This is a genomic window from Flavobacterium sp. (assembly GCF_032153895.1).
In the GTDB taxonomy this organism is placed as follows: Bacteria; Bacteroidota; Bacteroidia; order Flavobacteriales; family Flavobacteriaceae; genus Flavobacterium.
On the sequence record NZ_JALDYN010000016.1, the window covers coordinates 1 to 42,790 of the forward strand.

Annotated in this window: 47 protein-coding genes; 36 read left to right on the plus strand and 11 right to left on the minus strand. The window is 36.3% G+C overall.

Annotated elements, in window-relative coordinates; translation table 11 throughout:
- Positions 1-593, plus strand: a 593-nt coding sequence (locus RUH60_RS07160) for a DUF4468 domain-containing protein (protein ID WP_313806842.1), incomplete at its 5' end; no start/stop codon positions are given.
- Between the two features lie 43 nt (positions 594-636).
- On the opposite strand, the gene RUH60_RS07165 is transcribed toward RUH60_RS07160, so the two are convergent.
- Positions 637-2,907, minus strand: a complete 2,271-nt coding sequence (locus tag RUH60_RS07165) for a cation:proton antiporter (protein WP_313806844.1) — start codon at positions 2,905-2,907, stop codon at positions 637-639.
- A 167-nt stretch (positions 2,908-3,074) separates the two neighbouring features.
- On the opposite strand from RUH60_RS07165, the gene RUH60_RS07170 reads away from it, so the two are divergent.
- The gene (locus tag RUH60_RS07170; RefSeq protein ID WP_313806846.1) at positions 3,075-3,755 is read left to right on the plus strand and encodes a Crp/Fnr family transcriptional regulator; all 681 of its coding nucleotides are present in this window, start codon (positions 3,075-3,077) and stop codon (positions 3,753-3,755) included.
- A 36-nt stretch (positions 3,756-3,791) separates the two neighbouring features.
- Here the strand turns inward: RUH60_RS07170 and RUH60_RS07175 are convergent, their stop codons facing one another.
- From RUH60_RS07175 to RUH60_RS07185, 3 genes are read right to left on the minus strand one after another with little or no spacing between them, the layout of a single operon-like run.
- Complete coding sequence (locus RUH60_RS07175; RefSeq protein WP_313806848.1) at positions 3,792-4,106, minus strand: rhodanese-like domain-containing protein; 315 nt, start codon at positions 4,104-4,106, stop codon at positions 3,792-3,794.
- 23 nt (positions 4,107-4,129) lie between these two features.
- Positions 4,130-4,741 (minus strand): thioredoxin family protein, encoded by a 612-nt coding sequence (locus RUH60_RS07180; RefSeq protein WP_313806849.1) that lies wholly within the window; start codon positions 4,739-4,741, stop codon positions 4,130-4,132.
- A gap of 3 nt (positions 4,742-4,744) precedes the next feature.
- Complete coding sequence (locus tag RUH60_RS07185) at positions 4,745-5,266, minus strand: TlpA disulfide reductase family protein (protein WP_313806852.1); 522 nt, start codon at positions 5,264-5,266, stop codon at positions 4,745-4,747.
- 131 nt (positions 5,267-5,397) lie between these two features.
- On the opposite strand from RUH60_RS07185, the gene RUH60_RS07190 reads away from it, so the two are divergent.
- The 16 genes from RUH60_RS07190 to RUH60_RS07265 all read left to right on the plus strand — a co-directional run bounded on the left by RUH60_RS07190 (position 5,398) and on the right by RUH60_RS07265 (position 19,815).
- Entirely contained in the window at positions 5,398-5,853 is a 456-nt protein-coding gene (locus RUH60_RS07190; RefSeq protein WP_313806854.1) for a MarR family transcriptional regulator, read from the plus strand.
- Positions 5,854-5,855: 2 nt separating this feature from the next.
- The gene (locus RUH60_RS07195) at positions 5,856-6,488 is read left to right on the plus strand and encodes an NAD(P)H-dependent oxidoreductase (RefSeq protein WP_313806855.1); all 633 of its coding nucleotides are present in this window, start codon (positions 5,856-5,858) and stop codon (positions 6,486-6,488) included.
- A 23-nt stretch (positions 6,489-6,511) separates the two neighbouring features.
- Positions 6,512-7,078 (plus strand): YceI family protein, encoded by a 567-nt coding sequence (locus RUH60_RS07200; RefSeq protein ID WP_313806857.1) that lies wholly within the window; start codon positions 6,512-6,514, stop codon positions 7,076-7,078.
- Positions 7,079-7,352: 274 nt separating this feature from the next.
- On the plus strand, positions 7,353-8,753 hold the full coding sequence (locus RUH60_RS07205) for an anthranilate synthase component I family protein (RefSeq protein ID WP_313806859.1): 1,401 nt from the start codon (positions 7,353-7,355) through the stop codon (positions 8,751-8,753).
- A 10-nt stretch (positions 8,754-8,763) separates the two neighbouring features.
- Positions 8,764-9,333, plus strand: coding sequence for an aminodeoxychorismate/anthranilate synthase component II (locus RUH60_RS07210; RefSeq protein ID WP_313806861.1), 570 nt, complete (start codon positions 8,764-8,766; stop codon positions 9,331-9,333).
- A 154-nt stretch (positions 9,334-9,487) separates the two neighbouring features.
- Entirely contained in the window at positions 9,488-10,480 is a 993-nt protein-coding gene (gene trpD / locus RUH60_RS07215; protein ID WP_313806863.1) for an anthranilate phosphoribosyltransferase, read from the plus strand.
- Between the two features lie 2 nt (positions 10,481-10,482).
- On the plus strand, positions 10,483-11,274 hold the full coding sequence (trpC, locus tag RUH60_RS07220; RefSeq protein ID WP_313806866.1) for an indole-3-glycerol phosphate synthase TrpC: 792 nt from the start codon (positions 10,483-10,485) through the stop codon (positions 11,272-11,274).
- The gene (locus RUH60_RS07225; RefSeq protein ID WP_313806868.1) at positions 11,271-11,876 is read left to right on the plus strand and encodes a phosphoribosylanthranilate isomerase; all 606 of its coding nucleotides are present in this window, start codon (positions 11,271-11,273) and stop codon (positions 11,874-11,876) included. The genes trpC and RUH60_RS07225 overlap by 4 nt, the downstream gene beginning before the upstream one ends.
- A complete protein-coding gene (gene trpB, locus RUH60_RS07230; RefSeq protein ID WP_313806870.1) occupies positions 11,860-13,041 on the plus strand; it encodes a tryptophan synthase subunit beta in 1,182 nt (393 codons plus the stop codon). The genes RUH60_RS07225 and trpB overlap by 17 nt, the downstream gene beginning before the upstream one ends.
- A 112-nt stretch (positions 13,042-13,153) precedes the next feature.
- Positions 13,154-13,915: a tryptophan synthase subunit alpha gene (gene trpA, locus RUH60_RS07235; protein ID WP_313806872.1), complete on the plus strand. Its 762-nt coding sequence runs from the start codon at positions 13,154-13,156 to the stop codon at positions 13,913-13,915.
- Positions 13,916-14,248: 333 nt separating this feature from the next.
- Positions 14,249-14,872 (plus strand): TetR family transcriptional regulator, encoded by a 624-nt coding sequence (locus RUH60_RS07240; protein ID WP_313806874.1) that lies wholly within the window; start codon positions 14,249-14,251, stop codon positions 14,870-14,872.
- Entirely contained in the window at positions 14,862-16,172 is a 1,311-nt protein-coding gene (locus RUH60_RS07245) for a TolC family protein (protein ID WP_313806875.1), read from the plus strand. Before RUH60_RS07240 ends, RUH60_RS07245 begins: the two co-directional genes overlap by 11 nt.
- A gap of 9 nt (positions 16,173-16,181) precedes the next feature.
- Entirely contained in the window at positions 16,182-17,261 is a 1,080-nt protein-coding gene (locus RUH60_RS07250) for an HlyD family secretion protein (protein WP_313806877.1), read from the plus strand.
- Between the two features lie 2 nt (positions 17,262-17,263).
- Positions 17,264-18,841 (plus strand): MDR family MFS transporter, encoded by a 1,578-nt coding sequence (locus RUH60_RS07255; protein ID WP_313806879.1) that lies wholly within the window; start codon positions 17,264-17,266, stop codon positions 18,839-18,841.
- A 134-nt stretch (positions 18,842-18,975) separates the two neighbouring features.
- A complete protein-coding gene (locus RUH60_RS07260; RefSeq protein ID WP_313806881.1) occupies positions 18,976-19,320 on the plus strand; it encodes a hypothetical protein in 345 nt (114 codons plus the stop codon).
- Positions 19,321-19,494: 174 nt separating this feature from the next.
- The gene (locus RUH60_RS07265) at positions 19,495-19,815 is read left to right on the plus strand and encodes a hypothetical protein (RefSeq protein WP_313806883.1); all 321 of its coding nucleotides are present in this window, start codon (positions 19,495-19,497) and stop codon (positions 19,813-19,815) included.
- On the opposite strand, the gene yaaA is transcribed toward RUH60_RS07265, so the two are convergent.
- Complete coding sequence (gene yaaA / locus RUH60_RS07270; RefSeq protein WP_313806885.1) at positions 19,816-20,574, minus strand: peroxide stress protein YaaA; 759 nt, start codon at positions 20,572-20,574, stop codon at positions 19,816-19,818.
- Positions 20,575-20,659: 85 nt separating this feature from the next.
- Here yaaA and RUH60_RS07275 point away from each other — a divergent pair, with 85 nt between their 5' ends.
- Together RUH60_RS07275 and RUH60_RS07280 are read left to right on the plus strand one after the other, a co-directional pair.
- Entirely contained in the window at positions 20,660-21,181 is a 522-nt protein-coding gene (locus RUH60_RS07275; RefSeq protein WP_313806887.1) for a GNAT family protein, read from the plus strand.
- A 103-nt stretch (positions 21,182-21,284) separates the two neighbouring features.
- Positions 21,285-21,926: an intradiol ring-cleavage dioxygenase gene (locus RUH60_RS07280; protein WP_313806889.1), complete on the plus strand. Its 642-nt coding sequence runs from the start codon at positions 21,285-21,287 to the stop codon at positions 21,924-21,926.
- A gap of 6 nt (positions 21,927-21,932) precedes the next feature.
- On the opposite strand, the gene RUH60_RS07285 is transcribed toward RUH60_RS07280, so the two are convergent.
- Together RUH60_RS07285 and RUH60_RS07290 are read right to left on the minus strand one after the other, a co-directional pair.
- Positions 21,933-22,979 (minus strand): RluA family pseudouridine synthase, encoded by a 1,047-nt coding sequence (locus RUH60_RS07285; RefSeq protein ID WP_313806891.1) that lies wholly within the window; start codon positions 22,977-22,979, stop codon positions 21,933-21,935.
- Positions 22,969-23,601, minus strand: coding sequence for a PASTA domain-containing protein (locus tag RUH60_RS07290; RefSeq protein WP_313806893.1), 633 nt, complete (start codon positions 23,599-23,601; stop codon positions 22,969-22,971). Before RUH60_RS07290 ends, RUH60_RS07285 begins: the two co-directional genes overlap by 11 nt.
- A 191-nt stretch (positions 23,602-23,792) precedes the next feature.
- Between RUH60_RS07290 and RUH60_RS07295 the strand changes: the two genes are divergently transcribed.
- The 4 genes from RUH60_RS07295 to RUH60_RS07310 are packed head-to-tail and all read left to right on the plus strand — an operon-like array spanning position 23,793 to position 27,571.
- Positions 23,793-24,767: a D-alanine--D-alanine ligase gene (locus tag RUH60_RS07295; protein WP_313806895.1), complete on the plus strand. Its 975-nt coding sequence runs from the start codon at positions 23,793-23,795 to the stop codon at positions 24,765-24,767.
- Position 24,768: 1 nt separating this feature from the next.
- Positions 24,769-25,380, plus strand: coding sequence for a zinc-ribbon domain-containing protein (locus RUH60_RS07300; RefSeq protein ID WP_313806897.1), 612 nt, complete (start codon positions 24,769-24,771; stop codon positions 25,378-25,380).
- Between the two features lie 2 nt (positions 25,381-25,382).
- Entirely contained in the window at positions 25,383-25,841 is a 459-nt protein-coding gene (gene coaD / locus RUH60_RS07305) for a pantetheine-phosphate adenylyltransferase (protein WP_313806899.1), read from the plus strand.
- Between the two features lie 2 nt (positions 25,842-25,843).
- On the plus strand, positions 25,844-27,571 hold the full coding sequence (locus RUH60_RS07310) for a M14 family zinc carboxypeptidase (RefSeq protein WP_313806901.1): 1,728 nt from the start codon (positions 25,844-25,846) through the stop codon (positions 27,569-27,571).
- An 11-nt stretch (positions 27,572-27,582) separates the two neighbouring features.
- Here the strand turns inward: RUH60_RS07310 and RUH60_RS07315 are convergent, their stop codons facing one another.
- Positions 27,583-28,185 (minus strand): NUDIX hydrolase, encoded by a 603-nt coding sequence (locus RUH60_RS07315; RefSeq protein ID WP_313806903.1) that lies wholly within the window; start codon positions 28,183-28,185, stop codon positions 27,583-27,585.
- A 7-nt stretch (positions 28,186-28,192) separates the two neighbouring features.
- On the opposite strand from RUH60_RS07315, the gene pyrE reads away from it, so the two are divergent.
- Positions 28,193-28,834, plus strand: coding sequence for an orotate phosphoribosyltransferase (gene pyrE, locus RUH60_RS07320; RefSeq protein ID WP_313806905.1), 642 nt, complete (start codon positions 28,193-28,195; stop codon positions 28,832-28,834).
- 17 nt (positions 28,835-28,851) lie between these two features.
- Positions 28,852-29,244: an SRPBCC family protein gene (locus tag RUH60_RS07325; RefSeq protein ID WP_313806907.1), complete on the plus strand. Its 393-nt coding sequence runs from the start codon at positions 28,852-28,854 to the stop codon at positions 29,242-29,244.
- 49 nt (positions 29,245-29,293) lie between these two features.
- Here the strand turns inward: RUH60_RS07325 and RUH60_RS07330 are convergent, their stop codons facing one another.
- Positions 29,294-30,025, minus strand: coding sequence for a biotin--[acetyl-CoA-carboxylase] ligase (locus tag RUH60_RS07330; protein WP_313806909.1), 732 nt, complete (start codon positions 30,023-30,025; stop codon positions 29,294-29,296).
- A gap of 92 nt (positions 30,026-30,117) precedes the next feature.
- Between RUH60_RS07330 and rsfS the strand changes: the two genes are divergently transcribed.
- The 8 genes from rsfS (at position 30,118) to RUH60_RS07370 (ending at position 36,575) form a co-directional block, all read left to right on the plus strand.
- Positions 30,118-30,489 (plus strand): ribosome silencing factor, encoded by a 372-nt coding sequence (gene rsfS / locus RUH60_RS07335; RefSeq protein WP_313806911.1) that lies wholly within the window; start codon positions 30,118-30,120, stop codon positions 30,487-30,489.
- An 8-nt stretch (positions 30,490-30,497) separates the two neighbouring features.
- Positions 30,498-32,441 carry an ATP-dependent zinc metalloprotease FtsH gene (gene ftsH, locus RUH60_RS07340; RefSeq protein ID WP_313806913.1) on the plus strand — a complete coding sequence of 648 codons (1,944 nt, stop codon included), beginning with the start codon at positions 30,498-30,500 and terminating at the stop codon, positions 32,439-32,441.
- Positions 32,442-32,552: 111 nt separating this feature from the next.
- Positions 32,553-33,158 (plus strand): lactate utilization protein B/C, encoded by a 606-nt coding sequence (locus RUH60_RS07345; protein ID WP_313806915.1) that lies wholly within the window; start codon positions 32,553-32,555, stop codon positions 33,156-33,158.
- A gap of 1 nt (position 33,159) precedes the next feature.
- Positions 33,160-33,978 (plus strand): phosphatidate cytidylyltransferase, encoded by an 819-nt coding sequence (locus tag RUH60_RS07350; RefSeq protein WP_313806916.1) that lies wholly within the window; start codon positions 33,160-33,162, stop codon positions 33,976-33,978.
- Positions 33,959-34,621: a phosphatidylserine decarboxylase family protein gene (locus tag RUH60_RS07355; protein WP_313806918.1), complete on the plus strand. Its 663-nt coding sequence runs from the start codon at positions 33,959-33,961 to the stop codon at positions 34,619-34,621. The genes RUH60_RS07350 and RUH60_RS07355 overlap by 20 nt, the downstream gene beginning before the upstream one ends.
- A complete protein-coding gene (locus RUH60_RS07360) occupies positions 34,621-34,905 on the plus strand; it encodes an acyl-CoA-binding protein (protein WP_313806920.1) in 285 nt (94 codons plus the stop codon). The genes RUH60_RS07355 and RUH60_RS07360 overlap by 1 nt, the downstream gene beginning before the upstream one ends.
- 34 nt (positions 34,906-34,939) lie before the next feature.
- Positions 34,940-35,722, plus strand: a complete 783-nt coding sequence (locus tag RUH60_RS07365) for a superoxide dismutase (RefSeq protein WP_313806922.1) — start codon at positions 34,940-34,942, stop codon at positions 35,720-35,722.
- Between the two features lie 115 nt (positions 35,723-35,837).
- Complete coding sequence (locus RUH60_RS07370) at positions 35,838-36,575, plus strand: FkbM family methyltransferase (RefSeq protein ID WP_313806924.1); 738 nt, start codon at positions 35,838-35,840, stop codon at positions 36,573-36,575.
- A 57-nt stretch (positions 36,576-36,632) separates the two neighbouring features.
- Here the strand turns inward: RUH60_RS07370 and RUH60_RS07375 are convergent, their stop codons facing one another.
- Complete coding sequence (locus tag RUH60_RS07375; protein ID WP_313806926.1) at positions 36,633-39,260, minus strand: valine--tRNA ligase; 2,628 nt, start codon at positions 39,258-39,260, stop codon at positions 36,633-36,635.
- 318 nt (positions 39,261-39,578) lie between these two features.
- On the opposite strand from RUH60_RS07375, the gene RUH60_RS07380 reads away from it, so the two are divergent.
- Positions 39,579-40,013 (plus strand): DUF1573 domain-containing protein, encoded by a 435-nt coding sequence (locus tag RUH60_RS07380; RefSeq protein ID WP_313806927.1) that lies wholly within the window; start codon positions 39,579-39,581, stop codon positions 40,011-40,013.
- 47 nt (positions 40,014-40,060) lie between these two features.
- Here RUH60_RS07380 and RUH60_RS07385 read toward each other — a convergent pair whose 3' ends face one another.
- Positions 40,061-41,380, minus strand: coding sequence for a PDZ domain-containing protein (locus RUH60_RS07385; RefSeq protein WP_313806929.1), 1,320 nt, complete (start codon positions 41,378-41,380; stop codon positions 40,061-40,063).
- Between the two features lie 126 nt (positions 41,381-41,506).
- Here RUH60_RS07385 and RUH60_RS07390 point away from each other — a divergent pair, with 126 nt between their 5' ends.
- Complete coding sequence (locus tag RUH60_RS07390; protein WP_313806931.1) at positions 41,507-42,697, plus strand: pyridoxal phosphate-dependent aminotransferase; 1,191 nt, start codon at positions 41,507-41,509, stop codon at positions 42,695-42,697.
- Positions 42,698-42,790: the final 93 nt, after the last annotated feature.

Here is a 42,790-nt window from a genome sequence, read left to right on the forward strand (position 1 = left end):
CTAATATTGTAACCCTATTAACTTTTAACCCAATTCTTTGTACTATGAAAAAGATATTGTTTTTCTTATTGTTTGCTTCGACTGCGATGATGGCGCAACAGGCAAAGTTTGACTTTCCTTTAAATGAAAATGGTCAGATTATTTTCAGTGAAGTAGTTAGTGTTGACGGAAAGTCGAAAGCTGATTTGTTCACCAATTCTAAAATGTTCTTTGTAAACACGTATAAAGTTACTGTTGATAAATTAAAAATCAACAACGACGCACCTTCAACTACGGATACACAATATTCAATCATGAATGTAAAAATCAACGGAAGTGACGTTAAAGTAAAATTGTACTACACGCTGACGATTGCTTCTAAAGAAGGAAAATACAAATACGACATCAAAAATCTGATTACTAAAACAGAAGTTTCTGAAACACCTGTTGAAAAATTATTCGACAAAGTGGCTGTAGAAAAAGCGGCTCAAAAGCCAAAAGCTATGGAAGTTCTGACTGCCTATTATGGTGCCATCAATGCAGAAGTGGAAAACATTAAATCGAACATCAAAAAAGAAATGGCAAAAACTAACGCTAGTTCAAGCGATTGGTAAAACCTTCTTTTTATAAAATTAAAGCTCCAATTTGGAGCTTTTTTTATGGTTTCATGATTAATAAAGACGGTGTTCTGTTGAGCCAAGAACTCTGTTTATCCAAAAGCATTTTCCACGTTTCGATACTGATAATCATTAAATCTTGCTCATCCAATAAGGCTTTTTCAATTTTACGCTCAACCGCAATTTTGATGTTTTTCGGATATTTCTTAGTGATTTTGTCCAGTTGCTCGTTGAATACCGAACTTCCTTTCAAATGACCAGCTTTATCTAAAAGCGTAACAGTCGCTCCAGAATTCTCGATTAACTGTGTGGCATATTTCAGTAAAAACAGATCGCTTTCATCCAAAAGCAGGACAAAAACACGTTTGGCGTTCTGGAAATTTTTATCCACCAAAATACCAACCGGAACCTCGGTTTTAGAAAGTATCATGGCTGTTCGTTCGTCAAAATGACCGTGATCGAAAAGCTTTTCCTTTCCAGTAAATTTATTGATAAGACTTTCAGGACTAATGATTTGTGTCGTAAAACCAAGTACTTTCCCTAAAAATGTTCCTTCAAATATCGACTGACTTAAACTCATCAGTACCAAATCGAAATCACCTTTATTGGATACTTCAACGATGTCATTTTCAACTTCTAAAGAACTTTTAAAAATGCTGATAACTTCCTGATTCAAATCTTCAGCGGTTTGTTGTACTGCTTTCAATCCTTCCTTTTCGTATTCTTCAATATTGTATAAATTCAGCTCGCTACTTGGTAAAACGTGCATGGCTGTTACGATGGCTTTGTTATTCACCTTTTTTATAAATTCATTCGCCAAACGAAGCAACGAAGGACTTTCATCGGCACTTTGAAACGAGAAAAGTATCTTGAATTTATTGTTTTTGATAATCTCAATCGGGAGAATTTCTTCTTTTGATTTCGAGAAAAAGTTGATCAAATCTAAAGCGGGTCCGGTCATGAAAGTTGTCGCCAAAGCCATAATCACCATCATGGCAAAGATTTCCGGTTTCAGAACTCCTAAATCATAACCGATGTTTAATACGACAAGCTCCATCAAACCACGCGTATTCATCAAGGCACCAATCGTTAAACTATCTTTCCAATTCTGACCAACGTATCGCGCTGTCAAGGCACTTCCGACAAATTTCCCAACGACCGCAACCAGTACAATATAACCGCAAATCTGCCATAAATAAATATCATTAAGCAAACCGATTTGCGTTCTTAAACCTGTAAAAACAAAGAACAACGGCAACAACATAACCTGCGAAACGTCTTCCACTTTTTCAATGAAAAGATTTCTAAAACGAATACTGTCCGGCATGATCACACCAGCCATGAAAGCCCCAAAAAGTGCGTGAATTCCAATAATTTCAGTCAAATACGAAGAAATTAATAAGGTTAGGAAGAAAATGGCAACTACAGGTTTTGTAATCGTTCCCGAATTATCATAAAGTTCCCCGATTCGCTTCAAAAACGGACGAACCAGTTTCAGCATCAGCAAAACATAAACAACCGCCAATCCTATGATATACAATGAACTTACAAAGGAACCAGCTTTCACAATTGCAATTACTGCAGCCAAAATACACCAGGCCGTAATGTCGTCGGCAGCAGCACAAGTAATTACCATTGCTCCTAATTTGGTTTTATGCAAACCGCGCTCCTGCACAATTCGGGCTAAAACCGGAAAGGCGGTAATACTCATCGCAATTCCGATAAAAAGGGCAAACGAGAGAAATTCGACGCCGGCCGGAGCAAATTCTGTATAAATAAAATAGGCCAATATCATCCCTAAAGTAAACGGTATCACAATACTGGCATGACTGATTACGACAGCTTCTTTGGCTTTATTTTGCAAAATCTTCAAGTCGAGTTCCATTCCGACCACGAACATGAAAAGGATTAATCCCAACTGACTTAAAAACTGTAAATTTCCTAATGATGATTCCGGGAAAAGAATGGCTGAAAACTCCGGAAAGTAACTTCCAATTAATGAAGGGCCTAAAAAAATTCCCGCTAAAATTTCACCAATTACGCTGGGTTGTCCAATTTTTTTGAAAAGAGCGCCAAACAATCGGGCAATAAAAACAATTGTGACAATTTGCGCTAAAAGTAACGCTAGTGGATGGTTTAAATTATGAATAAGTGTATTGATAAACTCTTGAAAATAAGACTCGTTTGATTCTAAAACGACAACATTTCTGCCTTGTTCCAACAGTTTGCCGTTTTGAACCGTCCAATACATACTAAGCGACGTAACACCGATAATCCCGAAATAAAAAAGACTGTTTTTAAAGTTTTTCATACTGCCTTCTTAGCGGTTTTAACCTGGCGCTAATCGACATCAATATTAGGAATAATTAGGCAATTTTGAGTGAATCCGGTAAAAATTAATTGTTATCCTCTATGCACTGGAAAAATCGACTAAAAATAAGGCAAAGCGATTATCTTTGCAGTAAATCAATTTCTGAAATGAGTAAATGCGAACAATGTATCGTTAAAGAATTTAGCGCTTTGAAAGCGTTAACGAAAGACGAACTGCTAAAACTCGCCGACACCAAAATCTCCTACACTGTAAAAAAAGGAGAAATCATTTTTGACGAAGGCGATTATTTAGACGGCATTTTTTGTGTAAAAAATGGTGTTTGTAAACTGACTAAATTGAGTTCTAACGGAAAAGATCAGATTGTAAAATTAGTTTCCAGAGGAGAATTACTAGGACAGCGCTCCTTAATTAGTGAAGAACCTACAAATTTAAGCGCTGTCGCCTTGGAGGACATGACCGTTTGTTTTGTACCGAAAAGTCAGGTGATGGCTTTTTTCAATGAAAACAATAAATTTTCTTTAGGTGTGATGAAAAACGTTTGCCACGATTTAAAAGAGGCCGACAATGTCCTTGTGAATTTAGCTCAGAAAAGCGTTAAGGAAAGACTGGCTTCTACACTACTCTATTTACATGATACTTTTGGAGTTAATGAAGATGATTCTTTAAAAATACAATTATCACGAGAAGAAATTTCCAGCATCATCGGAACGGCTACAGAAAGCTGCATTCGATTGCTATCCGATTTCAACAAATCTGGTTTAATAGAAACAAACGGAAAGAAAATTATTTTAAAAAATAAAAAGGAACTTAGGAAGTTAGCCGAATAAAAAAAGGAGCAAATTGCTCCTTTTTTTATTTATTTCTTATTCTGGTGTAACGACCGGACCTTCCCAATCCATGATGCCGCCAACTAAGTTGTAGGTGCTACCGAAGCCCATTTGCTGCATGATGTTGCAGGCCTGACCACTTCTTCCACCCGAACGGCAATAGATGTAATAGTTTTTGGTTTTGTCCAATTCATCAACCTGATAAATAAAACCTTGTCCTTTATAGATGTCAATGTTTACGGCTCCCGGGATGATACCTTCGTTCCATTCTCCTTCGGTTCTAACGTCGAGAATTACCGCGTTTTCATCATTCTGAGCACCTTGCCACCATTGTTCCTGTGAAATATCCATAGTTGTATTTTTCGGCTAAAATACTATGCTTTGATGGAACAACCAATAGCTTTAGTCGTTTTTACAGGAACTTCCTGTCCTTTCAATAAAGCATCAACTGCATTTTCAACATATTTAGTTTTAACGGCAGTTTCGTCGGAATAATTATCGTCGATTGCTCCGATATATTTCACTACATTACCAGCTTTTGTTTTCTCTAAAACGTAGACATGAGGTGTTTTGGTTGCGCCATACACGGGATAAATTTTCTGCCCTTCGTCAAATAAATAAGGGAATGTAAAGCCTTTTTCTTTAGCTCGTTCTTGCATCAAATCGAAACTGTCAGCGGGTTGTATCGTCGGATTGTTCGGATTGATGGCAATTACAGGATATCCTAACTTTTTGTATTTCTTGTCTAAGGCAATGATTCGGTCTTCATAAGCTTTTGCATACGGACAATGGTTACAGGTAAAAATTACGATAAAACCTTTCGCATCTTTATAATCAGCCAAGGCAACTTTTTTATTGTTTACGTTTTTCAGACTGAAATCGGCAGCAACATCTCCTACATGATACCCTGCATGTGTTTTAATTAAGGTAAAAGCGCTCATTACACAAACAAGCACGACCATTGCGGTAATTTTTAGTGTTTTCATAATTTAGTTATTGATGATTGTTAATACTTCTTTTTCTAATTCTTCGTAAGTAAACGATTGCTCGTAAAACTTTCTGGTTTTTGCATTGTAAATAACAGTCGCTGGAATGGCACCACTCCAGTTTTTATCTACTTTTTCAATCCATGCATTCGCATCCGGATCATCGAGATGGATTATTTCAGATTTTAAATTTTTCTTCTTTATAAATGGCAATAAAGCTGTTTCAACTTTCTTCGGCATATCCATACTTACCAAGATAACTTTTACATTTTTATCTTTATATTTTTCATTAAGTTGTTCAAAATATGGAAGCTCTTTCACGCAAGGCAAACACCAAGTAGCCCAGAAATTGATTACGTAAATGGTTTCGTCGGTTTTATTGAAAATAGGTTCTAATCCGTTGAAATTATATGATTTGACACTAATTTGACCATCTTCATAAACTTTCAAAGGAGCTTGACCAATTAAATCTTGTCCTTCAACCAAAGTGGAGCAAAAAAGCAAAATCATCAGTATTCTGTACATCTTCTCTTCAATTTTCACTAAAATTAAGGATATTGAAAAAGGCTACAGAAAAATTAACAAAAATTTAAACAAACACTTGTATATACAATTAAAAACATTACTACATTTGTATCGACAAATTTGATGACAAAATGAAAATCGAAGAAATCATTAAATCGACAAAAGTATTATCACCCTCCAAAAGAACGGTGCTGAATATTTTCTATACGCAGAATATTGTTTCCGAGAAATTCGCTGAAGTTTTAAAACCTTACGATTTGTCAGGAGAACAATATAACGTACTGCGTATTTTAAGAGGCCAAAACGGAAATCCTACCAATATGTGCGTCATCCAGGAGCGGATGCTTGCTAAAACCAGCAACACTACCCGATTGGTCGATAAATTATTACTTAAAGATTTGGTTACCCGCGAAATTTGTGCCGAAAACCGAAGAAAAATGGAAATCACCATTACAAAAAAAGGTTTGGACTTATTAGCCAAATTAGATCCGAAAGTAGAAACAAACGAAACCCTTTTTGCCCAAAATCTTACACAGGACGAGTTAGAACAATTAAACAATTTACTGGAGAAATTCAGAACAATTTAAACATGAGCAATTTCATAAAACAGCAAAACTGGCGTTATGCAACCAAAAAATTCGACGCCACCAAAAAAATTTCCAATGAAGATTTGGAGATTTTAAAAGAAGCCATCCGATTGAGTTCCTCTTCATACGGTTTACAACCTTACAAAGTACTTATCGTTGAAAATCCGGAGTTACGTGCTAAACTTCAGCCGGTAGCTTGGGGGCAATCACAAATTGTTGAAGCTTCGCATCTTTTCGTGTTTGCTAATATGGTTAATTTAAGCGATGCCGAAATCGACAAATACATCAACAATATTGCTGAAACAAGAGGAATTCCAGTGGATAACATCAGCGGATACGGCGATTTTATGAAGTCTAAAATTTCTTCTTTACCAAACGATTTAAAGAACAATTGGACAGCCAAACAAACCTATTTAGCTTTAGGAAACTTGTTGAATGCTGCAGCAGAACTTCAAATTGATGCTACACCAATGGAAGGTTTTGAACCTGAAAAAGTAAACGAAATTTTAGGTTTAAACGAACTTGGTTTAAACGCTTCGCTTATCGCAACTGTTGGCTATCGCCATGAAGAAGACGCGAATCAACATAATGTTAAAGTACGTAAATCGAAACAAGAGTTATTTATAAATTTGTAATCACTAAAATTCAAACAATAATCATGAAACAATTAAAATCAATTGCATTAGCGTTAGTAGTAGCTTTAGGAACTTTGACTGCTTCTGCTCAAACCACTAAAAAAGTAGACGTTGCTAAAAGTAAAATCACTTGGGTTGGTAAAAAGGTAACTGGTCAGCACGACGGAACTATCACTTTAAAAGACGGTGCATTAGTTTTCAAAGGAAAAAAATTAGCTGGTGGTAACTTTACTGTTGATATGACAACCATCAACACTACAGATTTAGAAGGAAAAGGAAAAGCAAGCTTAGACGGTCACTTAAAAGCTGATGATTTCTTCGGTGTTGAAAAATTCCCAACTTCTAAATTGGTTTTCAAAACTATCGGAACAAAATCGAACAATACTTACGCGATTACTGCTGATTTAACAATCAAAGAAATCACTCATCCAATCACTTTTGACATTGTAGTAGACAAAAACGTAGCTACAGCAAAATTAATGGTTGACAGAACTAAATATGACATTAAATATGCTTCTGTAGGTTTCGGAGCGGTTGCTGATAAAGCAATCAACGACGAATTCGAATTGAATGTAAACTTGGCTTTCTAATCCGAAAACCGAGTTAAAAACAAACTGTAAAATCCTGAATTTCAACGTTCAGGATTTTTTTATTACAAAACATTTGTTTTTTAGAAAATCATTTCTATACCTTTGTACCGAACAAAAATCACAAAATGCAAAACATTTTAAACAATACTTGGTGGTGGAATAACTTACGTCGAAAATCGTGAGCGAATCCTCCTATCTGTATTTTTAAAACCAACATAGATAAAAAGGCTTGTCAATCACGACAAGCCTTTTTTTATTGCTAAAATTTAAGATTATGAACAACTATAAATTACATACACATTACAAACAAATCCTTGCTGACACCATTACACCGGTAAGTATTTATCTGAAAATCCGCGACAAATTCCCGAATAGTCTTTTACTGGAAAGCAATGACTATCACAGTAATGAGAACAGTTTTTCGTATATCTGCTGCAACCCAACGGCAAGTATCAAAGTGGAAAACGAAGTAATCACAGCAACATTTCCAGACGGTACACTAACTAACAAACCTATTCAAACGCCGAATGATGTTGTGAAAAATGTTCAGGAATTTGCTTCGCGGTTTTCTTCAAAAACATCTGATTTCAAATTCATTACCAACGGTTTATTCGGTTTTACGAGTTACGATGCTGTTCGTTATTTTGAAAAAGTAGCCATCGAAAAGAAAACTTCAGATTTACAGCTTCCAGATTTGTATTATGCCGTGTATCAGAACATTATCGTTATCAATCATTTTAAAAACGAAGCGTATATTTTCTGCCACAGCTTTGACAATCAGAACAATATTGAGGAAATTGAGCAATTGATTCAGTCGAAAAATTTTGCATCCTATTCGTTTTCCAAAGAAGGAAATTCAACTTCAAATTTGAATGATGCTGATTTTAAAAACAATGTTGCATTAGCCAAACAGCATTGTCAGCGTGGTGACGTGTTTCAATTGGTTTTATCCAAACGATTTACACAAAGTTTCAAAGGTGACGAATTCAATGTTTATCGTGCTTTACGAAGCATTAACCCTTCCCCTTACTTGTTCTTTTTCGATTATGGAAATTTTAAAATTTTCGGTTCCTCACCCGAAGCACAATTGGTAATCAACAATCGAAAAGCCGAAATTCATCCAATCGCCGGAACTTTCAAACGCACCGGAAATGATGAACAAGATACCTTGTTAGCCAAACAGTTAGCAGAAGATCCGAAAGAAAACAGCGAACACGTCATGCTGGTCGATTTAGCCCGAAACGATTTGAGTCGAAACGGATACAACGTTGAAGTTGAAAATTATCGCGAAGTACAGTTCTTCTCACATGTAATCCATTTGGTTTCCAAAGTAAGCGGAAAGTTGAACGAAAAAGCATCAACTATGCAGGTTGTCGCCGATACTTTTCCCGCTGGAACATTATCAGGCGCCCCAAAACACAAAGCTTTACAACTTATTGAATCCATCGAAAACACTAATAGAAATTTCTACGGCGGCGCCATTGGTTTTATGGATTTTGAAGGTAACTTTAACCACGCGATTATGATCCGAACATTTTTGAGTAAAAATCATCAGTTGCATTATCAGGCTGGAGCCGGAATTACTGTAAATTCAAGCGAAGAATCTGAATTACAGGAAGTTTACAATAAATTAGGAGCGTTAAACAAAGCACTCGAATTAGCAGAATCTATTTAAAATTTGAACCATGAAAAAAATCTTAGTCATAGACAATTACGACAGTTTCACTTACAATCTGGTTCATTATCTGGAAGATTTGAATTGCGAAGTAACCGTGTTCCGCAACGATGAATTTTACATAGACGAGGTAAAACCTTTTGACAAAATCTTGCTTTCCCCTGGACCGGGAATTCCAGATGAAGCGGGTTTACTCAAAGAAGTTATCAAAACTTATGCTCCCGCAAAAAGCATACTCGGTGTTTGCCTTGGCCAGCAAGCAATTGGGGAAGTTTTTGGCGGAAGTTTGACCAATCTTAAAAAAGTCTATCATGGTGTGGCTACTCAAGTTAAAATCACCGTTCCCGATGAGCTTCTTTTCAAAGATTTGGCCGATGAAATCGAAGTCGGTCGCTATCATTCTTGGGTAGTTTCCAATGAAAATTTTCCAGAAGTTTTAGAAATCACTTCGATAGACGAAAACGGAGAAATCATGTCGCTCCGACATAAAACCTTTGATGTTCGCGGGGTGCAATACCATCCCGAAAGCGTTCTCACTCCCAACGGAAAGAAGATTCTTGAGAATTGGGTAAATTCTTAGCTATCAGCAATTAGCTCTTAGCGGTTAACAATCAACATTTTAAAACAATTTTAGGATAGTAAATTTTACTAACCCTAGAAAACTACATCCAAATTTAACGCAATCACAAACAGCTGACGGCTAATCGCTAAAGGCTAAAAAGCTAAAAAAAAAAATGAAGACAATATTAAACCGATTAATCCAACACGAAACGCTCACTAAAGAAGAAGCTAAAACGGTGCTCAAAAACATTTCTAACGGATTATACAACCCAAGTCAGATAGCCAGTTTCTTAACCGTTTATATGATGCGAAGCATTACTATCGAAGAACTTGCTGGTTTTCGAGAAGCCCTTTTAGAATTGTGCATCGCCATAGATTTATCGGAATACAACACTATCGATTTATGCGGAACCGGAGGCGATGGAAAAAACACCTTCAACATTTCCACTTTGGCATCATTTGTAGCAGCCGGAGCAGGAATTCAAGTGGCTAAACACGGAAATTATGGCGTTTCTTCGATATCAGGATCGAGCAATGTCATGGAAACTTTGGGCATTAAATTCAGTAATGATGAAGATTTCCTAAAGCAATCCATTGAAGAAGCCGGAATCTGTGTTTTGCACGCACCACTCTTCCACCCTGCCATGAAAAATGTAGCTCCGATTCGTAAAGAACTTGCAGTAAAAACCTTTTTCAATATGTTAGGTCCGATGGTCAATCCGAGCTTTCCGAAACATCAATTGGTTGGCGTTTTCAGCTTGGAACTGGCTCGAATGTATGCTTATCTCTATCAGAATACCGAAACAAATTTCACGATTCTACACAGTTTAGAAGGTTATGACGAAATTTCCTTAACCGGAAACACCAAAATCATTTCCAAAAACTATGAACAGCTTCTAAAACCGGAAGATTTTCAAACAAATAAACTCACTGAAAATGAAATTTTAGGCGGAACAACGGTCGAAAAATCAGCCGAAATCTTCCTGAATATTCTAAAAGGAAAAGGAACTGAAGCTCAAAACAATGTGGTTTGCGCCAACGCGGGAATGGCGTTTTCAACTGTAAAAAACTGCTCAATTACAGACGGATTTGAATTAGCAAAAGAAAGTTTGTTAAGCGGAAAAGCGTTAGAAAAACTGAAAAAACTGCAACAATTAAGCAAATAATCATGAACATATTAGATAAAATAATCACAGATAAAAGAAGAGAAGTTGTGCTCAAAAAACAAGTAATTCCGATTGCTCAACTTGAAAATTCTTTCTTATTTGGAAGCCGAACTTATTCACTTAGCAAGAACTTACGAAACAATCTAGTCGGAATCATTGCCGAACACAAACGTCGTTCTCCTTCAAAATCAGTCATCAACAATGATTTTTCAGTAGAAGAAATCGTTACAGGTTATCAAAATGCAGGTGCTTCAGGGATTTCTATTTTAACCGACGGTAAGTATTTTGGTGGTTCATTAGAGGATTTACTACTTGCAAAAGCAACCGTAAATCTGCCTTTATTACGAAAAGAATTCATTGTTGATGAATATCAAATTTTAGAAGCCAAAGCCCACGGTGCCGATGTTATCTTGCTGATTGGAGCTATTTTAACGCGTTCCAAAATCAAACAACTCTCAGAATTCGCTCATTCTTTAGGATTGGAAGTATTATTAGAAGTTCACAATCGCGAAGAATTAGACAGAGCCATTATGCCAAGTTTAAATATGATTGGCGTTAACAACCGTAATCTTAAAACCTTCGAAATCAGCATAGAAAACAGTAAAAAACTCGCTGAACACATCCCAAATGAATTTGTGAAAGTTTCCGAAAGCGGCATCAATGCAACTGAAACAATTCTTGAATTACAACAATTTGGCTATCAAGGCTTTTTAATTGGAGAACATTTTATGAAAACCGAAAACCCAGGTAAAACGGCAGCATCATTTATCAACTCATTATTAGTAAAGTCATGAAGTTAAAAATCTGCGGAATGAAATATCCGATTAATATTCATGAAGTTACAGAACTAAAACCTGATTATCTGGGCTTCATTTTCTATGAAAAATCGCCGCGTTATTTCACAGAAAAAATACAGGAATTAACTAGTGAAATTCAAAAAGTTGGAGTATTCGTAAATGCTTCAATGCACGAAATACTCAGCAAAATGAAAGAGTACAACTTACAATTGGTACAACTTCATGGTAACGAAAGTCCAGAGTTTTGCGAAATCCTTAAAATCATCAACATTAAGGTGATTAAAGTCTTTTCAATCGATACCGAGTTTGATTTTCAACAAATTATACCATTTGAAAACGTTTGCGATTACTTCCTTTTCGACACCAAAGGACAACATCCTGGCGGAAACGGAACCACTTTCAATTGGGAAATCTTAAAAAACTACCCATCACAAAAACCATTTTTTTTAAGCGGAGGCATTGGTTTAGAAGAGATTAGCAAAATAAAACAACTGAATTTACCCATTTACGCGATCGATGTAAACAGCAAATTCGAACTCCAACCGGGTTTAAAAAACACTCAACTTTTAAAACAATTACAGCATGAACTATCAAGTTAACGATAAAGGCTATTACGGCGAATTTGGCGGTGCTTTCATTCCGGAAATGCTCTATCCGAATGTGGAAGAATTACGTCAAAACTATCTGAAAATCATAGAAACAGAAAGCTTTCAGACTGAATTTCAACAACTTTTGAAAGACTACGTTGGACGTCCTACACCACTCTATTTCGCGGAACGATTATCAGCAAAATACAACACAAAAATTTACTTAAAAAGAGAAGATTTATGCCATACCGGAGCACATAAAATCAACAATACCATTGGGCAAATTCTGCTGGCTAAACGTTTGAGAAAGACCAGAATTATTGCTGAAACAGGTGCCGGTCAACACGGCGTAGCAACCGCAACAGTCTGTGCCTTAATGGGTTTACAATGCATTGTTTACATGGGCGAAATCGATGTTAAACGCCAGGCTCCGAATGTAGCTCGAATGAAAATGCTCGGTGCCGAAGTTCGTCCAGCCACATCAGGTTCGAAAACCTTGAAAGATGCTACTAATGAAGCCATTAGAGATTGGATTAACAATCCAACCGACACCTTTTACATTATTGGTTCTGTAGTGGGTCCTCATCCTTATCCGGATATGGTAGCGAAATTCCAAAGCATTATCTCTGAGGAAATTAAGCTACAATTATTTGAAAAAGAAGGTCGCAAAAATCCAGATTATGTCATTGCCTGTGTTGGTGGTGGAAGTAACGCCGCCGGAGCATTTTACCATTTTTTAGACAATGAAAAAGTAAAGCTACTCGCTGTTGAAGCCGCAGGAAAAGGCATCAATTCAGGAGAAAGTGCCGCTACTTCAGTTCTTGGGAAAATTGGAATTATTCATGGAAGCAAAACCCTTTTGATGCAGTCAGAAGATGGGCAAATTACCGAGCCATACTCGATTTCCGCCGGTTTGGATTATCCTGGGGTTGGACCTCTACATGCACATTTGAATCATACAAAAAGAGCTGAATTCATTGCCATTACAGACGATGAAGCTATGCAAGCCGGACTCAATTTATGTAAAACCGAAGGTATCATTCCAGCGCTTGAAAGTTCCCATGCTTTGGCAGTTTTAGAGCAGAAAACCTTCGGTAAAAAAGATGTTATCATCATCAATTTATCAGGTCGTGGCGACAAAGATTTGAACACCTATATCGACTATTTCAACTATTAATATTAGGGCGTTACCGCAAGGGTCGGGCTGTACATTTTATCTTTTTTGCGTCTGAAAAAGGCACAAAAAAGGATACCATTTCCATCCCTAACGCACATCAAAAACATCAAAAATGAACCGAATTAACCTTAAATTACAAGAGCCAAAAAAGTTATTTTCAATCTATTTTACCGCTGGATTTCCTAACCTCAACGACACGGTTTCCATCATCGAAACGCTCGAAAAAAGTGGTGTCGATATCATTGAAATTGGCTTGCCTTTTAGTGATCCTTTAGCCGACGGAACGACAATTCAGGAGAGTTCAACCACAGCTTTACGCAACGGAATGACCACAAAATTGCTCTTCGAGCAGCTCAAAAACATCCGAAAAACTGTCCAAATTCCACTCATAATTATGGGCTATTTTAACCCAATTTTGCAGTTTGGAGTAGAAGAATTTTGTCAAAAATGTGCTCAAATTGGCATCGACGGACTCATCATTCCAGACCTCCCAATCGAGGTTTTTGAGGAGAATTTTAAACCCATTTTTGACCGCTATAATCTCAAAAATATTTACTTAATTACACCTCAAACTTCCGAAAATCGCATCCTGAAAATTGACAAAATAAGCGATAGTTTTATCTATTTGGTGAGTAGTTCGAGTACAACCGGAAGCCAAAATTCTTTCCAAAAAGACCAAGAAAATTACTTCGAAAAAGTAGCCAAAATGAACCTGAAAAACCCTCAAATTGTAGGCTTCGGAATTTCAAATAAAGCAACTTTTTTGCAAGCCATAAAACACCAAAAAGGAGCAATAATTGGTAGCTCATTCGTAAATTTTATCAAAAATAACGAAATTTCAGAAATTGAAAATTTTATAAAACAAATAGTTTAAATAAAAACATATAAATATCTGGTAATTAAATTTATAAATACTTACAATAGATTTTATTTATACACTAAAAAAGGCTGCTTTTACAAATAAAAACAGCCTTTTTCTCATCTTGAACTCCCGGGATCGGACCGAAAATCCAACACTGTAAAATTAGGAAATAAATTTTAAAAAATATGTTTTTCCTTCAACAAAATCACTCACCTACTCCATCAAAAAATCGGTACTAAAATCCAACAAAAATCAACAGTTAAAAAAAAGTTAAAAACAATTTAAACAAACGTTTAATTTAAACAATCGTTTAATTTTGTTCCCGAATTTAAAATCAAATTTAAAATGACTGATTTTAACGACAAGCAAATTGAAATTTTACAAGCCGCCGAAACGCTGTTTGCAGAACAAGGTTACGACGGAACTTCGGTTCGTGATATTGCCAAAATCGCCAACATCAACATTGCGATGATTTCGTACTATTTTGGTTCCAAGGAAAAATTACTCGAAGCCTTAATCGTTTACCGAATTTCCGACATGCGTTTGCAAATGGAAAACTTGTATCGTGAAGACCTTACCCCTTTCGAAAAAATTGATCGCTTAATTGAATTATACATCAAACGCATCAATCAAAACAAAGGCATGTATCAGATTATTCATTTTGAAGTTTCATCCGGAAAACGACTTATCAACTGTGATGCATTTAACGAAATGAAAAAACACAACTTGGAAATTCTGAACAGCATCATCGCCGAAGGTCAAGACAAAGGAATTTTCAGAAAAGACGTCAATGTGCTTTTACTGCCAACAACGATTATGGGAACCTACTTCCATTTTCAGATGAACAAACCATTTTTCAAAAGTGTCCTAAATTTTGAATCGCAGGAAGACATCGACAACTACGTGGTTACCGAACTAACCCGTCACATTAAACAAACCATTAAAGCCCTATTAAAAAATGAACAGTAATTCATTAAGGCTGGGAATCTTGTTCTTGCTTGGTTCTTTTTCCGTCATTGCGCAGGAGAAGAAAAACCTAACGCTCGAAGAAGCTATTCAGCTTGCAGTTACACAAAGCACCGAATCGAAATTGGCCGACACTAAAGTTGCCACTAAAGAATTCGAAATGCAAACCGTAAAAAACAAACAGTATCCCGATTTAAAAATCAGCGGACAATACCAAAGATTAACCAATGCCGATGTCGATTTTAAACTTGGTGGAAGTTCCGAAGGTGGTGCAGCTCCGAAAGTAAATCAGTTGATGTTAGGTAACGCAACCGCTTCGATGCCTTTGTTTGCCGGTTTCAAAATCCAAAACAACATCAAAGCCTCTGAAAGTTTATTCGAAGCAGAACAATATCTCGCGAAAGACACCAAAGAACAATTGGCTTTGGAAACCGTGAAACTTTATGTGAATTTATACAAAGCCCACGAAAGCGAAAAACTGATTCAGGAAAACATCAAACGTGCCGACCAACGCGTAAAAGATTTCAAAGCGATGGAACAAAACGGTTTGATTGCTCGAAACGATTTACTGAAAGCTCAATTACAGGCTTCCAACTATCAAATTGCTTTGGAAGAAGCCATCAAAAACAGTAAAATCATCAACTTTCAGTTAGCAACACTTTTAAAATTACCCGAAGAAACCCAAATAACGACGAATTCTGCCCTTTTTGCCCAAAAAACAGAACTGAGTACAATTTCAAGCGATGTTTCCTCCAGAAACGATTTAAACGCGGTTCGTGCACAACAAAAAGCTGCCGAAGCTCATGTTAAAATCGCCAAAGGAAATTATTATCCGTCTTTGAACCTGATGGGCGGATATATCGCTTTGGATTTACAAAACGTTATGACCGTAACCAACGCAATGAATTTTGGGGTTGGTTTATCGTATGATTTGACTTCCATCTTCAAAAACGGAAAAGAAGTAAAAGCAGCCAAAAGTAAAGCCAAAGAAGCCGAACAATCGCTTGATATCATGACCGATAAGGCAAAAGTTCAAATGCAATCGGCTAATGAAAACTATACTTTGGCTCAGAAACAAAACCTGGTGTATCAGCAAGCTTTAGAGCAAGCCAACGAGAATTACCGCATCGTAAAAGACAAGTACGACAACGGTTTAGCCGATACCAACGATTTGCTTGACGCGGATGTTCAGCAATTGCAATCCAAAATCAATGAAGCGTATTCTAAAGCTGATATTATTCAGAAATATTATGAAGTATTGGCAGCCGGCGGAAAATTAACCTCATCATCAACATCAAACTAATTCAACATCATGGAAAAGAAACCAGCAAATAAAAAATTCATCTTCGTAATCAGCGGCTTAGTTGTTCTAGGACTGGTTTACGGAACCTACAAATACTTACACGGACAAGCACACGAAGAAACCGACGACGCCCAAATTGAAGGCAATATGAGCCCAATTATTCCGCGCGTTTCAGGTTATGTGGCAAAAGTGTATGTAAAAGACAACGATTTCATTAAAAAAGGCGACACGCTTTTCGTAATCGACAGCAGAGATTATTTAGTAAAAGTAGAAGAAGCCAAAGCTGCCCTTGCCGCTGCCGAAAACTCATACGAAGTTTCCAAAGCTGATGTTGGTGCTGCGGCTGCCAACATTTCCATTTCAAGCGCAACTATTCAATCTAATGTTGGAAGTATTGATGCGGCTAAAATCCGTTTGGAAAGAGCAAGCAATGATTTTGAGCGTTATTCGAACTTATATCAAAATCATTCCATTACAAAACAACAATACGAGCAAGCTTTAGCTGCTAAACAAGAAGCACAAAAGCAAGTTGAAGTCTTGCAACAACAACGTAATGCCAATATTCATCAACGTGAAGCTGTGGCTTCAAAAACTACAGTTGCTACTAAACAAACTGGCGTAGCTTCGGCTAATATCAAACGTGCGCAGGCAGTTTTAGAGGCAGCAGAAATCAATTTAGGCTACACCGTGGTTACTGCTTCAATTGACGGACAGGTTTCCAGCATCGACATTCAGGAAGGACAAATGGTAAATCCGGGTCAATCGTTGTTTTACATCGTGAACAATACCAATCTTTGGGTGGTGGCGAATTTCAAAGAAACGCAGTTAAACAAAATGCGTGCCGGTCAGAAAGTAAGTTTGACAGTAGACGCTTATCCTGATTCAGAATTTGAAGGTGAAGTGAACTCCTTCTCTCCTGCTACCGGTTCTCGTTTTTCAATCTTGCCTCCGGATAATGCGACAGGTAACTTCGTTAAAACCATTCAGCGTTTACCAGTTAAAATCAAATTGACCGCGAACAACGATGCTGAAAAAATAAAATTATTGCGTCCGGGAATGAACGTAGAAGTTGACGTACACGTAAAATAAGCATGACAACACAAGCAGAAGATTTAGTAGAATATGGCTTTCGCAGGGTCATTATCACAATAACGGCCGTACTTTGTGCGCTGCTTGAAATTGTCGATACAACCATTGTAAACGTAGCCTTAAACGACATGCGCGGAACGTTAGGCGCAACACTTACCGACATTGCTTGGGTGATTACCGCTTATGCCATTGCGAATGTTATCATTATTCCGATGACGAGTTGGTTGTCGCAACAATTCGGGCGTAGAAATTACTTTGCCGCTTCCATTATCATTTTTACCGTTTCTTCTTTTTTGTGTGGAAATGCAACGAATATCTGGGAACTAGTTTTCTTCCGATTCATTCAAGGTATGGGTGGTGGTGCGCTTTTGGTAACTGCACAAACCATTATTACCGAGAGTTATCCGGCAGCCAAACGAGGCATGGCACAAGCAATTTACGGCATGGGTGTAATTGTAGGACCAACGTTAGGGCCGCCACTTGGAGGTTTTTTAGTGGATAATTTTTCATGGCCGTACATCTTTTACATCAACATTCCTTTAGGAATTATAGCTACGATTTTAACGCTTTCGTTTGTAAAAAGCCCTAAATATGGTGAGAAACTGAAAGCCAATCAGGTGGATTGGTGGGGAATTATCTTCTTAGCTTCCTTCATCGGTTCGTTGCAGTATGTTTTGGAACACGGGCAACAAGACGATTGGTTTGAAAATACGACCATAATCATTTTGAGCCTTTTATCCATTTTCGGATTAATTTTCTTCATTTGGCGACAGTTAACCTATAAATTCCCGATTGTAAATCTTAAAGTTCTAAAAGACAAGAACCTGCGCATCGGAACCATTATGTGTTTCATCTTAGGATTTGGTTTGTACGGAACAACGTTTATCGTACCGATTTACACGCAATCCGTTTTAGGATGGACAGCTACAGATACCGGATTATTACTAATTCCGAGTTCCATTACGACAGCGATTCTGATGCCGATTATTGGAAAATTAATTCAAAAAGGTGTTCCGCAAGCGTATTTGGTTTCGTTAGGTTTTATGATTTTCTTCGGATTTACCTTTTGGATGCACAACGTCATGACGCCTGACACAGGAACCGAACACATGTTTTGGCCGCTGATTTTACGAGGCGTTGGTTTAGGATTTCTTTTCGTTCCGATTACCACCTTGGCGTTATCCACATTACAAGGGAAATCAATTGGTGAAGGTGCCGCATTTACAGGAATGATGCGTCAGTTAGGAGGTTCCTTCGGAATTGCAATTATTACGACTTTCATATCAAGATTCGGGCAACAACATCGCGTGGATTTAATTTCTCACCTAGATTCGGCTAAATTTGAGGTACAACAACGCATTCAGCAAATGCAGGCGATGTTTATGTCGAAAGGTTTCAGTGCCAGCGAATCGTTAGATAAAGCTCATAAAGCGCTGGAAGTTTCAGTAATTAAACAAAGTACCGTGCTTTCGTATATGGATGTGTTTTTATACTTGGGAATTATGTTCCTGATCTGTATTCCGTTTATGCTTTTGATTAAGAAAGGAAGCGGAAAGGTTGATATGTCGAACGTACATTAATCGTTATATAGTTATTCAATCGATGAAACTCTGAAGTACTACTTCGGAGTTTTTTTTTTAACCTTCAAATAATTTTGAATTAACCATTTCAAAATACGACTGATTTATTTTCGTAGCATTCAAATTACATCAAAATGGGATTATTCAATAAAAAAGAGAAGAAAATCATCGCCGAAATCAATCAGAAAAGCAAAGTTTATCACGCAGATTTTGAAAAAGAAATCAATGATTTGCTAGACGATTTAAAACATGATTATCAGGAAAATAAAATTCAATTAGACGATTTTTCAGAGTTCATCAAACAAATGGAAAGTAAATTATCGCATACTGAAATTGAAAAGCTTAACAACTACTTTGCACAGGCTTCCAAAATGAAAAGTTGCGCCAAAAAAAGCATCGAAGGTCTCAACTATTTATCACGAGAGCAGAAAAAAATGTCTAAAGACGCGCAGAGAGAGTTCGAACAGTTTTTAAGCTAGCCTATTTTTCCTGCATTATTCGTTATTAAACGGGCATTTTAACATTTTATCGATTTTAAAGAACGCTACGTAAATTCTATGTTAATTTTAAAATATATTTGATTGATATATAAACAGTTAAGTAATTACTAAAACTTCTTAAATATGGGAATCTTTACTAGCACCGACAAAAAAATGCTCCAAGAATTTTTAAGAAAAAGTGAAACCAATTGCCACGACATCGAAAAGGAAATTGACGAATTTTTAGTTGACTTACAATCGGAATATGACGAAAACAGTTATGTGGTAAACGAGTTCAACGAACTTGCCAACGATTTGAGTCAAAAATTACAACCTTCTGACGCTAAAAAATTAATTGATTTTTCCAACAGAATACTTCGCATTCGCCGTTGCGCCCGTAAAGGTGTTGAAGCTTTAAGAGAACTTTCGAGAGATCAGCATAAACTTACCCGCGAAGCACATCGCGATTTTGAAGATTATATGCAGTTTCGCTAATTATCGTGTAAAAACAAGCGTATTGCCTTTTGACAAAGACGCATCAAATTTATAGCCCTCGTAGTTGAATCCTTTCAAATCTTCGAGGGTTTCTGCATTTGTATCGATAATGTAGCGAACCATCATTCCTCTGGCTTTTTTGGCGAAGAAGCTAATCATTTTAAGCTTTCCGTCTTTGTAATCTTTAAATTCCGGCGTAATGACTGGAACTTTAAGTGATTTTACATCTACTGCAGAAAAATACTCGTTACTGGCCAAATTGACGAATAAATCCCCTTTTTTCAAATCTTTGTTTAGTTCTTTGGTGATTTTGGCTTTCCAGAATTCATACAGATTTTTGTTTTTCCCGACAGGCAATTGCGTACCCATTTCTAAACGGTAAGGCTGAATCAAATCCAATGGCTTTAAAAGTCCGTACAATCCGGAAAGAATACGAAGTTTATCTTGTAAAACCGCTAACTTTTCAGTTGGCAACGAATGAATATCCAAGCCAATATAAACATCTCCATTAAAAGCATAAACTGCTGGTCTGGCATTTTCAGAAGTAAATGGTGTTGCCCACTCCTGATTGCGCTGCCAGTTCAAATCGGCTAACTTATCTGAAATATCCATTAATTCCATCAATTGCTTGGGCTTTTTCTTTTTCAAAACCTTATGAACAGCATTGGCCTCTTTCAGAAAACAAAATTCTGAATATTGAGCCGTTGGTAAAGGTTTTTCAAAATCTAGCGATTTAGCCGGAGAAATAACGATTTTCATGTTTTTTACTTTAATGGTTTTCAAAAATACAAAATCAGTTTAAAATTTAAATATCTTGCGGTAAATAACCTTTAACCTTATTGCAATGCATTTCCAGTTGCTCGAAACCGAAAACCTGCTTCTTAGAAAAATAGCACCTGAAGTTTATCATTTTCTTTTCAATTCACAATCTGATGAAGAAATAAAAAGCTTTTTAGGATTGGAAACCGATGAGCAATTTGCAAAAGAAAAAGATAAATTTTCCAAAGGAATGGCTACTTATAACCGAAGTTTTGTCAATTTTCAGATTATCGACAAAAAAACGTCCTTGATAATTGGTGCCTGCGGCTTTCATACTTGGTATTTTGAACATAATCGAGCTGAAATCGGTTATAATCTGAATAGTGATGATTTTAAAGGAAAAGGAATCATGTCTGAAGCCATAAAAAAGGTCATTCAATATGGTTTTGAGGAAATGAAACTCCACAGAATCGAAGCGCTTATTTCCCCAAACAACGAGCCTTCTTTAAGATTAGTTCAGAAATTGGGTTTTGTAAAAGAAGGTCATTTGCGTCAGCATTACTTCAAAAACAATGTTATGGAAGATTCGCTGTTTTTGCCTTGTTGAAGGATGATTATTTTCACAAAAACTCTTAACTTTTTATAAAGAAACTGCCTGAAAGATTTTTGTAATTTTAATACAACGTTTTGAATTTCAAAAATCTACAATCATGACATCATCAATCAAAATCATTTGCCTTTCTGTATTTTTATCAACATGTCAACAGAAAGAAACACCATCTGCGATAACAGAAAACACTCTTAATCCTGAAGTGGAGAACAACGATTGTGACAATCCTGATGCCGAAATCAATTGCTGTTTTGCCAGTATGCCTACTAATCTGACTTCTCTTATGACAATTCCGAACAGTGACGGCAATTCGGAAAGATTAATCATTGAAGGCACAATTTACAGAAACGATGAAAAAACGCCTTATTCTGATGTAATTCTTTATGCTTACCACACAGATTCAAAAGGAGAATATTCGAAAAACGGAAAAGAAACCGGAGTACAAAAATGGCACGGTTCCCATCACGGCTGGTGCAAAACCGATAAAAACGGTAATTATCGCATAGAGACGATTCGACCTGCTTCATATCCAAATAGTACGGCTCCGGCTCACATTCATGCCGCTATTAAACTTCCGGACAACAATACACCATTTTATATCACAGACTTTTTATTTAAAGACGATCCGAACTTGCCAAAAAACCAGCAAAACCGATTTTCCTATCAAGGCGGTTCCGGAATTGTTGATGTGACTAAAAAAGATAAAGTTTGGTATGGAAACCGAAATCTTGTGCTAAAATGAGTGATTTTATTCTTCTGCTGCGTTTGATTTAGAATAGGTTCGCCACTTTTCAATGCATTCGGTAATATCACTCGGAATTTCCGAATTAAAGCGCATGAATTCTTTGGTAATCGGATGTTCAAACCCTAAAGTTTTGGCATGAAGCGCTTGTCGTGGTAACACTTTGAAACAATTATCAACGAACTGTTTGTATTTGGTAAAAGTGGTTCCTTTCAGAATGGCATCGCCTCCGTAACGTTCATCGTTAAATAAAGTATGACCGATGTATTTCATATGAACGCGAATCTGGTGTGTACGACCCGTTTCTAAATTACAAGTAACAACGGTTACATACCCTAAACGTTCCAATACTTTAAAGTGCGTAATGGCCGGTTTTCCTTTGTCTTCATCAGCGTAAACTGACATTTGCATTCTGTTGGTTGGATGACGGTCGATGTTACCTTCTATCGTTCCTTCTTCGGCTTCAATATTGCCCCAAACGATGGCGATATATTCTCTTTCGGAAGTTTTTTCTGCAAATTGCTTGGACAGATAATCCATCGCATGTTCCGTCTTGGCAACGACCAATAAACCTGAAGTATCTTTATCGATTCGATGTACCAATCCCGGTCGGTTGGAACTGTTCATCGGAAGATTTTCAAAATGATACGCCAAAGCGTTCACCAAAGTTCCGGAATAATTTCCGTGGCCAGGATGCACAACCATTCCTGCCGGTTTGTTTACGACTATCAGTTGATCGTCTTCATAAACAATATCCAACGGAATGTTTTCACCTTTCAGCAAATGCTCATACGGCGGATGTTCCAAACGAACGGCCACAACATCATGAGGTCTGACTTTATAATTGGATTTTACGGGAATTTCGTTTACAAAAATATTGCCCGAATCGGCTGCTTTCTGAATTTTATTACGAGTCGTGTTTTCAATAAGATTCATCAGAAACTTATCAATCCGAAGCGCCTGTTGCCCTTTGGAAACTTCAAACCGATGATGTTCATACAACACATCATCGTCATCAAAGTCGTCTTGTTCTAAATCGATATTATTCTGCATTGTTCAAATCTTCCTCGGTTGGTACTAGAATTTCCTGTGAATTTACACTATCCATTTCTTCTTCCTGAAATCCGGTTTTTCCGTCACCAAGAACAAAATCAATTTTTGAATTTTTCAGAATTCTATCTCCGGCTTTTAATTTTTTACCGTCTTGTTTAATTTCTAAAACAACGTCTTTAGCCATGTATTCTACGTACTTTACGTTACCTTCTTGCAAACCTAACGAACGTAATGTTGACAATGCTTGACGATACGTCTTCTGAACCAAATCCGGCATCGTCACTTTAGCATAACCGCCCGAATTGATTTTCACGTAAACTTTACGTCCGTCTTTAACAGTTACTCCTGCCAAAGGATCTTGCTCCACCACAGAATAGGCTGGAAATGCAGGATTGTAATCAACCGTATCCAATAAGTGGAATTCTAAACTGGTATCATCTAAACGCTCTTCAGCTTTTTCAACGCTCATTTTTGCTAAATTCGGAACTGGAATTTCCTCGCCGTGGTTTGTCGCCACACTCAGAAATTTCATTACTCCAACAACAAAAAGTACAGCAATTAATAAAGCCAATCCTAAATGTTTAAAAAATACCGGACTTGTTACGAATTTTTTCCAACTCATGGTTAAAGGGTTTTGGGCAAAGATATAAAATACTAAAGATTTATTGTTGCTGCAGAAAAAGTAATTCTTTTCGCTAAGGTCATCAGAAAATAACTTTTCAATTTTATCGCAAGAAAAATATTTTTTGATGCGGGTTTCAACAAATAGTGATAATTTTGTAAGAACTATTACTTAACCAATAACGCACATCTATGAAAAATGTTGCCATCATTATGGGAGGCTACTCCAGTGAATACCAAATATCGCTAAAAAGCGGAAATGTCGTTTATAATTTTCTGGACAAATCACAATATAACGCCTACCGCATCCATATTTTTAAAGAAAAATGGGTAATGGTGGATGAAAACGAAAACGAACATCCAGTTAACAGACACGACTTTTCAGTGAACTATGCCGGTTTAAAATTAACCTTCGATGTGGTTTTTAACGCGATTCACGGAACTCCAGGTGAAGATGGTTTGATGCAAGCTTATTTTGAATTATTAGGCATTCCGCAAACGTCTTGTGATTATTATCAGGCAGCTTTAACGTTCAACAAGCGCGATTTGTTATCGGTTTTAAAACCTTACGGAATCAAAACGGCAACTTCTTTTTATCTGGATAAAGGCGATGAAATCAACGAAGATAAAATCATCAATACTTTAGGTTTGCCGTTATTTGTAAAGCCGAATAAATCAGGTTCAAGCTTCGGGATTTCTAAAGTAAAATCAAGAGAAGAATTACTTCCGGCGATTGAAAATGCTTATAAAGAAGACAAAGAAATCATCATTGAAAGTTTTTTGGACGGAACCGAAGTATCGGTTGGCGTAATCAATTACAAAGGCGAAACTACAGTTTTACCGATTACTGAAATTGTTTCCGAAAATGATTTTTTCGACTACGAAGCTAAATATTTAGGGAAATCTCAGGAAATCACTCCTGCCCGATTATCCGAAGACATTAAAGTTAAAATTGAAACAGTTGCCAAAAAGGCTTATGAAGTTTTGAAAATGAAAGGATTTTCCAGAAGTGAATTCATCATCGTAAACGGCGAACCGCATATGTTGGAAATGAATACCATTCCGGGTTTAACCACAGAAAGTATTTTACCGCAACAAGCCAAAGAAGCCGGAATTTCCCTAACGGAATTGTTTAGTAACGCGATTGAATCGGCTTTAGAAAAGTAATATGATATTTTTCGGCACAAAAAAAAAAGAAATCAAGAGAGGAATAATCTCCAACACAACTTGTAAAGTATGCGAGGAAAACACGCCAATGTACTATACGGTTGAAGCCAAATATTTTCATGTGTACTGGATTCCTGTTTTTCCATACAAAAAAAACACAACCGTTGATTGTAGTTATTGTGACACAACTTTTGAGAAAAAACAATTTTCAGAAAGTATTAAAAATAAATTACAGCGCGAAAATGAATTAGAACCGGCACGAAACCCGATTTGGATGTTTTCCGGAGTTATAATCTTAACGATATTAATTCCGTTAGCTTTTATGCAATCTGCCAGAGCCGATGATAAAAAAAATGATTTTGTAAACCATCCGAAAGTGGGCGATGTATATTTTATGAATAGTCTTCCTACCATTTATACTACTATGAAAATAGCTGCAGTGGAGAAAGACACAGTTCATTTTATCGCAAATGACACCATGGTTACGAAATTCACCAAAGTATTTTCAATAACTGATAACCGATATTATACTGACAAAATCAAATCGTATTCAAAAGCACAAATTCTTGATATGTATAGAAAAGACAGTATTTACAAAATCGACAGAAACTAATTATGAGAAAAGCAATCTTCCCAGGCTCCTTCGATCCGATAACTTTAGGGCACTACGACATCATCAAACGTGCATTGCCATTATTTGATGAAATTGTAATTGCCATCGGAGTTAATGCCGAAAAAAAATACATGTTTACCCTTGAAGAACGTAAAAAATTCATTGAAGAAGCTTTCAAGGATGAACCAAAAGTTTCTGTTGTAACCTATGAAGGTTTGACTGTCGAATTATGTCACAAACTAAATGCGCAATTCATTCTTCGAGGCTTGCGAAATCCTGCTGATTTCGAATTTGAAAAAGCCATCGCCCACACCAACAGACAATTAGTTACAGATGTGGAAACCGTTTTTCTTTTAACGGCTATAGACACGTCGCACATCAGTTCCAGCATTGTTCGAGACGTGATCCGAAATGGCGGAAATTATAAATTTTTAGTCCCTGAATCTGTAAAAGTAAAATAAGTATGAAATCACTTCTTAGTTCATTACTATTAGTCTCCACAAGCATTTTTGCCCAACAACCCGATTTAAAGACACCATACGAAAAAGGAAACGGAAATCAATCCGCAACTTATAAAGAAACAATTGAATTCTATCAAAAGTTGGATCAGGCCTACGAAACGATTTCCATGAGAGCCATGGGAATTACAGACAGTGGCGAACCTTTACACATCGTCACCTACAACCCGGCCAAAAACTTTGACTTTAATGCTATTCATTCTTCGAATAAGACTATTTTACTGATTAATAACGGAATTCACCCAGGAGAAACTGACGGAATAGATGCCACAATGCTTTTCATGAAAGATTTAGCATCCGGAAAACTTACTGCTCCTAAAAACACCGTTGTTGTTGCAATTCCGGTGTACAACATTGGCGGAGCTTTGAACCGAAATTCAACCTCACGAGTAAATCAAAACGGACCTGAAGCTTATGGTTTCAGAGGTAACGCCAGAAATTTTGATTTGAACAGAGATTTCGTAAAATCGGACACTAAAAATTCGAGAAGCTTTCAGAATATTTTCCAGATGGTCTATCCGGATGCTTTTATCGACAATCATGTGAGCAATGGTGCTGATTATCAGTATACTTTAACTTATATCGCTACGCATTATCAAAAATTGGGTGGCTATTTAGGAACTTTTTTCGACCGACAAATGATGACATCCATTTTAGAAGATGTGAAACATAAAGCCATCGAATCTGTTCCTTATGTAAATATTTACAACAAGACTCCGGAAAATGGTTTTGCCAAAAACATGGATACTCCTCGTTTTTCAACAGGGTATGCTTCTATGTTCAACAGTTTAGGTGTAATGGTGGAAACTCATATGCTTAAACCTTATTCAGACAGGGTTCGGGCAACCTATGAGTATATGCATTCCACTTTGGATTATATGGACACTAAAAATCTTCTGATCAAAAAACTGAGAAAAGAAGCTTGGTTAAACTATAAAGCAAATACTAAATATACTGTACAGTGGGAAATCGATTCGGCTGCAGTTAGAGAAATTCCTTTTCTAGGATATGAAGGTTCTTATAAAAGTAGTGATGTTTCCAAAAAACCAAGATTGTATTATGACCGAACAAAGCCTTTCAGAAAATTAATTCCATTCTACGAAGTTTACAAACCAAAAAAGGAAATTACTATACCTAGAGCTTACATCGTTCCAAAAGAGCAGTGGGAAGCAATCGATTTACTGAAACTGAACAAAATTGAGATGACTGCGCTTAAAAAAGACACGACAATTACAGTAGAAAGTTATAAAATAACAGATTATAAAACCGGAAAAGAGCCTTTTGAAGGACATTATGGGCATTACGACACATCTGTGAGCAGCAGTGAAACAAAAATCACATTTCATGAAGGTGATTATCTGATTTATACAATGCAGCGAAATGTAAAATATCTTTTAGAAACGTTAGAACCGGAAGCCACGGATTCGTTCTTTAACTGGAATTATTTCGATGCCATTTTACAACAAAAAGAATATTATTCTCCTTATGTTTTCGAAGATTTAGCGAAAAAAGTTTTAGACGAAAATCCTAAGCTGAAAGCCGAATTAGAGCAAAAAAGGAAAACCGATAAAGATTTTGCCGAAAATGGTGCGGCACAACTCGATTGGGTTTACAAGAATTCTAAATACTTTGAAAAATCGTATCTCCAATATCCGATTTACAGACTTAAATAATAAAAAAGCTCCTAAAACAGGAGCTTTTCTTTTTCAAACAATAACTTAATATTTTCGTAGGAATTACCTAGTGCTTCTCTAATCTCATCAGGTGAAAGCCAAGCAACTTTCTCAATTCCTTCTTCGATTTGCCCTTGTGGAATGCCTTTAAAATCCGTTTTCATTTCAAACCAATGGGTGATTTTAAGTTTGTATTGCCCGTTTCGTTTAAAAACATGATACGTTTTAGGAAGTTTATTCGTGATTTTTAAACCGGAAACCCCAGTTTCTTCTTCAACTTCACGAATGGCAGTTTCTTCAATCGACTCGCCTTTTTCTATGCCACCTTTAGGCAAATCCCATTTCCCGTTTCGGAAGATGAACAAAACCTGTCCTTGCTTATTGTACACCAATCCGCCACCAGCTTTGGCAACCGGAATTTTTTCTTTCAGCTTTTCCATGATTTCTTTCTCGTCCGGATGGTACAAAAAAGCCTTATCAATTTTATTCTGAAACATTTTTACAATAATCTGCTTAATATCAACACTTTCTAAAAGAAAAAGCTGAAAATCAGTTTCCTTAACGACTTCATTTGTCAGGAAAAGTGGCTTATCGTTTACAAAAACTTTATACATTTGCAGTATGATTTTTAACACAGACACAGCTAAAAAAACAGCCGAATTGCTTTTACAAATAAACGCAATTAAATTAAATCCAAAAAATCCTTTTACGTGGGCTTCAGGCTGGAAGTCTCCGATTTATTGCGACAACCGCATAACACTCTCATTTCCACCGATTCGCAACTACCTTCGTGAAGAGTTTGCTAAAAACATTGAAAAAGAATTTGGGAAACCCGATGTCATTGCCGGAGTAGCTACCGGAGCTATCGGAATTGGCATGCTTGTTGCTGAAATAATGGGACTTCCGTTTGTATATGTGCGTCCGGAACCTAAAAAACACGGTCGTCAAAATCAGGTGGAAGGTTTTTTACAGAAAGGACAAACTGTAGTTGTAGTTGAAGATTTAATCAGTACCGGAAAAAGCAGTTTACAGGCAATTGAAGCTTTACGCGAAGCCGGAGCAGTGGTAAAAGGTATGGTTGCTATTTTCACTTACGGATTTGAAATTGCTGAAGAAAACTGTAAAGAAGCGAATTTAAACGTTTATACCTTAGGGAATTACGACACGCTTTTAGAACAAGCCGTAACGCAACAATACATCACTGAAGAAGAACATGAAACCCTGAAAGAATGGCGTAAAAACCCTTCAACTTGGGGAAATTAACAATATAAAAATTAAACATGAATTTAGAAAGTCCAAAAGTAACGGTTTCAAAATCAGCTGAATATTTATTCAATGCTTTGAATGACGTAAAGAATTTTGAAAAATTAATGCCGGAAAACATCGCGAAATTTGAAGTAATCGATGAAAACTGCTTCGAGTTCGGATTAAAAGGCATGCCGGAAATCAAATTGGTAAAAAAAGGTGCAACGCCTCATTCGCAATTGGTTTTAGGAGCAGCATCGAGCAAATTACCTTTTACTTTAACCGGAAATTTAAACGCAATTGATGCTGACAATACCGAAGTTCAATTAGCATTCGAAGGCGAATTCAACCCAATGATGGCTATGATGATTAAAGGTCCGATTACGAAATTTATCGAAACGTTAGCACAGAATATGAATAAACTGTAATTCAGTTTTAATTTCAACAAAAGCTTCTTATTTGAGAGGCTTTTTTGGTTTAATACAATAGGGTAACTTCTTTTATTCCGAATTCGATCACTTCATCGTTTTCAAGTAGCACTTCCAATTTTCCGTTGGTATTTACTTTTTGAATAATTCCCATAAATCGATTTCCCTCGCTATTTTCAAATGATGACGGAATACCTTTTCGATATAAAAGACTGTCATAAGTTTGCCAGATTTCTTCGTAAAAACCGCGTTGTACCAATGTCAGATTACGTTTTAATTCTTCCAGCAACTGTTGTAATAGCAATTCCTTATCAAATTGTTTTCCGGTAACGGTGTACAATGAGCCAGCTTTAGGTAAATTCTCGAAATTTTGCTGATTGACATTCAGACCTATTCCGATGATGGATAAAATCTCTCGGTCACTTTTTAAAATGTTTTCGATTAAAATCCCGCCAATTTTTCGGTTGTCTGCCAAAATGTCGTTTGGCCACTTAATAGCTGTTTTCGGAATACTATTATTTTTAAAAACTGTTGCTACACTTACTGCAACCGCTACATTCAAATGAAAAACCGACTGCACATCTAAAAGCAAATCTTTAACTAACACACTGAATGTTAGATTTTTACCAGACTCAACTTCCCATACCGATCCCATCTGCCCTTTTCCGCTTGTCTGATTTTCAGCAACTACAACCGTAAAGTTTTCGAGATATTGTTCCGACAATTTTTCCTTTAAAAAATCATTGGTCGAACCTATGGCACTGAGTTTGATAATATTCATTAAAATATTTACTTTTAAGTGGTTTAATCTTTTGTTAAGTTATCAAAATTAACCACAAAAATGGTAACTTTGCGAAAAACACAGAAATATAGATGGCGGTAAAAGAGATTAACAACGATGAATTATTAGCAAATATCATCAAAGGGATTGAAGACGTAAAAGGAAACGATATAGATATTTTAGACTTAAGAGCAATAGAAAATACAGTTTGCGATTATTTTGTAATCTGCAACGGAAATTCCAATACTCAGGTGAATGCTATTGCTAGCTCTGTTCAAAAAGTAGTATCCAAAGAATTGAAAGACAAACCTTGGCATGTTGAAGGTACCGATAATGCCGAGTGGATTTTAATGGATTATGTGAGCATTGTTGTGCATGTTTTCCAAAAGCAAATTCGTGAATATTACAACATTGAAAGCCTTTGGGGTGATGCTGTAATCACTTCTATCGACAATAAATACTAAAAAAATACATGTCAAAAGAGAAAAAACCTACTCCGAATAATAAATTCAAAGTCAGTCCGTGGTTATTGTACGGTGCTGCACTTGTTATTTTAATTGCCATACAAATTGTATCCAGCGGAGCAAATTTTCAGGAAGTAAAGCCTACCAGTATTTCCAAATTCTATCAGTTTTTGGATTCTGCTCAGGTTAACAAAGTAGTTTACAATAAGACTACTGCTCAGGTTTTCCTTAAAAAAGAAGCGCTTAAAAGCAAAACACATAAAGCAGTTCCGAAAGAAACCTTGCTTAAAAAGGAAAATCTAGGACCTCATTACTCATTCGACATCGGAACCAACAACGAATTATTTCAGAAGAAACTGGAAGAAGCACGTCAGTCGGGTAAATTAAATGATTATGCCTCAGAACCGGAAAGTAATTGGGGTGAAATTTTAATCACCTACTTACCTATCATCATCATCATCGGATTTTGGATTTATATGATGAGAAGAATGTCTGGTGGCGGAGCTGGTGGCGGTGGCGGTCAGATTTTCTCTATCGGAAAATCGAAAGCCCGTTTGTTTGATGAAAAGAACGATGTAAAAGTTACGTTCAAAGACGTAGCTGGTTTGGAAGGTGCTAAAGAAGAGATTCAGGAAATTGTAGAATTCCTTAAAAACCCAGAAAAATATACCGAATTAGGTGGTAAAATCCCGAAAGGAGCTTTATTAGTAGGTCCTCCGGGAACTGGTAAAACCTTATTAGCCAAAGCCGTAGCTGGTGAAGCTAAAGTACCTTTCTTCTCGTTATCAGGTTCTGATTTCGTAGAGATGTTTGTTGGTGTTGGAGCTTCTCGTGTACGTGATTTGTTCAAACAAGCTAAGGAAAAATCGCCAGCTATCATCTTCATCGACGAAATTGATGCTGTTGGACGTGCTCGTGGAAAAAACAATTTCTCAGGCTCAAACGACGAAAGAGAAAATACTTTAAATCAGTTACTTACTGAAATGGACGGTTTCGGAACCAATACACACGTTATTGTATTAGCCGCAACCAACCGTGCCGATATTTTAGACAAAGCTTTAATGCGTGCCGGACGTTTTGACCGTCAGATTTATGTGGATTTACCGGATATTCGCGAAAGAAAAGAAATCTTCGAAGTACATTTAAAACCACTTAAAAAAGAAGAAGCTTTAGACACTGATTTCTTAGCGAAACAAACTCCTGGATTTTCAGGTGCTGACATTGCAAACGTTTGTAACGAAGCTGCTTTGATTGCTGCCCGAAAAAACAAAAAAGCAGTTGGCAAACAAGATTTCCTTGATGCAGTAGACCGTATTGTTGGTGGTTTAGAAAAGAAAAATAAAATCGTTACACCAGAAGAAAAACGCGCCATTGCCATTCACGAAGCTGGTCACGCGACTGTAAGTTGGATGCTAGAACACGCTGCGCCGTTGGTAAAAGTAACCATTGTGCCTCGTGGTCAAAGTTTAGGTGCCGCTTGGTATTTACCAGAAGAGCGCTTAATTGTCCGTCCGGAACAAATGCTAGACGAAATGTGTGCTACCATGGGCGGAAGAGCAGCTGAGAAAGTGATTTTTAATAAAATTTCGACTGGTGCTTTAAGCGATTTGGAAAAAGTTACCAAACAAGCACGAGCTATGGTAACCGTTTATGGATTGAACGATAAATTAGGAAATATTACCTATTACGATTCGTCAGGACAAACGGATTATAATTTCTCAAAACCGTATTCTGAAGAAACTGCCAAAGTAATCGATACTGAAATCTCTGATTTAATCGAAAAAGAATATCAGAGAGCGATTGCAATTCTGAATGAAAACAAAGACAAATTGGTTCAGTTAGCTGATATTCTAATCGAAAAAGAGGTTATTTTCAAAGACGATTTGGAAACCATTTTCGGAAAAAGACCTTTCGAAAAAGCAGAAACTGAAGCAGTTACAGAATCAGAATAAAAATATTAACAAATTTTTATAAAAATCTTACTTCATTTCGCAATTTGAAGTAAGATTTTTTTATCTTTGGTTGTTATCAAAGTGTAAAATTTCGAGATTCCCTTAATATATATGAGTCTTTTCAGAAAGTTTTTTGGCACCTCATCCGAAGATTCAAACGAAGAGAAGGATAAAGAGAAAACGAGTCCTTACCTACCGGATCCGGTAATGCCTATTGATGAGTTATTTACCTATAAATTCAAAAAAAACGGCGGTAAGTTTTTGTATTGCGAAAACTTGACCGAAGTTCACGATAATTTCGAAAGCATCTTAGAAGAAAACGATTGGTTTGAAAAAGACGCCATGTGTATTGAACCAAAACTTTTCAGTCTGCTTGACGAAAACAAACTCAACTATACCAATCCGCAGAATCCTGAATTTTTATTAGCCTCTTGTGAGAACTTAATTGCAGACGAAGGTTCAATCCTTTTCTCCTCGAATCAAATCAAACAGTTCAAACCTAACGATTTGCCGGCTAATATTGTGATTTTGGCTACAACAAGTCAAATTACTGGAAACAAGAGTGATGGTTTAAGGGAAATCAAAAGGAAATACGACAAAGAATACCCAACTAATATTACCACATTTAAATATTTCGAAAAAGCCAAAGAAGAAGACTTCTTACAATACGGAAGTTGCCCTAAAAATCTTTATTTGCTGCTTTTAGAAGATTTATAATATGCAGGAAAGCGTTACCAGAAGCCTTTCGGGTGTTGTTTATATAGCACTCTTGATATCAGCAACTTTATTTTCACAATACAGTTTTTCGTTGCTTTTCGGGATTTTCATGCTCATTTGTGTGGTGGAATTCTGCAAGCTGATTCACTTAAAAAGCTCGGTTCCAATCTTATTGGCCCTTTTGAGTTACGTTATTTTTGTGTTCTTCAGCAACAGCAATACCAAAACCGATTTTCTGTTAACTTTTGCCACATTATTCGTTTCCATCAATTTAATTTTAGATCTTTTTATTGAAAAGCTTAAACCGCGTGAAGACAAAATTTCAAAATTTGTAAAACTGTTCGGTTATATCATACTTCCCTTCGTTCTACTGATGAAAATGCCTTTTATTTCTGGTGTTTTTAACCCGAAAATCATCATCGGTATCTTTATTTTGATTTGGACGAACGATACCTTTGCTTATATCGTTGGAAAATCATTTGGAAAACATAAATTACTGGAGCGTATTTCGCCAAAGAAAACCATTGAGGGTTTTATCGGAGGGTTAGTTTTTACGACGATTGCGAGTTATGTTTTGAGTCATTTTTTTACTTTTTTTTCAGCTCCGGTTTGGATTGCAACAGGCTTGATTGTTGGATTCTTCGGAACGATTGGCGATTTGATTGAATCCAAATTCAAACGCGTTGCCGGCGTAAAAGACAGTGGAAAAATAATGCCCGGACATGGTGGCATCTTAGATCGCTTAGATAGTGTTATATTTGTAATACCATTTTTATATTTATTTTATCAAATTCTAAATTATGTTCATACAATTTCATAAAGAAGGAGCAAAAATCATTTTAGGAGCAACCATTGCAGCTGTAGCAGTGATTTTTTTAGCAGATATGTTTATCAATATTTTCTGGTTACAGAAAGCCGTTCAGCTTTTTACGCTTTTTATGTTGATTATGATATTGCAGTTTTTCCGTAATCCGACGAGAATTGTTGCCATCAACGACAATCATATCATCGCTCCGGTAGACGGTAAAGTTGTAGTTATTGAAGAAGTTTTTGAACCGGAATATTTCAACGACAAACGCATAATGGTTTCTATTTTTATGTCACCAATCAACGTTCACGTGACGCGTTATGCCTTAAATGGTTTGGTAAAATACAGTAAATATCATCCTGGAAAATATTTGGTTGCATGGCATCCGAAAGCCAGTGAAGAAAACGAAAGAACTACAGTTGTTGTTGAAAATAAAGTTTTTGGTGAAATTTTATACCGACAAATTGCTGGTGCATTAGCCAAAAGAATTGTAAATTACGCTAAAGAAGGCATGCAGGTTGTTCAAGGTACCGATGCCGGATTTATCAAATTCGGTTCTAGAGTAGATTTATATTTACCTGTCGGAACGGAAGTTAATGTAAAACTGAATCAGAAAGCCGTTGGCGGAAAAACAATCATTGCGATTAAAAATTAATGACTGATAAAGAGTTAGACATATTATTTGAAGAAGCATTTGAAAATGCGCAGTTGATTCCTCAAACTTCGGTTCCGATTGATCAACAGCTTATCCTATATGGCTTGTACAAGCAAGCTACATCAGACACATCTGACCGCTACTTCTTCCGTCCGGACTCGCAAAACATCAGAAGCGCTTTTAAACTCAATGCCTGGATGCAGGTCAATCATCTTTCGGCTGTTGAAGCTAAAAAACAATATATTGAGATTATTAACAATCTAATGAAAGAACGAAATTTGTAATCAGATTTCGTTTTTTTCTTTAAAATCTTTTGAAATGAATGCATTGAAAACTACTCTACTATTAGCGAGCATTGCACTTTTAACATCTTGCAGAAATAAAAACAACTTAGAAGAGGTGGTTCAAATACCGGAACCAGAAGCTCAGGAAACCCAATCCATTTATGGAAATCCAGCGGATGTAAAAGCAGAGAAAGGAAAATTCAAAATGCGCGGTTTACCCTATGCCTACAACGCTTTAGAGCCCTATTTTGATGCTCGAACAATGGAAATTCACTATTCCCGTCATCATTTAAGCTATTGCAATAATTTAAACAAAGCCATCAAAGGTACCGAAATTGAAAGCTGGACTTTAGAACAGATTTTAAAAAGCGGTGATCCAAATAATGTAGAAGTGCGAAACAACGCAGGTGGTTACTACAACCACAACCTGTTTTGGGAAACAATTGCTCCAAAAGCCGGTGGTCAGCCAAAAGACAGCTTAGCTGCAGCGATTAACCGTGATTTTGGGAATTATGATACTTTTAAAAATCAGTTTGTTCAAGCTGCCGGAAAGCAATTCGGTTCAGGTTGGGCTTGGTTAGTGGTTGATAAAACAGGCAAATTAATTGTTGGAAGCACCTCAAATCAAGACAATCCATTAATGCCGGAAATGCCTATAAAAGGAACGCCAATTATGTGTTTAGATGTTTGGGAGCATGCCTATTATCTTAAATTCCAAAACAAACGTGGTGAGTATATTTCAGCTTTTTTCAATGTTGTGAATTGGAATGCGGTCGAGAAAAAATATCTGGAAGTAAAAAAAAATAATTCCATATAAATTGATTCTAAATAACTTTAAAAAGTTAGTATTCTCAATTCATTTTATCATAATATATTCTCATCTTTACGAATAATCTTTTAGTAATACTACAATGCATAAAATAGAGCGGTTATTGAACATAATATCTAAATTAGGTTTTTGGAACGGATTGAACGTTAGCTTAAAAATAGCAACCGGTAATGTGGACAACATAAAACTATCAGGAATTAAACATCCGTTTTCATTAAGAAAAAAAACTTCTGACATTCCAACATTTTATCAGATCTTCATTAACGATGAGTATCGAATACCCCCACAAAAAAAAACAAATATTATAATTGACGGAGGTTCAAATATTGGATTATTCTCTATTAAAATGAAAAATGAATATCCTAATGCTAAAATTATTTGTATCGAACCAGATTTAGACAATGTTAAATCAATCCATAAAAACCTTTCCCCTTATGATAATGTATTTATAGAAAACAAAGGATTATGGAGTAAAGATACAATGCTTAAGATTTCGGATAAATTCAATTTAGGTAAATGGGGTATGGTTGTAGAAGAAGTTGAAAAAGATGGAGACGTTGATGCTATTTCAATGAGCTCGTTATTAAAAAAATATTCTATTGAATATGTAGATATCCTAAAATTAGATATCGAAACCAGCGAGAAAAGTCTTTTTTCCGAAAACTATGAAGAATGGCTGCCTAAAGTTAGACTAATCATCATTGAATTACATGATTGGGCTGAAAGAGGTTGTTCAAAACCATTTTTTGAGGCTATCAATAAAGTCTATAATAATTACTCTTATTTGCCTCTTGGAGAAAATACCGTTATAATCAATCATGATTTAGACGACCAGTACTAACCCAATATTTCATCATTAAAAACCCCCAATTTTTTATTGGGGGTTTTTTAATTGTTTTTATTTCAAACTTACTAAACTTTGTTCTATAGTGCTAATTTTCGCTAAAGCATCAGCCTCTTTTTTGCGTTCCATTTCGATAACTTTCTCTGGAGCGCCCGCTACAAACTTCTCATTGGATAGTTTCGCTTGTACCGATTTCAAGAAGCCTTTGGTATAATTCAATTCTTCTGTCAATTTCGCGATTTCTGCATCGATATCAATATTACCAGTAATCGGAATAAAGTACTCGTTGGATTTTACACGGTACGATAACGCTCCATCCACTTTTTCAGAAACATAATCTAAATTAGTTACATTCCCTAACTTTTTGATAATAGAATCGAAGAAAACCGAAGCCTTTTCATTATTCACTACTTTCAATTCGATAGTATCTTTGAATGGAATGTTTTTATCTTTTCTGATGGTTCTGATTCCTGAAATTACATCGGTTGCAAAATCAAAATCTGCAATTAAAACTTCATTCGCAGAAGTCATTTTTGGCCACTCCGCCACAATTAAAGCTTGTTCTGGAGTTCTTTCTGCAATGTGTTGCCAAATTTCTTCGGTTAAGAACGGCATAAACGGATGCAATAACTTCAGATTGGCTTCCAACATTTCAATTGCTTTATCAAATGTTTTACGGTCAATCGGCTGTTGGTAACCCGGTTTAATCATTTCCAGGAACCAAGAACAGAAATCGTCCCAAACCAATTTATAAATCGCCATTAACGCATCTGAAATTCGGTATTTATCGAAATTATCTTCAATCTCCGCTAAGGTTTTCTGCAACTTCGCTTCGTACCATTCAATCGCTACTTTTGAAGATTCTGGCTGCTCGATATCAGCAACTTCCCATCCTTTAATCAAACGGAAGGCATTCCAGATTTTATTAGCAAACGCTTTTCCTTGGTTGCATAATTCTTCGTCGAATAAAATATCATTTCCGGCTGAAGCACTTAACAACAAGCCACAACGAACGCCATCGGCACCGAATTTTTCAATCAAGCCCAGCGGATCAGGTGAATTTCCTAAAGATTTAGACATTTTACGCCCTTCTTTATCACGAACCAATCCTGTCAAATATACATTCGAGAACGGTTTTGCATCAGCATATTCGTAACCTGCAATAATCATTCGGGCTACCCAGAAGAACAAAATATCCGGACCGGTAACCAAATCGTTCGTCGGATAATAATATTTAAAATCTTCATTTTCAGGATTCATAACGCCTCCAAAAACAGCCATTGGCCATAACCAGGAAGAAAACCATGTATCTAAAGCATCAGCATCTTGTTTTAAATCAGAAACTTGAAGACTTGCATTTCCAGTTTTTTGTTTAGCTAATTCTAAAGCTTCTGCTGGAGTTTCCGCTACAACGAAATCTTCTTTTCCTTCACCGTAATAGTAAGCAGGAATTTGTTGTCCCCACCATAATTGACGGGAAATATTCCAGTCGCGAATGTTGTTCAACCAATGCGCATAAGTGTTGTTGAAACGGCTCGGATACAATTTAATTTCGTCGGATTCTAAAACAGCTTTGATGGCTGGTTTTACCAACTCTTCCATCTTCAAGAACCACTGATCTGATAATCTTGGTTCAATTACAGCTTTCGTTCTTTCAGAAGTACCAACTTTATTTAAGTGGTTTTCAACTTTTGTTAAAGCACCGATGGTTTCTAATTCTTTAGAAATTTCCTCACGAACTACGAAACGATCTTTGCCTTGATAATGCAATCCGAAAGAATTCAAAGTCGCATCTTCATTGAAAATATCGATGATTTCCAAATTGTGCTTTGCTCCTAATTCTTTGTCGTTCACATCGTGCGCAGGTGTTACTTTCAAACATCCGGTTCCGAATTCCATATCAACGTATTCGTCGAAAATAATTGGAATAACTCGGTTGCAGATGGGAACAATCGCTTTTTTACCTTTCAAATGTTGGTAACGTTCGTCTTCTGGGTGAATACAGATAGCCGTATCTCCTAGAATCGTTTCCGGACGCGTAGTTGCTATGGTTACAAATTCATTAGAACCTTCTATCTGGTATTTTAAATGGTATAATTTCCCTTGTCGTTCTTCGTAGATAACTTCTTCGTCTGAAAGCGTCGTTTTTGCTTCCGGATCCCAGTTTACCATACGGTAACCACGGTAAATCATCCCTTTGTTGTATAAATCTACAAACGAACGGATTACCGATGCCGACATATCCGAATCCATCGTGAACTTAGTACGGTCCCAATCGCATGAACAACCTAATTGTTTTAATTGTTCTAAAATGGTTCCTCCATATTTATCGGTCCATTCCCAAGCGTGTTTTAGGAATTCTTCGCGGGATAAATCGTTTTTGTTGATGCCTTCTTGTTTTAACTTAGCAACAACTTTAGCTTCAGTAGCAATGGAAGCGTGATCGGTTCCCGGCACCCAACAAGCGTTGAATCCTTTTAAACGCGCGCGACGGATTAGTACATCCTGAATCGTGTTGTTTAGCATGTGTCCCATGTGTAACACTCCGGTCACGTTAGGTGGCGGAATTACAATGGTATATGGTGTTCTGTGGTCTGGCTTAGAATGAAAATACTTGTTCTGCATCCAGTAGTCGTACCACTTTTTTTCTACGGTTTTGGCTTCAAATTGAGCTGGTATCATGTTTTGTTATAAAATTTAGATTTGAAAGTTTAAACGTGATTTTTAAACTTATACTTACGATTACAAAAATTCAATTCGTACCCTATCTAGCCCCGATGGAAGCAACTACCTTGTAGTGCGCACAGCGGGAATAAGGCTCACAGACACAAGCTGTTGACTCGCTCCAAAAAAAGATTGCTATGAAATAAACTTTGGTACACTTTTTGTAATTTATCTGCAAAAATAACGATAACGGACAAATAAAAAAAGAGCGTTAAATTATTTGTTCGTTTATTAAAACAATGTAATTTTACAAATAACAATTAAAAACGTATTACAATGAAAAAATTATTAGGATTAGTAGCCATTTTAGCTTTCAGTGTTGCTTCTTATGCGCAAAAAGGACCTAAAATTGAGTTCAAAGCTAAAGATAACACGATTGATTATGGTACTGTAAGCAAAGATGCTGACACTGGAATCAGAACTTTTGAATTTACAAACACTGGTGACGCACCTTTGATTATCACTAATGTGCAGTCTACATGTGGTTGTACAGTTCCTTCTAAACCAACTGAGCCAATCATGCCAGGAAAAACCGGTAAAATTGATGTAAAATACAACATGAACCCTGGTAAAATTTCTAAAACCATTACAGTAGAATCTAACGCTGTAAATGTTGAAGGCGGAAAAGTTGCTTTACGTATTAAAGGTGAAGTTGTTGTAAAACAAGAGAAAAACGTTCTTGAAAAAGGAAAAGTTGGTCCACAATCGTAACAACTTTACTTGATAAAAAATAAAAAGCCTGCTTCATGCAGGCTTTTTTATAATAGTTTTTTGAGTTGGAATTCAAACTTTTTCCGAACGCCTTTTCGTTCGATTTCAATTATTATTGTCTTACCATCTTCGGATTGCAAAAGCTCTGTAATTTTTTGCTTTGTAAGATTTTGAACGTTTTTACCATCAATTCGTAAAACCAAATCTCCAACCTTTAGCCCAGCTAATTCTGCCGGCGAATCTTTTCTCATGGCTGCAATTTCAAAAATAGGCTTCAGAACAAATTTATACTTGAAGTTTCCTGTTTCAAAAGCAATATCAGACTTGCTTAATCCTTGTTTATTTAATTCATCTTTATCAATACCTTCGCTAACCCATTCAACTCCTGCGTGTTGTATTTCTAAACCACTCATATTATAATTAAAAGGCTCATGAAAATAATTGTTTTTTTTCAACATGATTTGACTTCCCTCAAAATCAAAAAATATGGTGAATCGCTTTAAAATTTCACTCCCAACTGAACCGTTTCGGTTGTTAATTAACCTTAACTGCTTATAAGATGTAGTGTCCGGATAGGAAACTAAAGGAGAGTTTAACTTGAATTTAGAAAATTGAATTTCATCCAAACGTGATTTTTTCCCTAAAACCGTCCCTCCGATTCCTTCACCTAAAACATCGTTAAAATAATTTTTATTAGATTGAATACTATCATTTTCAAACAACCATAAACCATCTCCTAAACCTGTATCAATTAACAACTTTAATGCATGTTCCTTGTCATCCAACTTGATTTTAACATCAAGATATGGTCTTCCTTTAGTAATTGAAATTGGAAATTTTGTAAATGTTTTTAATTTACTTGAATCTAGAATTTTTTTGTCTTTGTATAAGGTTATCTTTTTGGCTCCGTAATCAATTTTTACCACATGATTTGAAAAAAAAGAATATCCTAAAATACCATTGACAGGTATACCAATTCGAGAAGAGAAATTTAGTTTTTCATCTAAAATTATCAGTAAATCAAATTCTTTATTAACATATCCATCGGTCACTTTTGCAATATTGTTTTCTGAAAAAATGCCTTCTGCCATTTCTTCATTGCCTAATCCAGAAATTTTAATTTTTCTAGTATTATAAAGGTTTATGGAATCATTTTCCGGAAAACTAAACAACAAAGAAGGCTCCGAACCAGAATCTAACAACATATTGAGTTTCGTATTGTTAATTTCTATAGGGATAATAATTAAATTATCGACAAACGTAAAAGGAATTACAATCTTATCCTTCTTAGATTCCCATTGAAACCCTTTTTGGCTGAAAGCTTGTATTGTAAGAAAAACAAAAAGAAGCAAGTAACCAATGCGCATAAAATATCTTTTTCTGAAAATTACTACATTTTATCAAGAAAACCTATATTTTTTAAAAATTTATAACAATACATTTTTTCTAATTTTTAAAAATAATCGCACCTTTGCATATCAAAAAAACAAACCATGCCAAAAGTTTCAAATAAAGGACAACAAATGCCGGAATCACCAATCAGAAAGTTGGTTCCGTATTCTGAAATGGCCAAAAAGAAAGGTCATAAAGTATATCACTTAAATATTGGTCAACCGGATATCAAAACGCCGGATGTTGCCTTAAATGCTGTAAAAAATGCCAACATTGAAGTTTTAGAATACAGTCATTCTGCCGGTTTTGAAAGCTACAGAAACAAATTGGCAGCCTATTATCAGAAACATAACTTACCCATCAATTCTTCGGATATCATTATCACTACAGGTGGTTCTGAAGCGTTATTGTTCGCGATGGGAAGTACGATGGATCAAGGTGATGAGATTATCATTCCGGAGCCTTTCTACGCTAACTACAATGGTTTTTCGACTGCTTCTGGTGTAAAAGTAGTTCCGGTAATTTCAGGAATTGAAACCGGATTTGCCTTACCACCAATTGCTGATTTTGAAAAATTAATCACGCCAAAAACAAAAGCGATTTTAATCTGTAACCCTGGAAATCCAACGGGATATTTATATTCTAAAGAAGAAATTCTTCAATTGGCTGAATTGGTTAAAAAGCATGATTTATTCCTAATTGCTGACGAAGTATACCGCGAATTTGCTTATGACGGTTATACACATCATTCCGTAATGAACGTTCCAGGTATCGAAGAACATGCTATTATGATTGATTCCGTATCAAAACGTTACAGTATGTGTGGTGCAAGAATCGGTTGTATTGTTTCTAAAAACAAGGAAGTAATGACTACGGCAATGAAATTTGCACAGGCGCGTTTAAGCCCGCCAACGTATGCACAAATTGCCAGTGAAGCGGCTTTAGAAACTCCTCAAAGTTATTTCGATGATGTAATTACAGAATACAAAGACCGTCGTGACACTTTAATCGCAGAGTTAAATAAAATAGAAGGTGTTACCGTTGCTACTCCAAAAGGAGCTTTTTACTGCATCGCTAAATTACCGGTTAAAAACGCAGATGATTTCGCGCAATGGCTATTAGAATCTTACGATTTTAACGGAGAAACTATAATGGTTGCTCCTGCAGCAGGGTTCTACTCTACTCCGGGTGTAGGCCAGGATGAAGTCCGAATCGCTTATGTTCTTAAAAAGGAAGATTTAATCAAATCAGTGCAAATCTTAAACGAAGCACTCAAAGTTTATAACAACTAATCAAAAGCCTCTTAATTGAGGCTTTTTTTATGTTCAGGAGCAAGACAATTGGTATTCCAAATGGCTTATGGTTCCTGCTGTCCGTTATATCTT

Bases quoted from the DNA above. Each gene is read 5' to 3' on its own strand.
- RUH60_RS07325 (WP_313806907.1), top strand. From the start codon at position 28,852: ATGAATTTAGAAAGTCCAAAAGTAACGGTTTCAAAATCAGCTGAATAT.
- RUH60_RS07390 (WP_313806931.1), top strand. From the start codon at position 41,507: ATGCCAAAAGTTTCAAATAAAGGACAACAAATGCCGGAATCACCAATC.
- RUH60_RS07175 (WP_313806848.1), bottom strand. From the start codon at position 4,106: ATGGATATTTCACAGGAACAATGGTGGCAAGGTGCTCAGAATGATGAA.
- RUH60_RS07310 (WP_313806901.1), top strand. From the start codon at position 25,844: ATGAAATCACTTCTTAGTTCATTACTATTAGTCTCCACAAGCATTTTT.
- RUH60_RS07225 (WP_313806868.1), top strand. From the start codon at position 11,271: ATGAAGTTAAAAATCTGCGGAATGAAATATCCGATTAATATTCATGAA.
- RUH60_RS07360 (WP_313806920.1), top strand. From the start codon at position 34,621: ATGACTGATAAAGAGTTAGACATATTATTTGAAGAAGCATTTGAAAAT.
- RUH60_RS07300 (WP_313806897.1), top strand. From the start codon at position 24,769: ATGATATTTTTCGGCACAAAAAAAAAAGAAATCAAGAGAGGAATAATC.
- RUH60_RS07210 (WP_313806861.1), top strand. From the start codon at position 8,764: ATGAAAAAAATCTTAGTCATAGACAATTACGACAGTTTCACTTACAAT.
- RUH60_RS07315 (WP_313806903.1), bottom strand. From the start codon at position 28,185: ATGTATAAAGTTTTTGTAAACGATAAGCCACTTTTCCTGACAAATGAA.
- RUH60_RS07240 (WP_313806874.1), top strand. From the start codon at position 14,249: ATGACTGATTTTAACGACAAGCAAATTGAAATTTTACAAGCCGCCGAA.
- RUH60_RS07295 (WP_313806895.1), top strand. From the start codon at position 23,793: ATGAAAAATGTTGCCATCATTATGGGAGGCTACTCCAGTGAATACCAA.
- RUH60_RS07345 (WP_313806915.1), top strand. From the start codon at position 32,553: ATGAGTCTTTTCAGAAAGTTTTTTGGCACCTCATCCGAAGATTCAAAC.
- RUH60_RS07255 (WP_313806879.1), top strand. From the start codon at position 17,264: ATGACAACACAAGCAGAAGATTTAGTAGAATATGGCTTTCGCAGGGTC.
- pyrE (WP_313806905.1), top strand. From the start codon at position 28,193: ATGATTTTTAACACAGACACAGCTAAAAAAACAGCCGAATTGCTTTTA.
- RUH60_RS07375 (WP_313806926.1), bottom strand. From the start codon at position 39,260: ATGATACCAGCTCAATTTGAAGCCAAAACCGTAGAAAAAAAGTGGTAC.
- RUH60_RS07170 (WP_313806846.1), top strand. From the start codon at position 3,075: ATGAGTAAATGCGAACAATGTATCGTTAAAGAATTTAGCGCTTTGAAA.
- RUH60_RS07350 (WP_313806916.1), top strand. From the start codon at position 33,160: ATGCAGGAAAGCGTTACCAGAAGCCTTTCGGGTGTTGTTTATATAGCA.
- trpA (WP_313806872.1), top strand. From the start codon at position 13,154: ATGAACCGAATTAACCTTAAATTACAAGAGCCAAAAAAGTTATTTTCA.
- RUH60_RS07285 (WP_313806891.1), bottom strand. From the start codon at position 22,979: ATGCAGAATAATATCGATTTAGAACAAGACGACTTTGATGACGATGAT.
- RUH60_RS07290 (WP_313806893.1), bottom strand. From the start codon at position 23,601: ATGAGTTGGAAAAAATTCGTAACAAGTCCGGTATTTTTTAAACATTTA.
- RUH60_RS07275 (WP_313806887.1), top strand. From the start codon at position 20,660: ATGCATTTCCAGTTGCTCGAAACCGAAAACCTGCTTCTTAGAAAAATA.
- RUH60_RS07265 (WP_313806883.1), top strand. From the start codon at position 19,495: ATGCTCCAAGAATTTTTAAGAAAAAGTGAAACCAATTGCCACGACATC.
- RUH60_RS07195 (WP_313806855.1), top strand. From the start codon at position 5,856: ATGAGCAATTTCATAAAACAGCAAAACTGGCGTTATGCAACCAAAAAA.
- RUH60_RS07385 (WP_313806929.1), bottom strand. From the start codon at position 41,380: ATGCGCATTGGTTACTTGCTTCTTTTTGTTTTTCTTACAATACAAGCT.
- RUH60_RS07185 (WP_313806852.1), bottom strand. From the start codon at position 5,266: ATGTACAGAATACTGATGATTTTGCTTTTTTGCTCCACTTTGGTTGAA.
- RUH60_RS07165 (WP_313806844.1), bottom strand. From the start codon at position 2,907: ATGAAAAACTTTAAAAACAGTCTTTTTTATTTCGGGATTATCGGTGTT.
- RUH60_RS07245 (WP_313806875.1), top strand. From the start codon at position 14,862: ATGAACAGTAATTCATTAAGGCTGGGAATCTTGTTCTTGCTTGGTTCT.
- coaD (WP_313806899.1), top strand. From the start codon at position 25,383: ATGAGAAAAGCAATCTTCCCAGGCTCCTTCGATCCGATAACTTTAGGG.
- RUH60_RS07365 (WP_313806922.1), top strand. From the start codon at position 34,940: ATGAATGCATTGAAAACTACTCTACTATTAGCGAGCATTGCACTTTTA.
- RUH60_RS07380 (WP_313806927.1), top strand. From the start codon at position 39,579: ATGAAAAAATTATTAGGATTAGTAGCCATTTTAGCTTTCAGTGTTGCT.
- rsfS (WP_313806911.1), top strand. From the start codon at position 30,118: ATGGCGGTAAAAGAGATTAACAACGATGAATTATTAGCAAATATCATC.
- RUH60_RS07205 (WP_313806859.1), top strand. From the start codon at position 7,353: ATGAACAACTATAAATTACATACACATTACAAACAAATCCTTGCTGAC.
- trpC (WP_313806866.1), top strand. From the start codon at position 10,483: ATGAACATATTAGATAAAATAATCACAGATAAAAGAAGAGAAGTTGTG.
- RUH60_RS07200 (WP_313806857.1), top strand. From the start codon at position 6,512: ATGAAACAATTAAAATCAATTGCATTAGCGTTAGTAGTAGCTTTAGGA.
- RUH60_RS07260 (WP_313806881.1), top strand. From the start codon at position 18,976: ATGGGATTATTCAATAAAAAAGAGAAGAAAATCATCGCCGAAATCAAT.
- RUH60_RS07190 (WP_313806854.1), top strand. From the start codon at position 5,398: ATGAAAATCGAAGAAATCATTAAATCGACAAAAGTATTATCACCCTCC.
- RUH60_RS07250 (WP_313806877.1), top strand. From the start codon at position 16,182: ATGGAAAAGAAACCAGCAAATAAAAAATTCATCTTCGTAATCAGCGGC.
- RUH60_RS07180 (WP_313806849.1), bottom strand. From the start codon at position 4,741: ATGAAAACACTAAAAATTACCGCAATGGTCGTGCTTGTTTGTGTAATG.
- trpB (WP_313806870.1), top strand. From the start codon at position 11,860: ATGAACTATCAAGTTAACGATAAAGGCTATTACGGCGAATTTGGCGGT.
- yaaA (WP_313806885.1), bottom strand. From the start codon at position 20,574: ATGAAAATCGTTATTTCTCCGGCTAAATCGCTAGATTTTGAAAAACCT.
- RUH60_RS07280 (WP_313806889.1), top strand. From the start codon at position 21,285: ATGACATCATCAATCAAAATCATTTGCCTTTCTGTATTTTTATCAACA.
- trpD (WP_313806863.1), top strand. From the start codon at position 9,488: ATGAAGACAATATTAAACCGATTAATCCAACACGAAACGCTCACTAAA.
- RUH60_RS07355 (WP_313806918.1), top strand. From the start codon at position 33,959: ATGTTCATACAATTTCATAAAGAAGGAGCAAAAATCATTTTAGGAGCA.
- ftsH (WP_313806913.1), top strand. From the start codon at position 30,498: ATGTCAAAAGAGAAAAAACCTACTCCGAATAATAAATTCAAAGTCAGT.
- RUH60_RS07330 (WP_313806909.1), bottom strand. From the start codon at position 30,025: ATGAATATTATCAAACTCAGTGCCATAGGTTCGACCAATGATTTTTTA.